51 protein-coding genes and 9 pseudogenes (2 of these 60 cut by a window edge) are annotated in these 55,331 nt (G+C 71.1%); 33 read left to right on the plus strand and 27 right to left on the minus strand.

Annotated elements, in window-relative coordinates; all coding sequences use genetic code 11:
* The 3 genes from yicI to AB0N63_RS16620 all read left to right on the plus strand — a co-directional run.
* Positions 1–2,236, plus strand: the 3' portion of a protein-coding gene (gene yicI, locus AB0N63_RS16610; protein WP_365529624.1) for an alpha-xylosidase. 35 nt of this gene lie to the left of the window's left edge; 2,236 of the gene's 2,271 nt are visible here — the last part of the coding sequence; its start codon lies beyond the left edge, outside the window; it ends in the stop codon at positions 2,234–2,236.
* Between the two features lie 306 nt (positions 2,237–2,542).
* A complete protein-coding gene (locus AB0N63_RS16615; protein WP_365529626.1) occupies positions 2,543–3,556 on the plus strand; it encodes a LacI family DNA-binding transcriptional regulator in 1,014 nt (337 codons plus the stop codon).
* 596 nt (positions 3,557–4,152) lie between these two features.
* Positions 4,153–4,512 carry a hypothetical protein gene (locus AB0N63_RS16620; protein WP_365529628.1) on the plus strand — a complete coding sequence of 120 codons (360 nt, stop codon included), beginning with the start codon at positions 4,153–4,155 and terminating at the stop codon, positions 4,510–4,512.
* Positions 4,513–4,523: 11 nt separating this feature from the next.
* On the opposite strand, the pseudogene AB0N63_RS16625 reads toward AB0N63_RS16620, so the two are convergent.
* Positions 4,524–4,821: pseudogene (locus AB0N63_RS16625) on the minus strand (transposase); the annotation flags it as partial.
* Between the two features lie 378 nt (positions 4,822–5,199).
* On the opposite strand from AB0N63_RS16625, the gene AB0N63_RS16630 reads away from it, so the two are divergent.
* A complete protein-coding gene (locus AB0N63_RS16630; RefSeq protein WP_365529776.1) occupies positions 5,200–6,381 on the plus strand; it encodes a histidine kinase in 1,182 nt (393 codons plus the stop codon).
* Positions 6,374–7,039 carry a response regulator transcription factor gene (locus AB0N63_RS16635; RefSeq protein WP_365529630.1) on the plus strand — a complete coding sequence of 222 codons (666 nt, stop codon included), beginning with the start codon at positions 6,374–6,376 and terminating at the stop codon, positions 7,037–7,039. Before AB0N63_RS16630 ends, AB0N63_RS16635 begins: the two co-directional genes overlap by 8 nt.
* A gap of 360 nt (positions 7,040–7,399) precedes the next feature.
* Here the strand turns inward: AB0N63_RS16635 and AB0N63_RS16640 are convergent, their stop codons facing one another.
* The gene (locus AB0N63_RS16640) at positions 7,400–7,759 is read right to left on the minus strand and encodes a MerR family transcriptional regulator (RefSeq protein WP_365529632.1); all 360 of its coding nucleotides are present in this window, start codon (positions 7,757–7,759) and stop codon (positions 7,400–7,402) included.
* Positions 7,760–7,875: 116 nt separating this feature from the next.
* Between AB0N63_RS16640 and AB0N63_RS16645 the strand changes: the two are divergent.
* Positions 7,876–8,652, plus strand: a pseudogene (locus AB0N63_RS16645) (NAD(P)-binding domain-containing protein); the annotation flags it as partial.
* Between the two features lie 191 nt (positions 8,653–8,843).
* Positions 8,844–9,032 carry an RICIN domain-containing protein gene (locus tag AB0N63_RS16650; protein WP_365529778.1) on the plus strand — a complete coding sequence of 63 codons (189 nt, stop codon included), beginning with the start codon at positions 8,844–8,846 and terminating at the stop codon, positions 9,030–9,032.
* Here the strand turns inward: AB0N63_RS16650 and AB0N63_RS16655 are convergent.
* Both AB0N63_RS16655 and AB0N63_RS16660 read right to left on the minus strand, forming a co-directional pair.
* Positions 8,954–9,133, minus strand: a pseudogene (locus AB0N63_RS16655) (IS481 family transposase); the annotation flags it as partial. The gene AB0N63_RS16650 and the pseudogene AB0N63_RS16655 sit on opposite strands and share 79 nt — an antisense overlap.
* A gap of 251 nt (positions 9,134–9,384) precedes the next feature.
* Positions 9,385–10,401, minus strand: a complete 1,017-nt coding sequence (locus AB0N63_RS16660) for a helix-turn-helix domain-containing protein (protein WP_365529634.1) — start codon at positions 10,399–10,401, stop codon at positions 9,385–9,387.
* 390 nt (positions 10,402–10,791) lie between these two features.
* Between AB0N63_RS16660 and AB0N63_RS16665 the strand changes: the two genes are divergently transcribed.
* From AB0N63_RS16665 to AB0N63_RS16675, 3 genes are all read left to right on the plus strand, one after another.
* Entirely contained in the window at positions 10,792–11,247 is a 456-nt protein-coding gene (locus tag AB0N63_RS16665) for a hypothetical protein (protein ID WP_365529636.1), read from the plus strand.
* A gap of 212 nt (positions 11,248–11,459) precedes the next feature.
* Positions 11,460–11,717 (plus strand): DUF6400 family protein, encoded by a 258-nt coding sequence (locus tag AB0N63_RS16670; RefSeq protein WP_365529780.1) that lies wholly within the window; start codon positions 11,460–11,462, stop codon positions 11,715–11,717.
* On the plus strand, positions 11,704–11,952 hold the full coding sequence (locus AB0N63_RS16675) for a hypothetical protein (RefSeq protein ID WP_365529638.1): 249 nt from the start codon (positions 11,704–11,706) through the stop codon (positions 11,950–11,952). The genes AB0N63_RS16670 and AB0N63_RS16675 overlap by 14 nt, the downstream gene beginning before the upstream one ends.
* Before the next feature lie 24 nt (positions 11,953–11,976).
* Here AB0N63_RS16675 and AB0N63_RS16680 read toward each other — a convergent pair whose 3' ends face one another.
* Positions 11,977–12,780: an SGNH/GDSL hydrolase family protein gene (locus tag AB0N63_RS16680; protein ID WP_365529640.1), complete on the minus strand. Its 804-nt coding sequence runs from the start codon at positions 12,778–12,780 to the stop codon at positions 11,977–11,979.
* A 328-nt stretch (positions 12,781–13,108) separates the two neighbouring features.
* Between AB0N63_RS16680 and rox the strand changes: the two genes are divergently transcribed.
* Positions 13,109–14,551 carry a rifampin monooxygenase gene (rox, locus tag AB0N63_RS16685; RefSeq protein ID WP_365529642.1) on the plus strand — a complete coding sequence of 481 codons (1,443 nt, stop codon included), beginning with the start codon at positions 13,109–13,111 and terminating at the stop codon, positions 14,549–14,551.
* Here rox and AB0N63_RS16690 read toward each other — a convergent pair.
* Complete coding sequence (locus AB0N63_RS16690; protein WP_365529644.1) at positions 14,531–14,947, minus strand: hypothetical protein; 417 nt, start codon at positions 14,945–14,947, stop codon at positions 14,531–14,533. The two genes, rox and AB0N63_RS16690, sit on opposite strands and share 21 nt — an antisense overlap.
* A gap of 326 nt (positions 14,948–15,273) precedes the next feature.
* On the opposite strand from AB0N63_RS16690, the pseudogene AB0N63_RS16695 reads away from it, so the two are divergent.
* Positions 15,274–16,464 (plus strand): annotated as a pseudogene (locus AB0N63_RS16695) (PP2C family protein-serine/threonine phosphatase).
* 601 nt (positions 16,465–17,065) lie between these two features.
* Here the strand turns inward: AB0N63_RS16695 and AB0N63_RS16700 are convergent.
* Positions 17,066–17,914, minus strand: a complete 849-nt coding sequence (locus AB0N63_RS16700) for a helix-turn-helix transcriptional regulator (protein WP_365529646.1) — start codon at positions 17,912–17,914, stop codon at positions 17,066–17,068.
* Between the two features lie 136 nt (positions 17,915–18,050).
* On the opposite strand from AB0N63_RS16700, the gene AB0N63_RS16705 reads away from it, so the two are divergent.
* Positions 18,051–18,905 (plus strand): NAD-dependent epimerase/dehydratase family protein, encoded by an 855-nt coding sequence (locus AB0N63_RS16705; protein WP_365529648.1) that lies wholly within the window; start codon positions 18,051–18,053, stop codon positions 18,903–18,905.
* A gap of 26 nt (positions 18,906–18,931) precedes the next feature.
* Positions 18,932–19,129: pseudogene (locus AB0N63_RS16710) on the plus strand (carboxymuconolactone decarboxylase family protein); the annotation flags it as partial.
* Positions 19,130–19,289: 160 nt separating this feature from the next.
* On the opposite strand, the gene AB0N63_RS16715 reads toward AB0N63_RS16710, so the two are convergent.
* On the minus strand, positions 19,290–19,883 hold the full coding sequence (locus AB0N63_RS16715) for a TetR family transcriptional regulator (protein ID WP_365529650.1): 594 nt from the start codon (positions 19,881–19,883) through the stop codon (positions 19,290–19,292).
* 102 nt (positions 19,884–19,985) lie between these two features.
* On the opposite strand from AB0N63_RS16715, the gene AB0N63_RS16720 reads away from it, so the two are divergent.
* Positions 19,986–20,726, plus strand: coding sequence for a nitroreductase family protein (locus AB0N63_RS16720; protein WP_365529652.1), 741 nt, complete (start codon positions 19,986–19,988; stop codon positions 20,724–20,726).
* 124 nt (positions 20,727–20,850) lie between these two features.
* Here AB0N63_RS16720 and AB0N63_RS16725 read toward each other — a convergent pair whose 3' ends face one another.
* Together AB0N63_RS16725 and AB0N63_RS16730 are read right to left on the minus strand one after the other, a co-directional pair.
* Complete coding sequence (locus AB0N63_RS16725; RefSeq protein WP_365529654.1) at positions 20,851–23,280, minus strand: glycosyl hydrolase family 65 protein; 2,430 nt, start codon at positions 23,278–23,280, stop codon at positions 20,851–20,853.
* A gap of 118 nt (positions 23,281–23,398) precedes the next feature.
* Positions 23,399–23,650: pseudogene (locus tag AB0N63_RS16730) on the minus strand (pyridoxamine 5'-phosphate oxidase family protein); the annotation flags it as partial.
* Between the two features lie 180 nt (positions 23,651–23,830).
* Here AB0N63_RS16730 and AB0N63_RS16735 point away from each other — a divergent pair.
* A complete protein-coding gene (locus AB0N63_RS16735; protein ID WP_365529656.1) occupies positions 23,831–24,505 on the plus strand; it encodes a CBS domain-containing protein in 675 nt (224 codons plus the stop codon).
* 443 nt (positions 24,506–24,948) lie between these two features.
* On the opposite strand, the gene AB0N63_RS16740 is transcribed toward AB0N63_RS16735, so the two are convergent.
* The 5 genes from AB0N63_RS16740 to acsA are packed head-to-tail and all read right to left on the minus strand — an operon-like array spanning position 24,949 to position 30,643.
* On the minus strand, positions 24,949–25,215 hold the full coding sequence (locus AB0N63_RS16740; protein ID WP_365529658.1) for an acyl carrier protein: 267 nt from the start codon (positions 25,213–25,215) through the stop codon (positions 24,949–24,951).
* Between the two features lie 5 nt (positions 25,216–25,220).
* Positions 25,221–26,708 carry a dihydrolipoamide acetyltransferase family protein gene (locus AB0N63_RS16745; RefSeq protein ID WP_365529660.1) on the minus strand — a complete coding sequence of 496 codons (1,488 nt, stop codon included), beginning with the start codon at positions 26,706–26,708 and terminating at the stop codon, positions 25,221–25,223.
* A gap of 1 nt (position 26,709) precedes the next feature.
* Positions 26,710–27,789, minus strand: coding sequence for a pyruvate dehydrogenase complex E1 component subunit beta (locus AB0N63_RS16750; RefSeq protein ID WP_365529662.1), 1,080 nt, complete (start codon positions 27,787–27,789; stop codon positions 26,710–26,712).
* Entirely contained in the window at positions 27,786–28,811 is a 1,026-nt protein-coding gene (gene pdhA / locus AB0N63_RS16755; RefSeq protein ID WP_365529664.1) for a pyruvate dehydrogenase (acetyl-transferring) E1 component subunit alpha, read from the minus strand. The genes AB0N63_RS16750 and pdhA overlap by 4 nt, the downstream gene beginning before the upstream one ends.
* The gene (gene acsA / locus AB0N63_RS16760) at positions 28,808–30,643 is read right to left on the minus strand and encodes an acetate--CoA ligase (RefSeq protein WP_365529666.1); all 1,836 of its coding nucleotides are present in this window, start codon (positions 30,641–30,643) and stop codon (positions 28,808–28,810) included. Before acsA ends, pdhA begins: the two co-directional genes overlap by 4 nt.
* 451 nt (positions 30,644–31,094) lie before the next feature.
* Between acsA and AB0N63_RS16765 the strand changes: the two genes are divergently transcribed.
* The 6 genes from AB0N63_RS16765 to AB0N63_RS16790 all read left to right on the plus strand — a co-directional run bounded on the left by AB0N63_RS16765 (position 31,095) and on the right by AB0N63_RS16790 (position 36,790).
* Positions 31,095–32,279, plus strand: coding sequence for a 4Fe-4S dicluster domain-containing protein (locus AB0N63_RS16765; protein ID WP_365529668.1), 1,185 nt, complete (start codon positions 31,095–31,097; stop codon positions 32,277–32,279).
* Entirely contained in the window at positions 32,276–33,094 is an 819-nt protein-coding gene (locus AB0N63_RS16770; RefSeq protein ID WP_365529670.1) for an FAD/NAD(P)-binding protein, read from the plus strand. Before AB0N63_RS16765 ends, AB0N63_RS16770 begins: the two co-directional genes overlap by 4 nt.
* Position 33,095: 1 nt before the next feature.
* Positions 33,096–33,944: an oxidoreductase gene (locus AB0N63_RS16775; RefSeq protein WP_365529672.1), complete on the plus strand. Its 849-nt coding sequence runs from the start codon at positions 33,096–33,098 to the stop codon at positions 33,942–33,944.
* 24 nt (positions 33,945–33,968) lie between these two features.
* Complete coding sequence (locus tag AB0N63_RS16780; protein ID WP_365529674.1) at positions 33,969–35,315, plus strand: nickel-dependent hydrogenase large subunit; 1,347 nt, start codon at positions 33,969–33,971, stop codon at positions 35,313–35,315.
* Complete coding sequence (locus AB0N63_RS16785; protein WP_365529676.1) at positions 35,312–35,791, plus strand: hydrogenase maturation protease; 480 nt, start codon at positions 35,312–35,314, stop codon at positions 35,789–35,791. The genes AB0N63_RS16780 and AB0N63_RS16785 overlap by 4 nt, the downstream gene beginning before the upstream one ends.
* A 123-nt stretch (positions 35,792–35,914) precedes the next feature.
* A complete protein-coding gene (locus tag AB0N63_RS16790; protein ID WP_365529678.1) occupies positions 35,915–36,790 on the plus strand; it encodes a universal stress protein in 876 nt (291 codons plus the stop codon).
* 30 nt (positions 36,791–36,820) lie between these two features.
* On the opposite strand, the gene AB0N63_RS16795 is transcribed toward AB0N63_RS16790, so the two are convergent.
* From AB0N63_RS16795 to AB0N63_RS16825, 7 genes and pseudogenes are all read right to left on the minus strand, one after another.
* Entirely contained in the window at positions 36,821–37,453 is a 633-nt protein-coding gene (locus tag AB0N63_RS16795) for a cation-transporting P-type ATPase (RefSeq protein ID WP_365529680.1), read from the minus strand.
* Positions 37,454–37,567: 114 nt separating this feature from the next.
* Positions 37,568–38,026: a CBS domain-containing protein gene (locus AB0N63_RS16800; protein WP_365529682.1), complete on the minus strand. Its 459-nt coding sequence runs from the start codon at positions 38,024–38,026 to the stop codon at positions 37,568–37,570.
* Positions 38,027–38,066: 40 nt separating this feature from the next.
* Positions 38,067–39,056, minus strand: coding sequence for a nitroreductase (locus tag AB0N63_RS16805; RefSeq protein WP_365529684.1), 990 nt, complete (start codon positions 39,054–39,056; stop codon positions 38,067–38,069).
* A 32-nt stretch (positions 39,057–39,088) separates the two neighbouring features.
* Positions 39,089–39,664 carry a universal stress protein gene (locus AB0N63_RS16810; protein WP_365529686.1) on the minus strand — a complete coding sequence of 192 codons (576 nt, stop codon included), beginning with the start codon at positions 39,662–39,664 and terminating at the stop codon, positions 39,089–39,091.
* 346 nt (positions 39,665–40,010) lie between these two features.
* Positions 40,011–40,094 (minus strand): annotated as a pseudogene (locus tag AB0N63_RS16815) (hypothetical protein); the annotation flags it as partial.
* A gap of 158 nt (positions 40,095–40,252) precedes the next feature.
* Complete coding sequence (locus AB0N63_RS16820; RefSeq protein ID WP_365529687.1) at positions 40,253–40,978, minus strand: response regulator transcription factor; 726 nt, start codon at positions 40,976–40,978, stop codon at positions 40,253–40,255.
* Between the two features lie 145 nt (positions 40,979–41,123).
* The gene (locus AB0N63_RS16825) at positions 41,124–41,780 is read right to left on the minus strand and encodes a CBS domain-containing protein (RefSeq protein WP_365529689.1); all 657 of its coding nucleotides are present in this window, start codon (positions 41,778–41,780) and stop codon (positions 41,124–41,126) included.
* Between the two features lie 218 nt (positions 41,781–41,998).
* Here AB0N63_RS16825 and AB0N63_RS16830 point away from each other — a divergent pair, with 218 nt between their 5' ends.
* The 3 genes and pseudogenes from AB0N63_RS16830 to AB0N63_RS16840 form a co-directional block, all read left to right on the plus strand.
* Positions 41,999–42,904, plus strand: coding sequence for a universal stress protein (locus AB0N63_RS16830; RefSeq protein ID WP_365529691.1), 906 nt, complete (start codon positions 41,999–42,001; stop codon positions 42,902–42,904).
* Between the two features lie 25 nt (positions 42,905–42,929).
* The gene (locus tag AB0N63_RS16835) at positions 42,930–43,838 is read left to right on the plus strand and encodes a universal stress protein (protein WP_365529693.1); all 909 of its coding nucleotides are present in this window, start codon (positions 42,930–42,932) and stop codon (positions 43,836–43,838) included.
* A 307-nt stretch (positions 43,839–44,145) separates the two neighbouring features.
* Positions 44,146–44,418, plus strand: a pseudogene (locus AB0N63_RS16840) (alcohol dehydrogenase catalytic domain-containing protein); the annotation flags it as partial.
* On the opposite strand, the gene AB0N63_RS16845 reads toward AB0N63_RS16840, so the two are convergent.
* Positions 44,381–44,839 carry a pyridoxamine 5'-phosphate oxidase family protein gene (locus AB0N63_RS16845; protein ID WP_365529695.1) on the minus strand — a complete coding sequence of 153 codons (459 nt, stop codon included), beginning with the start codon at positions 44,837–44,839 and terminating at the stop codon, positions 44,381–44,383. The pseudogene AB0N63_RS16840 and the gene AB0N63_RS16845 sit on opposite strands and share 38 nt — an antisense overlap.
* A 60-nt stretch (positions 44,840–44,899) precedes the next feature.
* Positions 44,900–45,337 (minus strand): annotated as a pseudogene (locus tag AB0N63_RS16850) (putative PEP-binding protein); the annotation flags it as partial.
* Positions 45,338–45,591: 254 nt separating this feature from the next.
* On the opposite strand from AB0N63_RS16850, the gene AB0N63_RS16855 reads away from it, so the two are divergent.
* Entirely contained in the window at positions 45,592–47,319 is a 1,728-nt protein-coding gene (locus AB0N63_RS16855) for a GAF domain-containing sensor histidine kinase (protein ID WP_365529697.1), read from the plus strand.
* A 153-nt stretch (positions 47,320–47,472) separates the two neighbouring features.
* The gene (locus AB0N63_RS16860) at positions 47,473–48,174 is read left to right on the plus strand and encodes a CBS domain-containing protein (RefSeq protein WP_365529699.1); all 702 of its coding nucleotides are present in this window, start codon (positions 47,473–47,475) and stop codon (positions 48,172–48,174) included.
* Between the two features lie 216 nt (positions 48,175–48,390).
* On the opposite strand, the gene AB0N63_RS16865 is transcribed toward AB0N63_RS16860, so the two are convergent.
* Both AB0N63_RS16865 and AB0N63_RS16870 read right to left on the minus strand, forming a co-directional pair.
* Positions 48,391–49,005 carry a CBS domain-containing protein gene (locus tag AB0N63_RS16865; protein ID WP_365529701.1) on the minus strand — a complete coding sequence of 205 codons (615 nt, stop codon included), beginning with the start codon at positions 49,003–49,005 and terminating at the stop codon, positions 48,391–48,393.
* A gap of 77 nt (positions 49,006–49,082) precedes the next feature.
* Positions 49,083–49,541 (minus strand): cyclic nucleotide-binding domain-containing protein, encoded by a 459-nt coding sequence (locus AB0N63_RS16870; RefSeq protein ID WP_365529703.1) that lies wholly within the window; start codon positions 49,539–49,541, stop codon positions 49,083–49,085.
* A gap of 350 nt (positions 49,542–49,891) precedes the next feature.
* Here AB0N63_RS16870 and AB0N63_RS16875 point away from each other — a divergent pair, with 350 nt between their 5' ends.
* The 4 genes from AB0N63_RS16875 (at position 49,892) to AB0N63_RS16890 (ending at position 53,086) form a co-directional block, all read left to right on the plus strand.
* Entirely contained in the window at positions 49,892–50,611 is a 720-nt protein-coding gene (locus tag AB0N63_RS16875; RefSeq protein ID WP_365529705.1) for a maleylpyruvate isomerase family mycothiol-dependent enzyme, read from the plus strand.
* A 612-nt stretch (positions 50,612–51,223) separates the two neighbouring features.
* Complete coding sequence (locus AB0N63_RS16880; protein WP_365529707.1) at positions 51,224–51,715, plus strand: helix-turn-helix domain-containing protein; 492 nt, start codon at positions 51,224–51,226, stop codon at positions 51,713–51,715.
* A gap of 71 nt (positions 51,716–51,786) precedes the next feature.
* A complete protein-coding gene (locus AB0N63_RS16885) occupies positions 51,787–52,641 on the plus strand; it encodes an alpha/beta fold hydrolase (protein WP_365529709.1) in 855 nt (284 codons plus the stop codon).
* A 52-nt stretch (positions 52,642–52,693) separates the two neighbouring features.
* Complete coding sequence (locus AB0N63_RS16890) at positions 52,694–53,086, plus strand: nuclear transport factor 2 family protein (protein WP_365529711.1); 393 nt, start codon at positions 52,694–52,696, stop codon at positions 53,084–53,086.
* 72 nt (positions 53,087–53,158) lie between these two features.
* Here the strand turns inward: AB0N63_RS16890 and AB0N63_RS16895 are convergent, their stop codons facing one another.
* Positions 53,159–53,284 (minus strand): hypothetical protein, encoded by a 126-nt coding sequence (locus tag AB0N63_RS16895; RefSeq protein ID WP_365529713.1) that lies wholly within the window; start codon positions 53,282–53,284, stop codon positions 53,159–53,161.
* Positions 53,285–53,565: 281 nt separating this feature from the next.
* Here AB0N63_RS16895 and AB0N63_RS16900 point away from each other — a divergent pair, with 281 nt between their 5' ends.
* Entirely contained in the window at positions 53,566–54,606 is a 1,041-nt protein-coding gene (locus AB0N63_RS16900; protein ID WP_365529715.1) for a tetratricopeptide repeat protein, read from the plus strand.
* On the plus strand, positions 54,603–55,331 hold the 5' portion of the coding sequence (locus tag AB0N63_RS16905; RefSeq protein ID WP_365529717.1) for a polyprenyl synthetase family protein. It continues 291 nt past the right edge of the window; 729 of the gene's 1,020 nt are visible here — the first part of the coding sequence; it begins with the start codon at positions 54,603–54,605; the stop codon falls past the right edge of the window. Before AB0N63_RS16900 ends, AB0N63_RS16905 begins: the two co-directional genes overlap by 4 nt.

The raw sequence follows: 55,331 nt of genomic DNA on the forward strand, positions 1-55,331 counted from the left end.
TGGCGTACAGATCGCCTACGCCATGGACGTGCGTGACGTCCGCGTCGAATCGAAGCGCATCACCGCCCATGCCGCAGTGCAACGCGTGACGCGCAGGGGCGACACGCTCAACGCGCCGCTCGTCTCCGTCGAGTGCTTCTCGCCCGTCGAGGGCGTCATCGGCATCCGCCTCACCCACCACTCCGGCAAGCGCCGCACCGGCCCGGAGTTCGCCGTCCGCGGCGACGAGGGAGGCGTGGGCGAGGTGCGCGCCGGAGGCGGCGTCACCGAGCTGACCAGCGGCCCCCTCAGCGTGCGCCTGGACCGGTCTGCCCCCTTCGCGTTGAGCTTCCGCGACGCCGACGGCCGCGAGCTGACCCGCGCGGGCGCCAAGGGCGCGGCCTTCGCCACCACCGACCAGGGCGAGCACCACATGGTGGGCAAGCTCGCGCTCGGCGTGGGCGAGCAGATCTACGGCCTCGGTGAGCGCTTCACCCCCTTCGTCAAGAACGGACAGGTCGTCGACATATGGCAGGCCGACGGCGGAACGAGCAGTGAACAGGCGTACAAGAACATCCCGTTCTACCTCTCCTCGCGCGGCTACGGCGTCTTCGTCAACCACCCCGGCAAGGTCTCCTTCGAGGTCGGCTCGGAGTCCGTCGGCCAGGTCCAGTTCAGCGTCGAGGACCAGGTCCTGGAGTACTACGTCGTCGCCGGCCCCACCCCGAAGGACGTCCTCACCCGCTACACGGGTCTCACCGGGCGCCCGGCCCTGCCGCCGCCCTGGTCCTTCGGCCTGTGGCTGAGCACCTCCTTCACCACCCCCTACGACGAGGCGACGGTGATGTCGTTCGTCGACGGCATGGCCGAACGCGGCATCCCCCTGTCCGTGTTCCACTTCGACTGCTTCTGGATGCGCGAGTACCAGTGGTGCGACTTCCAGTGGGACCCCGACGTCTTCCCCGATCCCGAGGGCATGCTGACCCGGCTGAAGGCCAAGGGCCTGAGGATCAGCGTCTGGATCAACCCGTACATCGCCCAGAAGTCCCCCCTGTTCGACGAAGCCGCCGCACTGGGCCACCTGGTGCGCCGAGCCGACGGCGACGTGTGGCAGTGGGACCTGTGGCAGGCCGGCATGGGGCTGGTGGACTTCACCAGCCCCGACGCCTGCGCCTGGTTCCAGTCGAAACTCAAGCCGCTGCTGGACCAGGGTGTCGACTGCTTCAAGACCGACTTCGGCGAGCGCATCCCCACCGACGTCGTCTGGCACGACGGCTCGGACCCCGAACGGATGCACAACTACTACACCGAGTTGTACAACAAGACCGTCTTCGAGCTCCTGGAGAAGGAACGCGGACAGGGCGAGGCCGTGTTGTTCGCCCGCTCCGCGACCGCGGGCGGCCAGCAGTACCCCGTCCACTGGGGCGGTGACTGCTGGTCCTCATTCGAGGCCATGGCCGAGTCACTGCGCGGCGGGCTGTCGCTGTCGCTGAGCGGGTTCGGCTTCTGGAGCCACGACATCGGAGGCTTCGAGGGCACCCCCGACGCGGCGGTGTTCAAGCGGTGGCTGGCCTTCGGCCTGCTCTCCTCGCACAGCCGCCTGCACGGCTCCTCCTCCTACCGCGTGCCGTGGGAGTTCGGCGACGAGGCCGTCGACGTCGCCCGCCGCTTCACCCTGCTCAAGCACCGTCTGATGCCGTACCTGTACGGTGCCGGCGTCGAGGCCCACCGTACCGGTGTGCCGACGATGCGGCCGATGCTCCTGGAGTTCCCCGACGACCCGGCCTGCCGGACGCTGGACCGTCAGTACATGCTCGGCGTCGACCTGCTGGTCGCCCCGGTCTTCGCCGAGGACGGCGAGGTCGAGGTCTACCTGCCCGAGGGCACGTGGACGCACTTGCTCACCGGCGAGACGGCCACCGGCCCGGCCTGGCGCACCGAGTGCCACGGCTACGACAGCCTTCCGCTGTACGTCCGTGAGGGCGCCGTCCTGCCGCTGGCCGCCGACGGCTCGAGCCCCGACGGCGACTGGCTGGAGGGCATCACCCTGCTGGTCCACCCGACCGCCGAGGGCGGCTACGAGCGGACCGCGACCGTCCCGGACCGGGAGGGTGCCATCGGCGCCACCTTCCGCGTACGGCGTGAGGGCGACACGCTGCGTGTCACCGCGCAGGGGTCTGACAGGCCGTTCACCGTGCGGGTCGCGGGCGGCGCGAGCTGTACGGGGACCGGCCAGGTGACGGTGCCGCTGGCCTGAGCGGTCGTCGCGTCCCGCACGCCGTTCCGGGCGGGAAGGATGCCGGACCGCCGCAGAAACCGGCGGCGAGTGGGCGCCCGTCGGCCGGGGGCTGCGGGCCGCGGCCGTCCGGTCCGGCGGCCGAAAGGCGGGCGGATGCGTTTCCGAGCTCCCGTCCGGGGAGCGACGGACACACCGAGTCGCTAGGTGAAGCGCTTCGACAAACGTGGACACCTGACGCCTTGATCGGTAAGGTGACTCTCCTGTCACTGCAAGTCGTCGGTTCAGTGCGCCTTGTCGAAGCGCTTCGCAAGCTTGGAGAGCCGGATGGTCACCCTGGCCGAGGTCGCCCAGCACGCCGGAGTCTCGTCGAGCACGGTGAGCTACGTCCTGAGCGGCAAACGGTCCATCTCGGCCGGGACCCGGCAGCGGGTCGAGCGAAGCATCCGGGCGCTGGGCTACCACCCGAACGCGGGCGCCCGCGCACTGGCCAGCAGCCGGTCGAACATCATCGCCCTGATCGTCCCGCTGCGCACGGACATGTACGTCCCGGTGATGATGGAGATCGCCATCGCCGTGGCGACCGCGGCCCGCGCCCATGGCTACGACATCCTCCTGCTCACCGGCGAGGAGGGCCCCGAGGCGGTGCGCCGGGTCACCGGCAGCGGACTCGCCGACGCGATGATCCTCATGGACGTCGAGCTCGAGGACGAGCGCCTGCCCTTGCTCCGGGCGACCGAGCAGCCCTCCGTGTTGATCGGTCTGCCCGCCGACACCTCGGGTGTGACCTGCGTCGATCTCGACTGGAGCGCGACAGGCGCGCTCTGTGCGGAGCATCTGGCGGAGCTCGGACACCGGCACGTCGCCCTCATCGGTGAGGCGCCCGCCGTCTACGAGCGGCACACCGGCTTCGCCGAACGCACTCTGGAGGGCCTGCGCTCACGTGCGGGCGAACTCGGCCTCGGAGTGCTGCACCGCCCCTGGCAGGGCGGCTACGACGCCATGGCGACGACCCTGTTCCGGATCTTCGACGAGCGTCCGCGCACCACCGGCTTCGTCGTGCAGAACGAGTCCGCGGTGGAACCCCTGCTCGCCGTGCTGCGGCAGACGGGCCGGGCCGTGCCCGAGGACGTGTCGGTGGTCGCGGTCTGCCCCGAGCAGGTGGCCGTCCAGGCCTCGGTACGGCTCACCTCGGTCGCCGTCCCCGCCCAGGAGATGGGTCGGCACGCGGTCGAGCTCCTGGTGGAGAGGCTCGAGGGACGGGACACGGACGACGTGGTGCTCATCGCACCCGAGCTGACCGTCCGGGCCAGCTCGGCACCGGTGCCGCGCGCGCGCTGACCCCGCGGGACGGCGCATCAGCAGGTGCGCCCGTACAGCCTCACGCCGGACGAGGAAGGGCCGGGACCAGTGGGGTCTGCTCAGGACTCCGATCGCGAGCCACGCGTACGGCTGCCGCCTGGCCACCTCTTACTCCCACTGGTTCGGCCCCCGGGCCTCGGGTGCCCCGGCGACACCTGTTGAAGCGGCCGGGCAAGCATGTCACGTCCTGGTCAACCACCCCGGAAGCACGGTCGGTTGTAACGCACGGTTCACTGTCCACGGAACCCGTGCCGGAACCCGTTCTCGCGCCCAGCCACGTAGTCGGCAGGCCGGGACGGGGACGGTCGCCTTGACGTGGTGGCGGCGCACATCGCACGTCCGTCGTCCTCCCCGTGCCCGCGGGGCTTTGGGCGGCGAACTGTCCGACCAGGAGAGAGGCGGCCGCACCGAGGCTGAGTGTCCGCTTCCTGACAACCGCCACGGTTCTGTTCCCCCAGTCCAGGGCGGGGGAGGTTCCGTGCTGGCAGCTTGCTGTCCGGGGGCGTCCGGGGCAGTGGCGGCGTGGCCAGACTGATCCGGTAAGTACAGGACAGGATCGTAGTGAGGAGTCGTTCATGCGCATGTCCATCGCCAAGGGCGGGGCCATCGCCGCCGCGACGTGTGCCGCGCTCGCGCTCGGTGCCGCTCCGTCGGGTGCCGCGACGGGTCCGCTGCAGCGGGCCGCCTGCGAGGCCGACGGCACGCAGTTCTACTTCGTCGCACCGTTCAGCGGCTCCACCTGCTTCAAGGGCCACGGTGACCTCGACGCTCCGATGACACTGCCCATGTGGAAGCCGGGCCCCTGGGGCGCCGGGCAGAACACCGGCTGGTTCAGCTACAACGACGCCGACGGCGCGGAGCAGCGGGTGTACTTCACCAAGGGGCAGACGGGCACCGCTCCGTACGTGTACATCAAGCACCTGCACATCGACTGACAGGCCGGCTCGACACGGCGAACCTGGACGGCGATGGCCTCGGCGCCGTCGTCGTCAGGGGCGGGCCGGACCGCGTCCAGCAGTTGGCGGTGCGAGGTGCGGCCGGTCTCCAGACCGCAGCGAACGCGTACGGCCGGCCGGGAAGGAACCGGTCGCTGGGGCGTCCCTTCCGGCCGGAAGTGCGACAGAACAGCCGCTGGAGACTGCACGCGGGGCGTCCGACTGCAGCCAGTTGGTCACGTCGACCGCCGGGACGAGCCGGTTGTCCGCCGTCTTGGGTCGCGGCAGCATCGCCAGAGCGTGCCGCAGCCCGACAGGACTGCTGGTGTCCGGCTCGTCGGAAGGCCGGTTCCGGCGTCACGTCCACCTCATGTCCGGCCCGGAACGACGGTCCGGCCGTGAGCCGCGCGGCCCGCCGGTCGAGCCGGGGTGACAGCGCTGCCCCTTGCGGTGTCGCCACGGACCTCCTCAGGCACGCTTTAGAGGCGGCAGTCGAACCGTCAGCCCCCGCGGATGAGGAGACCGTCCGGACGGTCGCCGCCCAGGTGCTCGCTGTGCCGACCGCTGCCCGGCGTACGCTCACCTTTGCTCCTCGGCGAGGCGGGTCGGGCCGCGCCGGCGTGCGAGTGGCTCCTTGGAGTGATGAAGAGCCGCACGCGAGGTCGTAGTGTCGGGCGGATGAGAGTGATGGACGGCAGGTGGCCCGGGTGGGGCGCCGACGCCGGGCTGGTCGTACTGACGTTTCTGCCGACGCTGCTGTCGCAGCCGTACGTGGACACCTCCGGGCCGGCCTGGGTGTCGCTCACGGTGTACGAGGCGGTGGGCGTGGTGGTTCTGCTGTTGAGGCGGCGGCTGCCGGCCACCGCTTTCCTCGTGGGCTTCGGGTGCCTTCTGGCGTCGCTGGTGGGGAGTGCGGGCGCGGGGGCCAAGCTGTCGCCGCTGGTCTTCCTGCCGCTGGCGGTGTTGTTCTACGCCATGGGCAGTCACTGCGCGAGCTGGAGGCGGACCGTGTCGGCGGTCCTCGGCGTCCTCGTGCTGAGCGTGGCCGGTCTGTGGCTGAACCGGATGACGACCGACTCCGGTGACTTCCGGGGCGGTCTGGACGTCCTTGCGGCGCTGGCCCCGATGCCGTTGGCGTGGGCGATGGGGTTCGCCGCGCGGACCCGGCAGGAACTGCTGGCCGCGGCCGAGCGGCGGGCGGCGGACGCGCGGCGGGCACAGGCCCTGGAGGCGGCGCAGGCCACGCAACGCGAGCGGACACGGATCGCCGGTGAGATGCACGACGTGGTCGCGCACTCGCTGACCCTGCTCGTCGTACACGCGGAGACCCTGCGGGCCCGTGGCGGCGAGCTGCCCGACTGGGCCCGTGCCCAGGTGGACGGGCTGGCGGCGGCGGGCCGGCAGAGCAGCGGCGAGCTGCGTGACCTGCTGCGGATGCTGCGCGACCCCACGGACGCCGTCCCGCTCCAGCCCGTGCCGAGCCTCGGTGAGCTGGGTGCGTTGCTGGACAGTCACCGTGCCGCGGGAGGGACGGTCGGGCTGACGATGGGCATCGCGCTGGGGTCCGTGCCGGGGCCGGTGCAGCTGGCGACGTATCGCGTCGTGCAGGAGGCACTGGTCAACGCGCGTCGGCACGCCCCCGGGGCGCCGGTCCGGGTGAGTGTCGACGGCGTCGCGGGAGAGCTGCGGTGCGAGATCGTGAACGGCCGAGGCGTGCGACCGCCCGCGGCCGGCGCGGGCGTCGGGCTCGGCCTGGTCAGCATGGAGGAACGGGTAGGGGCACTGGACGGCGACCTCACCGCGGGCCCGACCGGTGACGGCGGCTTCCGCGTCGTGGCCACGATGCCGTTGGAGCGTGCGGATGTCTGAGCAGATCAGCGTGCTCGTCGTGGACGACGAGCCGGTCATCCGCGCCGGACTGAGCGCGATCCTGGACAGCCAGGCGGACATCACCGTGGCGGGCACCGCGGACGACGGTGAGGAAGCCGTCGCAGCGTGCACGCGGCTGCGGCCGGACGTACTGCTGATGGACATCCGGATGCCGCGCCGCGACGGCCTGTGGGCGCTGGCCGAGCTGGGCCGCCGCGGACTGCTCGGGCCGGGGCGCAGCCGGGTGCTCATGCTGACGACGTTCGACCTGGACGCCTACGTCGACGACGCGCTGGCGGCCGGGGCGTCCGGCTTCCTGCTGAAAAACAGTTCGTACGAGGAGCTGACCGGGGCCGTCCGTGCCGCGGCGGCCGGGCACAGCGCGCTGAGCCCCGCGGTGACCCAGCGGATCATCGAGGGCCATCTCCACGGCCGACGCCGTCCCGACGACCAGGAGCTGGCCCGGCTGAGGGACCTCACCGAGCGGGAGGTCGACGTACTGCGCCTGATCCGGGACGGCCTGAGCAACGCCGAGATCGCCGACCGGCTCGTGGTGAGCCTGCACACGGTCAAGACGCACGTCAGCCGCGTCCTCACGAAGACCGGCTGCCAGAGCAGGGCGCAGGCGGCGGTGCTGGCCAGGGACACCCTGCCCTGACCCGCCCGGCGGGCGGGCGGGACGCCAGGTGCCTCGGGGTCGTTCCTTGGAGTGACCCCGCGTCGTCGGGAAGCCCGCCGTCGAGCGATGTACCGGGTGCGCGCCGCTGACTGAATGGTCGGTGTGCGCGGGACCCGCCGAACGGCCGCTCGACGGGTGAATGCCAGGTCCCTCGACGCACACGGCAACTGCCGTGCGCCGAAGGGAACTCGCCATGTCCGCGTACATGCCGTCCCGCCGTCACCGGATCCGTCGGGGGGTGCTGACCGTGGCGTTGGCGACGTGCATGGGCGCCGCGCTTGTGAGCTGCTCGGATGCTGGGTCGGGCGGGGCCGGGCCGGCGGCCGGGCGGAGCGCCCCTCAGCTTCCGCAGGACGGGCCATCCTCGCGCGCCTCGGTGATGCAGTCGTGCAGCCGGTCCCGTACGTCCCGCAGGTCCGCCATCTGCCGGTCGAGGCGGTCGAGTGCGGCCTCCAGCAGCTCCAGCAGTTCCGGTGGGGCCTTGTCGGAGTCGACGAAGGGAAGTATCTCGCGGACGGCTCTGCTGGGCAGGCCGACGGAGTACAACTGCTGGATCAACCTGACCCGTTCGACGGCACCGGCCGAGTACCGGCGCTGGCCACCCGGATTCCGGGTGGAGTGCAGCAGGTCCTGCTGCTCGTAGTAGCGCAGCGCCCTCACGCTGACTCCCGCCTTCGCGGCGACCTCTCCGATCCGCATCCCGGCCTCCCGCTCCCCGTCTCGCCCGGGCTTGCACCTGACGTCGACGTCAGGTTTTAGCGTAACGAACGACGGACCCGGGCCGACGATCCCGTTCGCAGGAGAAGGAGAAATCTTCCATGGCAACACTCGGCTTCATCGGCAGCGGCAACATCGGCGCGAAGATCGCCCGGCTCGCAGTGGCAGCGGGTATCGAGGTCGTCCTGTCCAACTCACGCGGGCCCGAGAGCCTGGCCCGGACGGTCGCCGAACTCGGCGAGCGCGCCCGGGCGGCGACGCCCGCGGAGGCGGCCGAAGCGGGTGACTGGGTCGTCGTCAGCGTCCCGCTCACGGCCCTCCGGCGGCTTCCGGCCGACGCGCTGGCCGGCAGGACCGTGCTGGACACCACCAACTACTACCCGTCGTGGCGCGACGGTTACATCGAAGTCCTCGACTCGGGCGAGATCACCACGGCCGAATGGGTCCAGGAGCACCTGCCCGAGGCGAACACCGTCAAGGCGTTCGCCAACCTCAGCGACCAGCACATCCTCCCGCTGGCCCGGCCTGTGGGATCCGACGAGCGCTCCGCCTTGCCGATCGCCGGCAACAGTCTCCGGGCCAAGGCCTCCGCCGCCGGACTGGTCAGCCGGCTCGGCTACGACACGGTCGACGTCGGCCCCCTGACGGAGAGCTGGCGGTTCGAGCCGGAGACGCTCCCCTCCGCGGTCCCCTACTTCGCCGACCCCGACGCGTTCAAGTCCGGCGTGGCCAAGGTCGCCGAGGCGCTCCGGGCCGGCCGGTCCCCAATGGACGTGGACTTCGCGGACCCCGGTGCGCCGCTGCCCGCACACCGCCTCCGCACCCTGCTCGACGAGACTCCCCGCGTACTGACCGCCGACCGCGCCATGCCCTGAGGCGCCGTCCGGCTCACACGGCGGCCGCGAGGTCACACCACACGTACGTGCCGCGGCTGCCGGTCCTGGCCGGCGGTTGCCAGTCCCAGGGGAAAAGCCGCCGAGGCGGCCTGGGCCCATGAGGCTGTGAAGGGTGCCACGGGATCACCCGCGGTCGAGGAGGTTTCCTGGTCAACCGCTACAGCGGCAAGGTGCTCGATGTCAGCGGGGGCGGTACGGCCGACGGCGCCGCGCTGATCCAGTACTCCGACCGGGGCGGCACCGACCAGCGATGGACCTTCCGGCGCGTCACCGGCCAGGTGTACTGGCCCGCGTTGTTGTTCACACGGCTGATCGGTGGCCGGCCTCCGAGTGCGGTGCGGCAGCGGTGGCGGTTGTAGGTGTGCAGGAAGTCTGTCAGGGCGTCGGTGCGTTGGGTGTTGCGGGTGTAGGGCCGCAGGTACGCCCGTTCGTCGAGCAGGGTGCGGTGGAAGTGTTTGAGGCCACGGCGCCGCCGGGGCCGCCGTCCCGGTCCGCGGGCGGCGCCGGGTGATCGAGCAGCCATACGCCCACAGCGGTCTCCAGACCCTCGACACCGTGGTCCGCCAGGCCCTCCGCGACGTCGCCTACGGGACCCTGACCCAGGTGCCCACGCGGCCCGGGACGCTGCGGCCTGCAACGGCCACGCCTGGGCGCGGGCAAGCGTCTCGGAGGTGCCGTCATCACCGTGCTGCCCTCCGAGGGCTGAGTCATTCAGTCACGCTGTCCTCGCCCTCGGTGCGGCTGCCGTTGCGCCCGGTCCGGGTCCTGGCTGGCGGCGCGGTACTCGCTGGGAGTCATGCCGAGGGCGGCGCGGAAGGCGCGGGTGAAGTCTGATGGCCTGGGGTAGCCCCAGCGCATCGCGATGACGGCGATGGGGACGGTGCGCTGGGAGGGGTCGGCCAGGTCCCGTCGGCAGCGGGCGAGGCGCTGTTGCCTGACGGCGTCGCTGACCGTGGTGCCGTGCTGCTGGAAGATGCGGTGCAGATAGCGCGTGGAGATGAAGTGCGCCGCGGCCACGGCGCCCGGTGTGAGGTCGGGCTCGTGCAGGTGGGTGGTGATGTAGGCGCTGATCTGCTCGAACATTGCGCGCTGCCGTGACCCAGCCGGTAACAGGCTCTGCCGGTCGGTGTGGTGGGCGATCAGGGCTGCCGTGAGATCGAGTGCGGTGGTGCCCAGTCGGGTGCTGTCGGCGGAGGTGAGGTCGGCGTGGGTGTCGGCCAGCCCGGTCAGCAACTGGTGCAGGAGCCGCCCGATCCCCGCTCGTCCGTCAAGCGCCGTTCCGCACAGCGGCGCGACGGCGTTCTCCGGCAGCGGCAGCAGGTGCCGGGGGAACTGCAGCAGCATCGCCCGGGCTCCTGGGGGCTTCGGGCCTGCGGTGGCGGTGAACGACCGAGAGCTGTCGTACAGGAGCAGGTCGCCCGGATTGAGCGAGGCGTACGCCCGGGCCTGTTCGATGCTTTGCTGTCCTGCGAGGGTCAGGGCGAGCTGATACATCTCGGGATCGGATTGCCGGATGAGCCGGGGGGTGCGCCGGGACGACAGCGGTGTGTAGGACATCACCGACAGCTGGACCGGCCCCAGGGCCATGGTCTGGATCCGGGCTTCGACCCGGTCAGGATCAAGGAAGCGGACGCGGGTAGTCATCAGGGCCTGGCCCGTGGTCTCCCCCCAGGCTGCTGCCCGGTCTGCGGGTGGCAGGTGAGCGGTGTCCAGCACGGTGGTCAGCATGACACTCCCCGAGTGACGGCGCGGTGCGGCGAAGACTGTCCGGCCGCTCGCCGCGCGCACGATCATCGCAGACAGGCAGTGATCCCGAGAAGTGCGTTGCGCGTCAAGTCGAGTGCGCTGCTTGCGCATGACGCCACTGGCGCCACGACGGAATACTGTGTTCGGCCTTCGTCGAGAGCCGGTCCACCGGTACCAGCGACGCGGGCCTCCGGGGCCGGGTCGATCCCTTCTCGTCCGGGAGTGCCGCCGGCACTCGTTCGACAGGGGGTGCCGGAGCAGCCAGCGCCCTCGAAGTACGGCCCACAACGAACGACACCGACTCGGCGGGCTCAGCGATGTCATCCGGGCGGTCCGCACCACAACGCCGCGACGTCAACGGGAGGAAGCACCATGCGGATCAAGAGCAAGGAGGCGGACGTGTACCCCGTTCGCTTAGCTGTGGTGGGCGCCATCACCGCAGCACTGGTCGCCGGGAGCGGGGCGATCACGACCACATCCGCCGCCCCGGAGACGCCAGTTACTGCAGCCGCAATCAGCGGTAAGTGGATCTACACGTACAAGAGCCCGTCCGCCACCGAGCGCGTACAGTCCTACGGCAAAGTGCAGCTGTGCTTCAACGTCAAGGGAGATCACCTCTACCAGGGATACAAACTCTCTCTCTGGCAGCGCATCGGCGGCGTAGGTGCGCGGAACAAGCAGCTATGGCACAAGAACTACTGGGGCCCCAAACACAGAACATGCACCCCGTGGAAGTCAGCGGGTTACGACATGGTGTGGGCCGAGATCGTACCGGTCAAGTACCCGAGGGCCAACGCCGCAGCGCAAGTCTGGCTCTACAACCCCTGACCGGCAGGTGTGCGGGGTGGGCGGCCGTGCGTTCGGCCGTGGACGGCCGCCCACCGTGTCAGACGCCGATGTGACGGCGGCCGGACTCGTACCTGCGCCGCACGCGGCGCGCCGGCCGTCGCGACGCGCCGTCGGGCCGCGCCGACCTGCTGTGATGTCCCCCACCCGCCCTTGTCGTGGTGGAGAAGAGCTACCTAGGTTCGTAGGTATGTCTGTCCGCTTGTGACCCTGCCCCGTCCGCCCAGCCGGTCGAGTTCTCCGTCGACCTCACCGCCCACGAGATGCTCCGGCGCGCCCATGTCATGGACGCGGTCGGCCCCACGTGGGACCCCGTCACGGCGCTGCGGGACGAGGACGCGGCGCGGGATTTGCTCTACTCGGACCTCGACGAGGAGCAGCAGCGCATCTACGACGAGCTGGTGGCCGCAGGCGTCCTGCCCGAGCGCGGAGACGGCCGTGCTACCGCTTGATCCGCAGGCGGACATCGGCCGGCGCGCCTGGGTGACGTGTCCCAACTGCTCGGACCACCAGGGCTGCGGCACCTGCGGGGAACGCCGCAGGTGCACGCGGCACTGGCGCTACCTGCTGTCGAACACCGGCAGCACGCTCCACCTCCAGTGTCCGACCTGCACCCACGTCTGGGATCACGAGACGGGCTTCGGCGCGAGCCGGGGTCGCCCGAACCGGGCGGCACAGGACCGCTGACATCTGTGCCGGGGGCGGCCGGGATCAGGCCGCGCGGCTGAAGAGGGGCAGGTAGCCGAGGGACTGTCCGGAGGTGTTGGGGTGGTACGACTCGGTGAGGTCCAGCACCTCGATGCTGCGCAGCCACGGCCCCGCGGAACAGATCTCGTGCCCCTCGAAGGCGCTCCGGGCGTCCGCGAACGAGAATCCGTGGCCGGTGGCATGCCGGGCGATCACGCCGTCGAGGTGGTCGATGGCCGCGTTGAGCGCCGCCCGCTCCTTGTCCTCCAGCCCCCGCGCGCAGGCGCCGTGCAGCCGGTAGAAGTGCGGGTAGCCGAGCACCACGACACGGGCGGACGGCGCCTTGGCCCTGATCGCCGAGTAGAGCCGGTCCAGGTTCCCGGACAGCGTCTTGTCGACGTAGGCGCGTGCGGTGTCGATGGCGTTGAGGCACGCGGTGGTGCCGGGCAGCGCGCAGATCCCCATCACCTTGGCCCAGCTCGCGTCACTGCCGCCGACGGTGACGCTGACCAGATCGGTACGGCCGCTCAGCGCCCCGAGCTGCTTCGTCAGCACATCCCCGGTCCTGGCGCCGTTGCAGGCGGCGAAGGCGAAGGACGAGGCGTGCGCCGCGGCCCACAGGGCGGGGTAGGCCCGGCTGCTGCGCAGACAGCTCGCGCCCTCGGGCAGGTAGTTCCCGGCGCCGACACCGGCCGAGTAGGAGTCCCCGAGTGCCACGTAGTCCAGGGCCGCCCGGTTCGGTGCCGCGGGGGCGGCCGGACCGGCCAGGGTGCAGGCGCCCGCGAGGAGCACGGCGGCGGCCCAGGACTGGATGCGAAACGGTCTCATGACCACGTTTATCGCGCACCCGTCGCACCCCCGCCTCATCACGGTCCGCGACCTTGACATTCCAATCCGTCGATGCCACCGAGGCCGGAGCTCGGCAGGGAAGCGCATCGGGCGTGGTGCCGTCGGCCCGCCGACCGCCCGGAATTCACTCGAAGGGACGGTCACCCGTACGGCGGAGCGAAACGGAAGAGGCAAGGAGTCGTACTCCTTGCCACTCTCAACTTATAGCCGGTGGGGGGCCTTGCGGCAAGGCCCCTCCCATGCCGCACAATCTCCGCTCCGGACAGCGAATGGCAGGCGGGACGCCTGCCGTGGGCGAGGGAATGTCATGATCGACGTGATCATCGCGGGCGGCGGACCGACCGGTCTGATGCTGGCCGCCGAGCTGCGGCTGCACGGCATCCGCACCGTCGTGCTGGAGAAGGAGGTGGAACCCACCCGGATCGTCCGGGCGCTCGGGCTGCACGCGCGGAGCATCGAGGTGATGGACCAGCGCGGTCTGCTGGAACGCTTCCTCGCCCAGGGCAAGCAGTATCCGCTCGGCGGCTTCTTCGCGGGCATCCGCAAGCCGGCGCCGACGGGACTGGACACCGCGCACCCGTACGTCCTCGGCATCCCGCAGCCCCTCACCGAGCGCCTGCTGGCCGAGCGCGCCACGGAACTGGGCGTCGAGTTCCGCCGGGGCTGCGAACTGGTCGCCCTGAGCCAGGACGAGGACGCGGTGAGCGCCGAACTGGCGGACGGCACCCTGCTGCGCTCGCGCTACCTCGTCGGCTGCGACGGCGGTCGCAGTACGGTGCGCAAGCTCCTCGGCATCGCCTTCCCCGGCGAGCCCTCCCGCGTCGACACGCTGCTCGGCGAGGCACGGGTGACCGCCTCGCCGCAGGAGGTGGAGGCCGTGGTGACCGAGATCCGCAAGACCCAGCTGCGGTTCGGCCTCGGACCGCTCGCGGACGGTGCGTACCGCTTCGTCGTACCGGCCGACGGCGTGGCCGAGGACCGCACGGCCCCGCCGACCCTGGACGAGGTGCGACAGCGGCTGTGGGTCGTCGCCGGCACCGACTTCGGCATCCACGCGCCGCGCTGGCTCTCCCGCTTCGGCGACGGCACCCGGCAGGCCGAGCGCTACCGGGCCGGCCGCGTCCTGCTGGCCGGCGACGCCGCCCACGTCCACCCGCCGATGGGCGGACAGGGACTCAACCTCGGCATCCAGGACGCCTTCAACCTCGGCTGGAAACTGGCCGCCGAGCTCGCCGGCTGGGCGCCCGAGGGGCTGCTCGACACCTACGAACGCGAGCGCCACCCCGTCGCCGCCGACGTGCTCGACAACACCCGTGCCCAGATGGAACTGATCTCCCTCGAACCCGGAGCCCAAGCGGTGCGCCGGCTGCTGACGGAACTGATGGACATCGAGGAGGTGAACCGTCGCCTGACCGAGAAGATCATCGCGATCGGCATCCGCTACGACTTCGGCGACGGCCACGAACTCCTCGGGCGCCGCCTCCGGGACCTGCCCCTGAAGCAGGGGCGCCTGTACGAGCTGCTGCACCAGGGCCGCGGCCTGCTGCTCGACCGGACCGGTCGGCTGTCGGTGGCCGGCTGGGCGGACCGGATCGACCACGTCGTGGACGGCAGCGACGAACTGGACGTCCCCGCCGTGCTCCTGCGGCCCGACGGCCATGTGGCCTGGGTGGGCGAGGACCCGTCCGACCTCGCCGAACGACTGCCGGCGTGGTTCGGCGCCCCCGCCTCAGCCGGCTACAGGGGGTAGCAAGTGCGGGGCGCGGTTGCCGAGGATGCCGAAGACCAGCTCCTTCGCCAGGCCGCGCAGTTCCGCCAGGAAGGCGGCATCGACTCGGCTCTCCCCGGCCCAGATGCCGGCGAGGGACTCGGCGCAGGCCTGGGCCAGGTCGCTGTTGAAGTCGCCGTCCCGGATGGCCCGGATCAAGGCCGCCTCGACGAACGGACCGGGGAGCAACTCCAGACTCCACGCCGCCTCCTCCCGCTCGTCCTCGCGCGCCGTGGGGTCTTCGAGGAGGCGTACGAGCAGAACCGCGCGCTCCTCGTCCGGGATCTCGGGATCACTCCACACCGGGCCAGGCGACGAGACCTCTTCCGCACTGCGGTGCCGCTCCTTCCTGAGCAGCCTTGCCAGCCAGTTCCTCATCTGGAACAGATCCTCGATTCGTCCACACATCGCCCTCGGTGATCCCGTTGCCGACCACAGCCCGACCTGTCCGCCGAAAGAGCTGGCCCTGGCGCCGTAGCGCGCTCGCAAGCCGGCCCGCCGGGCCCCCGTCGTGCGCGGCCGGCTGCGAGCGCTGGGCGGGCGTCGCCACATCGTAGATGCCGTACGCGACAGCTGTGGCGAGCAGCAGCCTGCCACCGATGACGTCGGCCTTGCCACACCGACCCCGGGGTTGAGGCGACTGTTGTGGCTGTGATGACCAGGGCGTCGGCGGGAAGAAGGGTCCGTAACCGAGGGAGGCTGCAGTGGAGCGTGATCGGGTCGGGCTGGCCGAGGTACTGGCAGCAGCAGAGGAGGCCGCGCCGGTGCGCTCCCTCGATGTCGTCGCGCGCAACCTGCGCGAGCGGTTCGGCGCGCGTTACGTGTCGTTCCTGTTCGTCGACGTCGTCGGCCGGCGCCTGCTCCGGGTCAATGACGAGGCGGCGGGACCGCCACCGGAGCACGGCGCCGATCAGGTTCCCCTGGTCGGCAGTGTCTACGACGATGTCCTGCGCACGCAGAAAGTGGTGCGGGTGACGGAGGGGGCGCAGGGGCAGCGCGTCCTCGCCCCGGTGACCAACCGCGGCGACACCATCGGGGTCCTGGAGCTGCATCTCACCCACGTCACACAGGACGTCCTGGAGCAGATCGAGGAAGCCGCGCACGCGCTGGCGTACATCATCGTCACCGACCGGCGCTTCACCGACCTCTACCACTGGGGCAACCGCACCGCCACGGTCACCCTCGCCGCGGAGATCCAGCGCCAGCTACTGCCGTCGGCCCCCTCGTGCGAGGCTCCCGAGTTCACCCTCGCCGGCGCCCTCGTCCCGGCCTCCGACATCGCCGGCGACACCTACGACTACAGCCTCGACCACGACACCCTGCACCTGTCCATCACCGACGCCATGGGCCACAACGTCGACGCCTCCCTCATGGCCACTCTCCTGGTCAACGCCTCCCGCGGCGCCCGCCGCGCCGGCACCGGCCTTGCCGAACAGGCCCGCCAGACCCACCAGGCCCTCATCGACCACGGCGGACGGACCTTCGCCACCGGACAACTGATGCGCATCGCTCTGGACGGGAGCAGCGCCCAGCTCGTCAACGCGGGCCACCCGTGGCCCCTACGACTGCGCGACGGCAATGTCGAGGAGATCAGGCTGCACATCAACCTCCCCTTCGGCGTCGCCGTACAGGGCGCCTACCAGGTACAGGACATCGACCTGCGCCCTGGTGACCGCCTCGTCTTCTACACCGACGGCATGCAGGAGCGCTAGGCAGAAGCCGTCGACCTACCGCGCCTTGTCCGCGACACCGCAACCGAGCATCCCCGCGAGGCCGTACGCGCCATGGTCACCGCCGTCACCGACGCCTGCCACGGTCAGGTGAGAGACGACGCCACCGTCCTGTGCCTGGACTGGCACGGCCCTGCCCCCGTAGACCGAGACACGGAGCACTGACGCTTGACCCAGGGTCCCTCGTCCGGATCTTGCCGGGCTGGGCGGACTCCTGCCGTGACTGCGTGATCGCCGCACGGACGCAGTAACCGCACCACCATGCATGGTGATCGGGCCGGAGGCGAGCGGCTGCTGTGGTGCCGAGCGCTCGACGACGAACCGGCGCTGCTCGAACTGATCCGGGACGTGCCGGCACTGTCCCAAGACGCGCAGTGGGCGGTGGACATCAACCACGGCGGGGCCGCCCTGCTGATCGGCCTTCTGATCAGCCACGGTCAGCCGATGGTCTGTCCCACTGGCCTCGCGTGCACAGGGCCTCGGCGGCCTACCGCGGGGACCGTGGCCGCCGGGCCTTCACCGGCACCCAGCCGGGACGGACGCCGCGTCCCCAGCGCCTCCTGGACGGGCGATGGCGCCTTCAGCCACTCGGGTGGCACGGCGTCGTCCGAGACGCCGTCCACGGGTCGTACGTGTTCGGGAGCACGCACCCGAACACGGTACTCGGCAGACTCCGGGCCGCCCTGGTGGAGGAGACCGAACGCGAGTGGCACCATCGTGGGCGATGTGCGGCGGGCAGGGAGCGCACTCGAAGGCGCGCAGGCGTTCAGGGGCCCGTCGGCGTCAGGTCCTGCAAGCCGACCACCCGCAGCAACTGCAAGCGCTCGTAGGACTCCGTGCCCGGACGGGCCGTGTGGATGACGAGTTGCTGGTTGTGGTCGGAGTTGACGAGGATCTCGCAGTCGAGTTCGAGGATGCCGATTACAGGGTGCCGGAAGCGTTTCGTGGAGGCGCGGCGCACGGCCACCTCGTGTTCGTCCCAGAGGCGGGCGAACTCCTCGCTCCCGGCGCGTAGTTCGGCGACGAGAGCGGCGGGTTCGAGGTCCGTGGGGCGGGCCGAGGCCACCGCTCGCAGGCCGGCCACCTGCTCGCGGGCGCGCTGCGGACGGTCCTCGGGCGGGAACAGCTCCTGGGCCGCCGGGTCCAGGAAGAAGCGACGGATCATGTTGCGTCCTCGGGGCGGTCGGGCCAGGAGGTCCCCGCTCAGCGCCCGTGACAGCGCGTTCTGGGCCAGGACCTCACCGCAGTCGGTCGCCACCATGGCCGGGGTGTCGTGCAGCCGGTCCAGCACCAGGAGCAGGCCCGGACGCACGTGCGCGCTGGTCTGCTCCCGGCGCGGCGGCTGTTCACCGGTGAGGTGGAAGAGGTGGTCGCGTTCGTCCTCCGTCAGACGCAGGGCGCGGGTCAGCGCGGTGAGCATCTGGCGGGACGGGCGCGGGCCCCGGGACTGTTCCAGCCGCGTGTAGTAGTCCACGGACATGCCGGCCAGCTGGGCCACCTCCTCGCGGCGCAGCCCCTGCGTACGGCGGCGGGCGCTGGCCGTGAGGCCCACGTCGGAGGGGGCCAGGCGGGCGCGGGCGCGGCGCAGGAAGTCGGCGAGTTCGGCTCGGTTCACCTTCCCAGGGTGCGGGAGGCCGGCCGCCTTATCCAGGGACTCCCGGTCCCCTGATGAAGAGGTCTCTCCCCCTCGTGTCCGCATCCGCCGAGGCTGGTCGTCGACGACAGGCGACACAGTGCGTGAGGAGCACATCATGCTGACTCTGGTGACCGGTACGACGGGACAGGTCGGACGCCGCTTCGTGCCGAGGCTGCTGGCCCAACGACAGCCGGGAGAGCAGGTGCGCGTCCTGGTACGGGACGCTGCCCGCGGCGAGCGCTTCGCGGAGCTGGGCGCCCAGGTCGCCGTAGGAGACATGCGCGAGGAGGACACACTCGGCAAGGCGCTCGCCGGCGTGGACGCCGTCGTGAACGTCGCCGCCTCCTTCCGCGGGGTGCCGGACGAGGAGGCGTGGGCCGTCAACCGGGACGCCGCGGTGGCCCTGGGCCGCGCCGCGCAGGCCTTGGGCGTGGAGCGGTTCGTGCAGGTCAGCACGAACAACGTGTACGGCGTCGGACGTGGCCGCCCGCTGACCGAGGAGGACGAGAGCCGGCCGGGCGGCGCGATGTGGGGTGCCTATCCAGAGTCCAAGGCCGAGGCCGAGCGCGAACTGCTCGCGCTCAAGGGTCTGGACGTACGCATTGGACGGCTCCCCTTCGTCTACGGCGAGGGCGACCCGCACCTCGCCGACGTCCTGCACTGGGCTGACCGTTGGGCTCCGCACCAGCGACTGCAGATGGCCCACCATGCGGACGTCGCCCAGGGCCTGATGCGCCTGCTGTACGCGCCGGGCATCGCCGGACGGATCTACAACATCGCCGATGACGCCCCCGTCACGACGGTCGAGCTCTATCAGCTCAACGGCGTCGAGGTGCCCGCAGGGCTCCGCGAGCTCACAGACCCCGACCCGTGGTTCGGGATCACGTCCAACCAGCGGATCCGTCGGGAACTCGGCTTCCGGCCGATCTACCCGAGCGTCTGGACGGCCCGGGACGCCGGAGCCCTGTGACGACCGGCCCGGACAAGGACCACGCCGGCACCCGCATCATCGACGGATATGCGGGGGTCACTGACGAGACCTGGGCCCGGGTGCGCGAGCACTACGACGAGGAACAGGCCACCGCTCTCGTCTCCCTCGTCGCCGTGATCAACGCGACCGACCGCCTCGGCGTGATCCTCAACGACCAGGGTGGATCCTACGTGCCCGGCACCCTGACCACCGTCGCCGGTTGATGCGCCGGGACCTGCCCCGATCGAGGGATCGGGGCCGGTCCCGGTCGTGCAGGAGCGGTCGGGAATCAGGGCCTGTGGTGGAAGTCCCGCCTTCCTCTCGGTCGAGCGGCGGGATCTTTGCATCAGGTGCTGGGCATACCGGGCATCCCGGTGGGGCCTGTCAGCTCGTGGTCGGCAGCGCGCTTTCCAGGAGGGTCTCTGCCGCTGTCCGCGCGTGCCGGCCGTAGTTCGACTCGCCCAGCACCATGGCGCGGCTGGCGGCGCCGTCCGCGAGGGTCACGAGTTGCTCGGCGAGGGCGGCGGGCTCGCGGCAGCCCAGTTCCGCTACCAGGTCGGTCACCAGCCGCACCATCAGCAGTTTCTGTTCGCGGGCGTAGGAGTGGACCGCGTGCTGGGGGTCGGGGAACTCCGCGGCGGCGTCGATGAACGGGCATCCGCGCACGGGATCCGTGCCGGTCGGGGGCGGGTCGAACAGTGCGAGGATTCGCTCCTTGGCGGGAACGTCCTCGCGTGCCAGCACACCCTCCAGGGTGCGTCCCGTCGAGGTGAGGTCCTTGAGATGGGCGAGGACCAGCTCGTCTTTGGTCCTGAAGTGCGCGTAGAGGGTGCGCTTGGACACCGGCGCCCGCTCCGCGATCTGCTCCATGCCGGTCGCGTTGATCCCCTGGGCCGCGAACAGTCCGGCCGCGGCGGCCAGGATGCGCTCCCGCCCTCCGCGTCCCGGCCGTCGAGACGCCGTCGTCATCGTGGTCATGACGTAAGTATACGTTCCTGTTTACTTCGGAGGGGATGGCTGGCTATGGTGCCACTTCAGGTAAACGATCGCGTTTACTTTGGTGATCCTGAGGAGAGTTCCATGAGTGGACCGGTCTTCACCCGGGCACGCACGAGCGAGGCGCCCATCGGCGGGACACGGCCGGGCGGGACGCGAACGTCGGAGTACGCCGAGCAGCTGATCCGCGGGCGCCGCGCGACCCGCGCATTCCGTCCCGACCCGGTACCCGAGGACACTCTGCGCGAGGTCTTCTCCCTGGCCGGCACCGCGCCGTCCAATTCCAACGCGCAGCCGTGGCGGGTCGAGGTGGTCAGTGGCGCACGGCGAGACCGTCTGGCCGACGCCCTGCGAACGGCCCACGCCGAGCGACGCGTCACGGCCGACTACCCGTACTCCGAGGACATGTACGCCCCCGTCCACCAGGAACGGCGGGCCGCCTTCGGTGCCGGTCTGTACGGAGCGCTGGGCATCGGCCCCGACGACCACCCGGCTCGCGCGGCCTACGACGCGGAAAGTCTGGGGTTCTACGGGGCGCCCCATGCCGCGTTCCTGTTCGTCACCGGCGACGGCGGGCCGCGACTGGCCGCCGACGCCGGCGCCTACCTGCAGACGCTGCTGCTGGCCATGACCGGCTACGGCGTGGCCAGTTGCCCCCAGGGCCTGCTCAGCTTCTACGCCGACACCGTCCGCGATCAGCTCGCAGTGGACGAGGGGAAGCTGCTTGTGGGTGTCTCCTTCGGCTACGCCGACGAGGACGCGCCGGTGAACCGGGTCGCGACCGGCCGGGCGGACCTGGAGGCAACCACCACGTTCCACGCCTAGAGTCGGTCCCGGAAGCGCTGGTCACAGCCACTCGTCGAGGGCTGTGACCAGCCTCCCTCGTCAGGCTGAACCGCTCCGGCGACGGTAGAACGCCGAGGGCCGGCATCAGCTCGCAGGGACGGGGTCAGGTCTGGTCCGGGGGGCGGTCCGGGACAGGGTCGGGCACCAGGAGCGAGCAGGTTTCCCCGGGCGCGATGGTCACCGCCCGATCGACGAGCATCACGCGAATCGGGGATTCCTCCGAGTCCGGCACGCTGATTTCCAGTTCCCCGCTGCGACGGCGTATGCCTACGCCCCAGTGACCGCGATAGTGCACCGTGAACCCGTACTCGGAGAGGGCCGGCAGAGGCACCGGGTCCAGCCACAGGGCGTCCTCACGTGTCTCCAGCCCTGACAGGCCGCGCTGGACCAGGTCGAGAGTCCCGGCCATGGCCCCGAGATGGATACCCTCGCCGGTCGTGCCGCCCTGGATGTCGGCAACGTCCGCCTCCAGTGCCTCGTGGACGTACTGCCATGCGTCGGCGCGTCTGGCCCGGGCGAGGACGAAGCCGTGGACGAGTTCGCTGAGGGTGGAGCCGTGGCTGGTGCGCTGGAGGTAGTAGTCCACGGTTCTGCGCCAGACGTCGTCGTCCAGGGCGTACCCGAGACGCAGGAACAGCGCTCCGAGCTCGGCGGGTGAGAACAGGTAGCCGAGCATCAGGACGTCGGCCTGCTTGGACGCCTTGTAACGGTTGGCCGTGTCGCCCTCTGCTTCCAGGATCCGGTCCAACCTGCGAATGGTGCTGTAGCGCGCGCGGTAGGCCTCCCAGTCCAGTTCGACGAGGTCGTCGTAGCCCTCGAACTGGCTGATGACTCCCCGGTGGAACGGCACCCGCAGCCGGCGGGAGACCTCCTCCCACTCCTGCAGCTCGCCGACGTCGAGCCGGAGCCGGTCGAGCAGTTCCCCGCGGCGCCATGCGGGCAGACTTCGCACGAGTTGCAGGGTGCGGGTGAGGACCCAGGCCGCAGTGACGTTGGTGTAGGCGTTGTCGTCCAGTCCCGGCAAGGCGGCACCCGGGTAGCCGTCGTGGTACTCGTCGGGGCCGACGACACCGCGGATTCGGTAGCGGCCGGTCTCGGGGTCGAAGGCGGCCAGGTCCGCCCAGAAACGGGAGATCTGCAGCAGCATCTCCGCGCCCCTGGTGTGCAGGTACTCCGTGTCGCCGGTGGCCTCGCAGTACTGCCAGACGTTGTAGGCGACCGCGGAACCCACGTGGTGCTGGAGGCGGGAGTGGTCGGGCAGCCAGCGGCCCGACGTCGGGTTGAGGTGCCATTCCTGGGACTCCTCACGGCCGTCGCTGCCGCTCTGCCACGGGTACATCGCGCCGGACCGACCTGTCACAGCAGCTGTTCTGCAGGCCCGCGGGAGGCGACGATAACGGTAGTTCAGCAGAGACCGGGAGATTTCCGGGAAGTGCAGGTTGAGGTACGGGAGTACAAAGAGTTCGTCCCAGAACACATGGCCCCGGTACGCCTCGCCGTGCAGGCCACGGGCGGGCACTCCCACGTCAAGGTCCGCGGTGTTGGGTGACAGCGTCTGCAGGACGTGGAAGAGGTGGAAGCGCAGGATGCGGCCGGCTTCGCCGGGCACCTGGATGTCGGCGCGCCGCCACAGCCGTTCCCACGCGGCGCCATGGGAGTCCAGCAGGGTGGCGAAGTCCGGTGCTGTGGTCACCCGGTCGACCGCTGCGCCGAGCGGATCGCTGATCGCCGTGTCGCGCGAGGTGTGGAGCGCCACGGTCTTGTCCACGGTGACGGTTCGGTCTGGTGAGAAGGCGATCACCAGACGGTGGACCGCGCGTTGGCGGGCTGGGCGAAGCACCGACGAGGCCGGAGCCCCGTCGGCGATGACCGTCGTCCGGGCGGCCAGGGCGACGGAGATGTCCGACGTGTTGGTCCGGCAGGTCAGGGAGACCGTGTGGGGCTCGTGGACACCGGTGCGCACATGGGTCACATGGTGGCGGTCCAGGGCGCGGTAACGGTGCACGTTGCCGTTGATCACCTCGCCGTCGATCGAGCTTTCGATCTCGATCTCGCCCGACCAGTCCGCGGCCGTGATGACCGTGCGCAGCGCGGCCAGGTGGGGATCCCCCATATGCACCAGGCGGATCTGCTCGACGCTGAGCTCACCCCTCTCGTCCATCCGGTGGCGGAAGGACCGGGTGAGCGTGCCGCGGCGCAGATCCAGGGTGTGCCTGTGGTCCAGAAGGGCGTGCGTGCTGGGAGAGATCCACGGGCCCCACGCTCCCTGGGCGTGGCGCAGACGCAGACGGAGAAACAGCCAGTTCGGGAGGTTGACCAGATCCTCGTTCACCACACGCCGCCCCGTCACTGTCGACCCCAGGCGGTCGTAGCAGCCGGCCACATAGGTCGCCGGGTAGTGCACCAGATCGGCCCGGCGCTCGGGCAGCGCGCCCCGCGTGGCGAAGTATCCGTTGCCGAGGGTGCAGAGGGCTTCGCGCAATCGTTCGGCGGCGGGGTCGTAGCCCGTCCACTGCCACGTCCACTCCGGCATGCGCCACACTTCCTATCCTCCGGAGGCCCTGGAAGCCCAAGTACGTGCGGTGGACCAGAGCGAACGCCTCGGGTCCCGCCGGCAGCAGCGCCGACACGGCGTCCTCGGCCAGGCTTGTGGGCCGGATCGACAGCCACATCTGACGCTCACCACCGGCCCATGGGGTGGTGTGGGCCTGCTGGGCGAGCCTGCGTACGGCCTCGGGACCGGTCACCACGCCGGCGGGGCCGACGGCGAGCACACTCCAGCCCTGGCTCAAGGCGTCGTCCACGTGATCGACCTCGAAGGCGACCTCCGTCTCCGCTGCCGCTGCGGCCACGGAGTCGGGCGCGCTTCGGAAGACGACGGCGTCGTCGACGATCTCACCGTCGCGCCTGGCGGCGCCGGTCGCCGGACTGTCGACGACGAGTTGATCGCCGAGGTGCGCTCGCATGATCGCCGCTCTCTCCTCAGAATGGTGCTGTATCCAACCTGCCATGCGGGCCACACCGCCGCACGGGGCGGCTGCCCCGTCTCCGCGAGGTGGGCGGCAACGTTCCCGGGAGGCGACATGCACCACCGAACGGTCGAGGAGCTCATGAGCCGGGACGTCGTCCGGGCACGGCGTGACACGCCGTTCAAGGAGCTCGTCAGACTCCTGGAGGAGAACGGCGTCACCGCCGTGCCCGTGGTGGACGAGCTGGACCGTCCGCTGGGTGTGGTGTCCGAGGCCGACCTGCTCCGCAAGAGCGCCGACCAGGCCGATCCGTCGGGCAGGACACCCATCCCGCACCTGGAGGCCTGGGAACGGGCCAAGGCCGAGGGCTCCCGTGCCGAGGAACTGATGTCCGCTCCCGCGGTGTGCGCACGTCCGGAGTGGACCGTGGTCGAGGCCGCCCGCCTCATGGAGACCCAGAACGTCAAACGACTGCCTGTGGTGGACGAGACGGACCGGCTCCTGGGCATCGTGAGCCGTGGTGATCTGCTGAGGGTCTTCCTCCGCCGTGACGAGGCCATTCGCGAGGAGATCACCGGCGACCTGCTGCGGCGCACCTTGGGACTTGATCCACGAGACGTGAGCGCGGAGGTGCGCGACGGGCGGGTGACGCTCGCCGGCACTGTCGAGTACAGGAGTCTGATTCCCGTCATCGAGCAGTTGTGCCGTGGCGTCGACGGCGTGGTGTCGGTGTCAGGGGATCTCTCCCACCGGAAGGACGACTCGCGGGACGCGTCCAGCGACAGTTGAGCCCGTCGGGATGTGCGCCTTCGTGGTCCCGCCGTCGTCTTCGGAGAGGTGGAGACGCACGCTGCACTGTCCGGTGTGCGACATCGTTCTCTCCTCGTCTGTGTGCCGCGCGCCGCTGGAGTCCGAGCAGCGGTGCCCAGGGGACCGCGCCGTATGGGCCGGCTGGGAACCAGGTGAATGGCATCGAGCCGGCCACTGGGCGGCCCCTCGGTCTTTACCACCGTCAGACGACGGCGTTTCTGGGCCACAGGGCCGGAAGTCCCCATCGAGCTGGCGACCCGCCTGGAAGCCGGCTGCGTCCCGCACGCCTCATGGCGGGGCGGTCACGGTCCGGGGGACGACGACGGGGCACGGTGCGTGATGCAGCAGTGCGTGGTTGGTCACGCCGAGCTGCAGGCCCGGATGCGCGCTGCCCCGTCGCCGTCGTGCGACGCGAGGCGCGGTCATGACCGGTCGGCAGCAGTCCTGTCGACCAGAAACCGTGCCGAGTCGGACAGCGTGGTCAACTCCGGGTAGTCCTCCTCGTCGATACGAGCTCCGGTGCGCTCGGACAGAAGTTCGATCAGGCTGAGGAAATCCAGCGAATCCAGTTCGAGCACGTCGCGGAACTTGTCGTCCGGTCGAACCAGAGCGAAGTCGGCGTCGGGGACGATCTGCGTGATCGACTCCTTGATCACCGACAGAGCCTCCGCGTTGTTCAGGGGCTTCATCTGACTCACAGCTCCTCGGGTTGCTGCAGCAGGCGCTCGACCGCCGTGAGGTAGCGCGCCCCCACGGCTCCGTCCGTGGCCCGGTGGTCAGCGGCCAAGGTCGCGGTCACCACCGGACGCACGCCGAGCATGCCGTTCGCGGCCCAGGGCCGCTCGACGACCGCTCCGAAGCCGACCAGGGCTACCTGGGGCGGGTGTACGACCCCGAACACCGCCTCCACGCCCTGGTCGCCCAGGTTGGTGACGGTCAGGGTGGCGCCGGTCGTCTCACTGCCGCGCAGCCGTCCGCGGCGGGCTCGCTGGACGAGGTCCTTGAGGCGGCCCATGAGGGCGTCGAGCGGCAGTGTGTCGGCGCGGTGGATCACCGGCGCGAGCAGTCCGCCCTGCCGGAGCGACACCGCGACGCCCAGGTTGATCTCGGAAGCGGGGGCGAATCCGTTGTTCCGCCAGTAACCGTTGAGAGTCGGCACCTCGCGTGCTGCCAGGGCGGCGGCTTTGAGGAGCAGGGCCGCGGGCACGAGGCGGTCGGCGGGCGGACGACCGCGGTTGATCCGGCGCAGCCAGTCCTGGGCCGCCGCGAGGTCGACGGCGGTGGACAGGTAGTAGTGCGGGATCTCCCGGTTGGAGCGGCTCATGAGGTCGGCGATGGCACGACGCCTGGCGTCCGTACGGTCCTCCGGGCGGCTGTCCTTTCGTACGGCCGCGTCCGGACGCGTGTCGCCCGTCAGCGGGCTGCGACCGGGCCGCCCGGGTGCGTTTCCTCCGACAGGGGAGCGCATGGCCATGCCCACGTCCGCCGCCCGCACGGCCCCGTCCTCCCCGGTGCCCCGCACTGTCGCCAGGTCGACGCCGAAGTCGTGGGCGAGGCGCCGTGCGTACGGGGTGGCCCGCACCCTCGGTGCAAGCTGCGGCTGGGCGTGCTCCACGTCGGCGCGTGTGATCCGGCCGCCCGGACCGGTGCCGAGCAGTGTCGTCAGGTCGACACCGCGCAGAACGGCCAGGTGCCGAACGAGCGGACCGGCGCCGACCACGGAATCGGCTCCACCGGACGGCTTCGGGGGCGCGTGTACGTGCTCGTCGGTCGGCTCCTTCCGGGCTGCGGAGGGTGCCGGCTCCGAAGTCGCCCCGGGCTTGCGGGCCGCCTTCTTCCGAGGCCCCGGACGCTGGTGCCGTGCGGCTGGTTGCTGGCCGGCCGCCGTGCGCGTGGGCGCCTTGCCCGCGACGGCCTCCCCGAAGCCCGCCCGCTGGTCCGGCACGGCTTGGTCCTCGATCAGCGCGAGCGGGGTCCCCACAGGTACCCGGGTACCGGGCTCGACGAGCAACTGCCCCACGGTCCCGGACTCGAAGCACTCGACCTCGATGGCGGCCTTGTCCGTCTCCACGACCGCCATGACATCACCCTTGTGCACCCGGTCCCCGGGACGCACGAGCCATTCCTGCAGCAGCCCTTCGTCCATGTCCGCACCGAGCGAGGGCATGGTGAACGCGGTCATCTCAGCCCGACCTTCCGGCCACCGGTCGCCGTTCCGCCCCGTTGGCTCCGACCGGCGCCGGTTCGCCCACGGCGCGGTGTGCGGCTGCGACGATTCCGCCGACCTGAGGCAGCGCAGCCTCCTCCAGCCTGCGCGCGTACGGCATGGGCACCTCGGCGCTGCACACCCGCTCGACGGGGGCGTCGAGGTCGTAGAAGTGCTCCTCCGTGAGACGCGCGGAGATCTCCGCGGCGAGGCTGCCGGTGCGCCAGCCCTCGTCGATGACGACGGCACGGTGTGTGCGCGCCACAGACTCGCCGATGGTGGCGTCGTCAAGGGTGCGCAGGGTGCGCAGGTCGACGACCTCGGCGCCGATGCCGCTTCCGGCGAGGTCGTCGGCCGCGGCCAGGGCTTTGGGCAGGGAGCCACCGTACGTGATCAGGGAGACGTCGGTACCGGGCCGGCGGACGGCCGCGTGGTCGATGTCGACAGGCCCCGCGTCGGCGGGTAGCACGCCCGAGACGTTGTAGAGGGCGCCGTGCTCGAAGATCAGCACCGGGTCCGGGTCGGCGAGCGCGGGTGCCAGCATGTACCGGGCGTCGGTGAGGGTAGCCGGGGTGAGGACCCGGAGGCCGGGGATGTGCGCGTACCAGCCCTCCAGGCTGTGCGAGTGCTGGGCCGCGAGCTGTCGCCCCGCACCCGTGGTCATGCGGATCACGATCGGTACGGACAGCTGGCCGCCCGACATGTGCAGCAGGGTCGCCGCGTTGTTGAGGATCTGGTCCAGGGCCAGCAGGCTGAAGTTGACCGTCATGATCTCGACGATCGGCCGCATACCTGCCAGGGCCGCACCGATACCGGCGCCCACGAACGCCGACTCGGACAGCGGGGCGTCGCGGATCCGTTCGGGCCCGAACTCCTCCAGCAGGCCGAGGCTGACGCCGAAACAGCCGCCGTACCGGCCCACGTCCTCACCCATCAGGAACACACGCTCGTCCGTGCGCAGCGCTTCGCGCAGGGCCTCCCGCATCGCGTCCCGATAGGTCGTCTCCCGGTCGTCGGGCGCGGTGGGTTCGGCGGTACGCGCGCGGGTCGTGGTCATGGCCGGCTCGCCTCCGGGCTGGTGACGTACTTCAGCAGATCCTCGACCGGTTCCTCGGGAGCCTGATCGGCGGCCTCGACAGCGCGGTCGATCTCGGCGGCCAGGCGCTCCTCCATGGCGGTGCGGGCCTTCTCGGTCAGCGCCTCCGCCTCGCGCAGTCGTCGGGCGAGTCCTTCTACCGGGTCGCGTTCCTTCCAGTGCTCGATCTCGGACTTGTCGCGGTAGCGGTCGGGGTCGTACATGGAATGGGCGCGGAAGCGGTACGTGCGCGCCTCCAGGAAGTGCGGTCCGGTTCCGGCACGCACCCCTTCGGCCGCCTTCCGGGCGGCGTCCTCCACTGCGAAGACGTCCATGCCGTCGACGGCCCAGGCGACCATGCCGTACCCGGCGGCACGCAGCGCGAGGTCGGTCCGGGCCTGGTGCCGGGCCAGGGCGGTGCCCATCGCGTACAGGTTGTTCTCGCAGACCAGCAGCAGCGGCAGCCCCCACAGCGCGGCGAGGTTGGCGGTCTCGTGGAACTCGCCCTCTGCGAAGGCGCCGTCGCCGAAGAAGCAGCAGGTGACACGATTGCGGCCGGTCATGCGGTCGGCGAGGGCGAGACCGGCCGCGAGCGGGAGTCCGCCGCCGACGATCGCGTTGCCGCCGTAGAAACGGCGGCCGGCGTCGAAGAGGTGCATCGAGCCGCCACGGCCCCGACTGCAGCCGGTGACCTTGCCGAACATCTCCGCCATGATCGCCTCGGCCGGAACCCCACGGGCGAGTGCGTGCCCGTGTTCGCGGTACGTCGACACGACCGCGTCGTCTGCCGTGAGTGCCTCGTTGACGCCGACGGCGACCGCTTCCTCACCTATGTAGAGGTGCATGAAACCCCGGATGCGCGCCGCGCTGTACAGCTCCACGCAGCGTTCCTCGAACCGGCGCACGCGCAGCATCGACTCCAGCAAGGCCAGCCGGTGCTCGGCAGCTTGACGGTTCGGCCGGGAGGCGGTGCGCGGTGAGCGAAGGGTGTGGGTAGCACTCATGCGGGCTGCTCCGTCCGCTGCGTGGAGGGGGCCGCCTCCAAGGTGGAGTCCTCCAGGGTGGAGACGTCGCCCTCGGGCAGGCCCAGTTCACGGGCCCGCAGCAGGCGGCGCATGACCTTGCCGCTGCGGGTGTGCGGCAGGTGCTGGTCGAAGGCGATCTCGCGGGGCGCCACGGCCGGGCCCAGCCGGCGCCGGGCGAAGGCCAGCAGTTCCTGACGCATCGGGGCGGTCGCGTCGAAGCCCGGCCGCAGCGTGACGAAGGCCTTCACGATGTACCCGGCGACGGGATCGGGGCGGCCGATGACGCCGGACTCGGCGACCGCCGGGTGCTCCATCAGGGCGCTCTCGACTTCGAAAGGACCGATGAGGTGGCCCGCCGACTTGATGACGTCGTCGGCGCGTCCGACGAACCAGTACCAGCCGTCGGTGTCGCGTCGTACGAGGTCGCCGGTGAGGTACCAGCCGTCCGCGAAGGCCGCCGCGGTGCGTGGCTCGTCGTGCAAGTAGCCGCGGAACATGGACGGCCAGCCGGGCCGGAGCGCCAGTTCTCCCTCCACTCCGGGCTCTTCCAGTACGGTGACGTGTCCGTCGGCGACCTCGGCCCGGCCGTCCTCGCCGCGCCGCAGCACCGCCGCCTCCACACCGGGCAGCGGGCGCCCCATCGAGCCGGGGCGGATGTCGCAGGCGGCGAAGTTGGCGATCATGATGGCGCCGGTCTCGGTCTGCCACCAGTTGTCGTGCACCGGCAGCCCGAGCACGTCCCGTCCCCACAGCACGGCCTCCGGGTTGAGCGGCTCGCCGACCGACGCGATGAACCGCAGCGCGCTCAGGTCGAACGAGCGGGGCAGGTCGTAGGGGCCGGTCCTCGGCGTCGTGCGCATCAGCATGCGCAGGGCGGTGGGCGCCGTGTACCAGACGTTCACCCGCTGCTCGGCGAGGATCCGGTACCAGCGTCGGGCGTCATAGTCGCCCTCGTCCACCACGACCGTCACACCGTGCATGAGAGGGGCGATGATCCCGTAGGACATCCCGGTGACCCAGCCTGGGTCGGCCGTGCACCAGTACACGTCCTCCTCGTGCAGGTCGAGGGCGTACAACGCGGTCATGTAGTGGGCCACAGCCGCCTCATGCACGTGCACCGCACCCTTGGGAATGCCTGTCGTGCCGCTCGTGAAGTGCAGCAGGGCCATGTCGTGCGGGGAGGTGGGCGGAATGGTGAAGGTGTCGGCCGCGTCGGCCAGCAGCGCCGCGAGGGACAGCGTGCCGGGCAGGTCGTCCGGGTCCTCGCCGACGATCAGCACGTGGCGCAGGGCGGCAAGCCTTTCGCGTTGCCCGGCGATCTTCTTGCGGTACAGGTCCGCCGTGGTGACCAGCACCTGTGCGTCGCTCAGCGTCATCCGCTGGAAGACCGGGTCCGGTCCGAAGGCGGAGAACAGCGGGCAGAGGACACTGGTGTTCTTCAGCGTGCCGAGGACCACGGTGTACAGCTCGGGGCAGCGCCCCAGCAGCGTCACGACCCGGTCCCCGTGACCGATCCCGAGGCCGCGGAGCACGTTGGCGAACCGCGCCGTCGAGCGGGCCAGATCCCCGTAGGTCATGGAGGTGACGGAATCGTCCCGCCCGACACAGCGCAGCGCGACCGCAGTCGCCCGGCCCGATGCCACGTGCCGGTCGACGGCCTCGTGGGCGATGTTCAGTCCCCGTGCGTCGGGCAGCCCCGCCAGCCTGCTCCGCGCCGCCTGCCACGAGAAGTCCGCGCACTCCTTGTCGTAGTCGCGCAGAGTGGGGACGACGCGCGGCGGGGTGTCCTTCCGGATGGTCTCCCATGGCATGGCGGCCCTCCTTCCTCCGGGCCTTCTTCGACCATCCGTCCGGTCGGTTCCGTCCGCACTGGGTCGAACGGCCCCCTTCCGCGGCCGGACGGCTCCGGTCCCGGCTTCCGCCCCGGGGCCGCCGTCGTACGCGACACGATGGCGGCCGCAGACGACCAGAGGACCGGCCGGCGCAGAGCGCGGGAACGCCATGGCGCCCACGCCCGGCAACGTGAACCGGAACCGCGGCGGCATACCGGTTCACTCCCCCGAGAGCGTGGTCCAGCAATCGGCTCGGCCGAGCCACAGGAGAACGGTTGTCGGCTCGTCTGCGGTCAAGGGGACCAACGGCCCCCGCAGACGTGCCCATGTGGCTCTGTCGGCGCGGCGCTGTACCGGCAAGGCTGCCGTCGTGGGCTGAGGGGAGGTAGGGGGCCCGATGCGCCGTCCGTCGTGCTGAAGGAGGTCGGCCATGAGTGCTGACACCGATGTGAACGCCGTCCCGCCCCCCGCGTCCGAGGGGCTCGTGATGGGCAAGGACGGCATGGCCGCGCTCGTCGACGTGCTGGTCCGGCGCGGCTTCACCGTGATCGGCCCCACGGCCCGGGACGGTGCCATCGTGCTGTCGGAGCTGCGGTCGGCCGACGAACTGCCGTACGGATGGGGCGTGGAGCTGGAGGCCGGGCGGTACCGCCTGCGGGAGCGGTCGGACGGCGCCGCCTTCGCGAACGCGGCGGGGCCCCAGTCGTGGAAGTCCTTCCTGCATCCTGCGCGGGTGAGGGAGTGGAGCGCCGACCGGGTGGAGGGGGAGCTGGTCCTCACGGCGGACCAGGCCGCGCCTCCCCGCTATGCCTTCCTGGGCGTGCGTCCTTGCGATCTGCGGGCCGTCGCCATCCAGGACCGGGTGCTGATCGGTGGGGCATACCGCGATCCCCAGTATGAGGGGCGCCGCTCGGGGGCACTGCTGATCGTCGTCGAGTGCACGGAGCCCGGCGCCACGTGTTTCTGCGTCTCCATGGGCACCGGACCCGCTGCCGGCCCCGGCTACGACCTGGTGATGACCGAAGTGGTCGATGCGGACGGGCACCGCTTCTGGGTCCGCAGCGGCAGCGAGGAAGGAGCGGGGATTCTGGCCGAGCTGCCCGCTCGTCCGGCCGACGCCGAAACCCGGGAGAAGGCCCGTGCCGGCGTCACGGCCGCTGCGGATCGCATGGGACGGACCATGCCCGAAGCCGACCTGCGGGAGCTGATGGCCGGAACGCTCGACGCGCCACGCTGGGACGACGTCGCCGGCCGCTGCCTGACCTGCGGCAACTGCACCATGGTGTGCCCCACCTGCTTCTGCACCACCACCGAGGACGTCACGGACCTCACCGGTGACCACGCGGAGCGGTGGCGGCTGTGGGACTCCTGCTTCGACCTGGACTTCTCCCACCTGCACGGCGGCCCGGTCCGCGCCTCCGCGCGCAGCCGCTACCGGCAGTGGATGACCCACAAACTCGGCACCTGGTACGACCAGTTCGGCTCGTCCGGTTGCGTCGGCTGCGGACGCTGCATCGTGTGGTGCCCGGTCGGCATCGACATCACCGAGGAAGCCGCCGCCCTGCACGACTGGACCCGGTCCGGTGCAACGGCAGCGGAGCCGAAGGAAGGATGACCACCGTGCCGCCCCCCCTGCCGTACCGCGTCGCCGATGCCTGGGCCGAGACCGCCGACACCCGGTCGGTCGAGCTGGTGCCGGCCGGCGAAGCACTCGCGCCCTTCTCCCCGGGGCAGTTCGCTATGATCTACGCCTTCGGGGTCGGTGAGGTGCCCATCTCGGCCAGCGCCCTGCGCGGCCGTCACGGGGGTCTCGTGCACACCGTGCGCGCGGTCGGCGCGGTCTCGACCGCGCTGTACCGGCTGCGCCCGGGTGACAGCGTCGGACTCAGCGGACCGTACGGCACCGGCTGGGACCTCGAAGCGGCAGCTGGACACGACGTCCTGGTGATCGCCGGCGGCATCGGGCTGGCTCCGCTGCGGCCGGTCGTGCACACGGTCCTGGACCGGTCGGCCGAGTACGGTCGGCTCACCGTCCTGGTGGGTGCCCGCACCCCCGCCGACCTCGTCTTCCAGAGCGAGATCGAGAACTGGCGCGGCCCGCTCCGGGTGGAGGTGACCGTCGACCGCCCAGGGCCGGGCTGGAAGGGCGCGGTGGGCGTGGTCACCACGCTTCTGGACCGCCTCGATCTGCGCACCGAACGGACCTGCGCGCTGGTGTGCGGACCCGAGGTGATGATGCGCCACACCGCGCGTGACCTCGTGATACGGGGCCTGGTCCCGCACCGCGTCCAGGTGTCGTTGGAACGCAACATGCACTGCGCCACCGGCCACTGCGGCCACTGCCAGCTCGGCCCACTTCTGCTGTGCCGCGACGGGCCGGTCGTCGGCTACGACCGTGTGGCAGAGCTGCTCCTCGCGAGGGAGTTGTGACATGGTCACCGAACTCGGCCCGACCATCCGCACACGGCCGACGCTCGCCGTGTGGAAGTTCGCCTCCTGCGACGGCTGCCAGCTGACCCTCCTCGACTGCGAGGACGAGCTCCTCGGCCTCACCGAGCGGGTACGGATCGACCACTTCGTGGAGATGACCCCGGCCGAGGGCGCCGAAGGGGGCCGCGCGGGACCGGAGGGCCGAGGGCCGTACGACCTCTCCCTGGTCGAAGGGTCGATCACCACCGCCGAGGACGCCGAGCGCATCCAGCACGTCCGACGCGTCTCCCGTCATCTGGTGACCATCGGCGCCTGCGCCACCGCGGGCGGCGTCCAGGCACTGCGCAACTTCGCCGACGTCGACGACTTCCTCGCAGCCGTCTACGCCCAGCCGGAGTACATCGCCACGCTGGAGACCTCGACCCCGATCTCGGCCCACGTGCCGGTCGACTTCGAACTGCGCGGCTGCCCGATCGACCGCCGCCAGCTCCTCGAAGTCGTCACCGCCTATCTGGCCGGCCGCGAACCCCAGATCTCGAACCACAGTGTCTGCTTCGAGTGCAAGAGGCGTGGCACCACCTGCATCACCGTGGCCCACGGCACCCCCTGCCTGGGTCCCGTCACCCACGCGGGGTGCGGCGCGATCTGCCCCGCCTACGGACGCGGCTGCTACGGCTGCTTCGGACCGTCGAGCAAGCCCAACCTGCGCTCCATGATCGCGCAGCTGCGTCGCGACGGGATGAGCGAGCGGGACATCCAGCGTGTCTTCCGCACCTTCAACGCCGCGTCGCCGGAGTATGCCCCTGTAGCCGACCTCGCGGCCGAGGAGGAGCAGAACCCTCCGGCCTGACGGATCCCGCCCGGAAAGGCGCGCATGAACCATCGCGGAACCCGCGTCCTGCGACTGGACGCGCTGGCCAGGGTGGAAGGCGAGGCCTCCCTCCACCTACGTGTCGAGGGGAACACGGTCACCGAGGCGCGGCTGCGCATCTACGAACCGCCACGCTTCTTCGAGGCTTTCCTGACCGGCCGGGGCCACACCGAACCTCCTGACATCACCGCCCGCATCTGCGGCATCTGCCCGGTCGCCTACCAGATGAGTGCCTGCCGGGCGATCGAGGACGCCTGCGGTGTCACGGTGGACGGCCCTCTCGCAGACCTGCGCCGCCTGCTGTACTGCGGCGAGTGGATCGAGAGCCACACCCTGCACGTCTACCTGCTGCACGCCCCGGACTTCCTCGGGCGTGCGGACGTCGTGGGACTCGCCCGGGACCAGCGCGCAGCCGTCGAACGCGGCCTGAGGCTCAAGCAGGCCGGCAACGCGATCGTCGAGCAGCTCGGCGGGCGCCCCATCCATCCGGTGAACGTGCGGATCGGCGGTTTCTACCGCACCCCGGCACCGGACGAACTGCGCCCGCTGGCGGAACGGCTGCGGCAAGCCCGGGAGGACGCGCTGGAAACCGTCCGGTGGGTGGCGGCGTTCGACTTTCCCGACGCCGCGTGCGACCACGACCTGCTCGCACTGCGCGACCCAGGCCACTACGCCATCGACACGGGGGCACCGGTTGTCATGGCCGCCGACGGCAACGGCGGGGCGCCGAACGAGTTCCCCCTGTCCGCTTTCGAACAGCACGTCCGGGAAGGGCAGGTACCGCACTCCACCGCCCTGACGGCCACGCTCGACGGCCGTCGCTACCTCACCGGCCCGTTGGCCCGCTACGCGATCAACGGCCGTTGGCTTCACCCCGTGGCCGCCGAGGCGGCGCGGGACGCCGGGCTGGGCGACCCGTTGACGGGCGCCCTCTGCGACAACCCCTTCCGGAGCATCGTCGTACGCGCCGTCGAGGTGGTACAGGCCGTCGAGGAAGCGCTGCGGATCATCGACGGATACGAAAGACCTCCGCGGCCGGCCGTCGAGGTACCGCCTCGCCAGGGCGTGGGCTCCGGTGCCACCGAGGCGCCCAGGGGGTTGCTGTACCACCGCTATGCCCTCACCGGGGACGGCACGCTCACCGGGGTCCGCATCATCCCCCCCACGGCACAGAACCAGACGGCCATCGAGGCGGACGTACGCAGAGCGGTCCAGGCCCGCCTGGACTCGGCCGGGCCCGCTGTGGACGACGAGGAGCTCACGCACCTCTGCGAACGGGCCATCCGCAATCACGATCCCTGCATCTCGTGCGCCGCCCACTTCCTCGACGTGACCGTGGAACGCCGATGAACGGCCGGGTCGTGGTGATCGGTGTGGGCAACCCCCTGCGCGGTGACGACGGGGTCGGTCCGGCAACGGTGGAAGCGTTGCGCGGCCGTGTCCCGGATGACACCGTCCTGACAGTCAGCGACGGCGAACCCGCACGCATGCTCGACCTGTGGCGCGGTGCGGACACCGTGTACGTGGTGGAAGCCCTCCGGACACGGCCGGCCCGGCCGGGGGAGCTGCACACCCTGACCGCGGATGACGCGGCCAACCGGACATCGTCTACGGCGAGCACCCATGCGCTGGGCCTCGGAGAGTGCCTTGCCCTGGCGGAGGCGCTCGGGCAGCTGCCGCGCAGGCTCGTGGTGCACGCCATGGAGGTGGCGGACGTCGCACTCGGTGCGCCCCTGAGTGAAGCGGTGCGGTCGGCGCTCCCCGAACTGATCGACCGTGTCGTCGCTTCCGTTCGGCAGGCGCACGAACCGAACCGCGAGCAGTAGGGGGCCGATGGTCCCCCAGCACGGGCCGAAGCGCCCTCGCGACCGCTGACCCGAGGTGCGACGGTGAAGGTGAGCCTCCAGTGCCGCACGCTTTCGGCGGCCCCGTGAAAGGCGGTGGGGACAATGACACTTCCTCTGGTGGTGGGCGTGGACGGATCGGACTCGTGCCTGCTGGCGGTCGACTGGGCCGTGGACGAAGCCGCCCGTCATGGTGTTCCGCTCAGGCTGGTGTACGCCTCCTTGTGGGTGCGCTACGAGGCGGGTCTCCCCTCGGTGGACCCGGAGCGGCCCTCCGAGCAGGTGCTGGCCGAGCACATCGTGGCTTCGGCGGCCGATCGGGCCGAACGGCGCAACCCGGAGGTGAAGGTCACCACCGACATCGTTCCGGAGGACGCCGCGGCCGCTCTCGTGAGCGCGGGCGACGAGGCGTTCGCGCTGGTGACGGGTTCGCGTGGCCGTGGTGAGCTCAAGGGTCTGCTGCTGGGGTCGGTCGGTCTCGGCGTGTCCGCCCGAGCGCACTGTCCGGTGGTCGTGGTCCGGGGGGATCGCACGGGCCTGGCCGGTACGCATGAGCGGATCGTGCTCGGCCTGGGCGAATCGGACACGACCGCGGAGGCTGTGCGTTTCGCCTTCCGCGAGGCCGAGGTGCGAGGGTGCGTTCTCGACGTCGTGCGGGCCTGGCGCACGCCTGCCTACGACAGGCACGGCGACCGGTTGCTGCCCGGCGGACCGGCGGACACGTACGAGGAGAGCGCCACCGCCGTGATCGACGCTCTTCTCAAGGCGGCGAGCGCCGAGCATCCGCAGGTCCGGACGCGCCGGTCGGCCGTTGAAGGACCGGCCGGCAAGGTACTCGTTGACCGGTCGGCGGCTGCGGACCTCGTGATCGTCGGGGCACGCCGTAGGACAGGCCGCTTCGGACTCCAGCTCGGCCGCGTGAACCATGCGCTGCTGCACCATGCGCAGTGCCCGGTCGCGGTCGTGCCGCAAAGGCAGTGAGCGCGCTCCGCGGCATGTCTACGCTTCCACTCACTCCTCTGGGCTTGGCGCCGTCCCGGCCCCGCGCTCTCCGCCCGACAGACCCCGCACCCTGAAGGTGTCGACGCCCCAGGCCTTCCTCGCTGACGGCGGCAGGACACCGCAGTCAGAGCCACGGCCAGGCGTGACATCGTCGTTGCTGCGGCTGAGGCGTTCGCGCAGCTTCAGCAGGCCGACGTATGCGGCGGCTCCCTGGTTGACCTCCAGCATGGGGAGGAGGACCTGCCGGATCAGGTCGCGGCGTGCAGCCGGCGAAATGACGTTCGCAGTCCTCCACAGGTCCAGGACGGCCCGGTGGTCGGGATATCCGGATGCGCGGGTGCACCTGTCGATCAGCGGCTCTGCCCGTGCATGCGCCGGCAGCGACGGCCAACCGGCTGCGGTCAGCGTCTGCTCCGGCATGTGAGTCCCCGGGCCTCCCGGCAGGTCCCTCCAGAAGCCGAACCGAGATGCGAGAAGGACCACCGCGAAGAGGTCGGTGAACTGCGCGACCAGCCGACGCCACACCTGGCCGCGGCTTGGGTCCGGCAGCTCGTCGGGGCCGTAGCGGTTCCGCCGCACGGCTGTCTCGGCCTCCGTCGAACCGCGGAGTGAGCTTCCCAGGGTGGCGATGACGTCCGGCACCGGCAGAGCGGAGACGGACGAACGGAGGCGTCTCGCTGATCCGGGGGCGGCGCTGTCGTGACGCCCGTCGGCGGTCCGCCGTCGCGGAGATCGACCGTCCTCTGCCGAGCCGATTCAGGGCTCATGGGCGCCTCCGGTCTCCGGAGGCGGGCCGGGCGGCTCCTGCAGGACGCTCCAGGCGACCGGCCCCAGCAGGTCGGCGAGCCGCCGGAAGACGTCGAGGAGCAGGTCGTCGACCGTCAGGACGCCCACCACCCGGCCTGCGTCGAGGACCGGAAGGCGGCGCACCCCTGTGCGGCGGAACGTCCGGTAGGCCACCTCCAGCTTGTCGGTGGCTTCAACCGTGATGACACGTGGCGACATGACCGCGTCCACCGAGGCCTGCGGATCCAGGCTGCCGCCCATGCCGCGTACGGCGAGGTCGCGGTCGGTGACTACGCCGTGCAGAGTTCCGTCCTCGACCACGAGGACGGAACCGACGGCGCACTCGCCCATCAGCCGGGTCACCTCGGCCAGGGAGACACGGGGTCCGACGCACACTGGAGGAACGGTCATCACCTCGGAGACCTTCACGCGACCACTCCTCGATGTCCGGTCTGTCCTAGGGGGCCGCTCAGAGGATGTCGAGCAGATCGGCCACCGGGCGCCGTGGGCTCGCGGGGCCTTCGGGGCCGTAGCCGAGCCGGATCACCATCTGGACATGTGCCATCGACGAGACGGGGTCGCGGATGATCCATCGGATCTGCGGCCATTCCAGGGGCTGGGAGGTGACCGAGGCGACGAGCCCGTCCGTCGTGGCCCGGAGCAGCACCCGCTCCAGTGCCTGGCCGGCCACGAGCCAGTCCGCAGGCTCGTCGCGGGACGTGCCCAGCAGGGCGATGTTCGGGTTCTTCTCGAAGGGCGCCCAGCCACGTCCGGGCATCGGACGGCCGGCGGCGAAGTCGCGCACGGGAGCCGAGGTGCCGCGCTGCCGAGGACCGAACGCCTCACCCGGGATGCCGTCGGTCATTCCAGCGGCGTGAGGCAGTTCGGTGTGCGTCCAGCGCGCCGTTTCCTCACGCACGTCCGGCGCATGCGACTCTCTGTCCTCCGCGTCCCGCACCAGCTCCAGGATCGATTGCACATGCCATGCTCCGGGGAACAACAGCTGAGCCCCCTCGTCATGGGCCGCTTCGGACAGCCCCTCCAGCACCGCGCCGGGGATTTCCTCGTCGCGGAAGGGCAGCCGGCTGCAGTGGCGGCGCCGGATCGCAGGGCCCAGCTGGGCGAGCGCCCCGTCGGGCGGTCCGGTGCCGCACAGATGCACTTCTGCGAGGAACTCCGGGGAGGCCGGGTCGGGCAGCAGGCGGACGAGCGGCGCCAGGCCCGCCGCCGCGGCGGCCGCGCGCAGGTTCAGCAGCGCGGCGCCGCACCCGATGTGCAGGCCCCGGCGCTCCGGGTCGGTTCGCGGCAGGCCGCGCTTCAGGTCGGCGTACAGGCGGAGGACGCCCAGGTCCCGTAGGTAGCGGAAGGCCCAGGGCTGCGCGTTGTGCAGGGAGGGCGCAGCGGCGGCGTCTGCCACGAGTGTGGTGACGGTCTCCACGTCGAGAGGTTCTGTGGTCACGGCGGGTTCCCTTCGTACCGGACCTTTGGGTTTCACCCTGGTGCCGGGACGGCGGTGACAGGGCAGGCGGCGTGGTGCAACACGTCTTGGCTGACAGAGCCCAGCAGCATGCCGAAGAAGTCTCCACGGCCCCGGGTCCCCACCACCAGTCCCAGCGACGGTATGGCTTCCCGCCCGCCACAGCCCCTGGTGGGCACGCCTTCGACATGGACCAGGCGTATCGGCAACCGCCGACGGGCAACCTCGTCGGCCACCCAGGCCAGCGCCATCCGATGGCTGGGATCAGGATCGGGACCCGCCACGATCCGTCGGGGGTCAGCGGGCCCGGGCATGGCCGCCTCCGGCCGGCAGATGGCGGATGTACGCATCAGGACCGGGGAGGTGAAGTACAGCGTCCCCCGTCCGCTGTCCGCCCGGCGCACGTCGTAGGGCGGGCTGCCGTCCGGGTGACGGAGGCCGACGATCGCACCGTCTCGTGCGATGACTCCGGCCGTGGTCCCCCGTACGGTGGTCTCGTCGCCGACGCGGGCGCGCATCAAGGAGCCAGCGGCCTCGGGGCCGGTAGTCGGTAGGTCGTGGTCGTTCTCCAGTGGTGCGGGAGCGGACATCGCCCTCGTCTCCTCCCTGCGGTGGCGCGGAGGGGAACCGCCGCCGCTTCCATGGAAGTCCTCGGCACTGTCGTCCTGCCAGGGGCCGTTGGTCCCGGTGGCGGTCCTGTCGGCCCCCGCGAGCGGCCGACCGGTCAGGGCGGTCACGTCGGGCTGCCCGGGGCGGCGGAAGACCTGTTCGCGGCCCCGGGCCGCGGCCTTCGCCGAAGAAAGTCGGGCCCGTGCGCGCCGGACTGGAGGTGCCGGCCGGCCGCACGACAGCCGAGGCGGTACGGCGATGTCCACGCCGGCACACACGGGACGCGAACCCGCGCAGCGCCTCCGCCCATCGGGAGGTCCAGTCGGCGATCAGAACGACGTCGAGACCCGTGCCGCGGAAGTACTCGGCGACCGTCGCGCCCGTGTGCACACCGGCCGCGCGGGCCAGCACCCGTCCCCGGTACGCGGATCGGTCAGCTGCTCCAGCTCATGGAGCTGACTGGGCGGATGTCCTCGGCGACACTGGCCCGGCTGGTGGCGGAGGTCGAGGGGATCTTCGACGTCGTCGAGGTGAAGAACCTGCTCACCGCCGCCTGACGCCGGCGACTCTCAGCGGGAGGAACGGTCCGTGTCTCTGTGGGAGTCGTGGTGGTCGGATTCGTGCTGGTCCAAGTGGGAGGCGAGGACCGCCGCCTGGACGCGGCGCTGCACGCCCAGTTCGGCCAGCAGCCGTGAGATGTGGTTCTTGACGGTCTTCTCGGACAGGTACAGTTTCCTGCCGATCTCGCGGTTGGTCAGACCGTCGCCGATCAGCGTGAGAATGTCGCGTTCTCGGGGCGACAGGGCGGCCAGTTCCGGAGGCAGCGACGGCGCCTCGGCCGGATCGGCCCTGAGGGAGCGCATGAGGCGGGCGGTCGTCGCCGGGTCCAGCATCGACTGCCCCGAGGCGACGGTACGCACCGCCGACACGAGGTCGGAGCCCTTGATCTGCTTCAGCGCGTATCCGGACGCCCCGGCCATGATGGCGTCCAGCAGGGCCTCCTCGTCGTCGAAGGAGGTGAGCATCAGGCACGCCAGTTCCGGCATCCGGTCGCGCAGCTCGCGGCAGACCGTGATGCCGTCGCCGTCGGGCAGGCGGACGTCGAGCACGGCGACGTGCGGTCGCAGGGCGGGGCCCCGGGTGAGCGCGTGTTCGGCGGTGTCCGCGTCGCCGACCACGGTGATGTCCGGTTCGGCGTCCAGGAGGTCGGTCAGGCCGCGTCGTACCACCTCGTGGTCGTCGAGCAGGAACACGCGGACGGGGTTCTGCTCGGTGAAAGTGCGTGTCTCGGCCATGGAGACCTCGATTCCGCCGACGATGGCACATTGCCGACATGTCCTGGACGTCATTGCCGACATGCCCTAGACGTCGATCATCAGCTGACGGTGCAGGTTGCACCAGGGCCGACCGGCCCCAGTCATCTCGTGGCATCGCCTCCGGTCACTGCGTCCGGCTGCCACGCGCGAGGTCGAACTCCACGTCCACCACCCCTTCGACCGACCTGACCAGGCGCGCGGCCACCGGAACGAGGGCGGTGTCGCGGAACCGCCCGGTGAGCGTCACGACGCCGTCGTGCACCTCCACCTGGACGGTCGACGACGGGCACGGAAAGAGGTACGACGCGATCTCGTGCCGCACCTCCTCGGCGATGTCCTCGTCGTCACGCAGGAAGACCTTGAGCAGGTCGGCCCGGCTGACGACGCCCGCCAGCAGCCCGGCCTCGTCCACCACGGGCAGCCTCTTGACCCCCTCGCGCGCCATGACGCGCGCCGCCTCGGCGAGCGTGGCGCCGGCCCGGACCGTGACGGCGGGGGAGGACATCAAGTCCCCTGCGGTGAGGGCGGCGGCCTTGGCCACGTCGACGGGCTGACGCAGTCCGAGACCGCCCGCATCGGGGTCGTCCCGGAGTTCCTCCTTGGGCAACAGGTCGGCTTCGGAGACCACGCCGACCACCCGGCCCTCGCCCTCGATCACGGGCAGGGCGCTGATCTGCCAGTCCTGCATCAGCTGCACGATCTCCTTGAAGGGGGCCCGGCGGCCGACGGCAGCGACCGTCTGGGTCATGCAATCGCTGACGGCGAACGGAGTACCGTGCATGATCACTCCACAGGGGCCTCGAATGGGTGTCCGGCTCCTTCCAGGGTGTGCCGGGAGGCCGGCGGCGGGTCAGGGGCCGCCCGGCCCCCGGATGGCCCGTCCGGCTGTCTCAGGGCAGAGGGTCGGCCGGTCCCCGAACGGGCCGTGTGGCCCCTGACGCGGCCGGGGATGCCGGCGCCACGCTGATGGCGGAACCCTCGCACCCGGAGGTGGGGACCATGTCCCGCACCGTCACCGTCGGTCTCGACGACTCGCCCGAAAGCCGGGCCGCTGCCGAGTGGGCGGCTCGCGAAGCGCTGCTGCGCGGCCTGCCTCTGAAGATCGTGCATGTCCAGGAGCCGACGCCCAAGTACGTGGCCCGCACTGCGTTGCTGGACCTGGACGGGTACCAGCACTGGGCTCAGCAGTTGACACACGAGTCCGCGGAGGGGATCCGGCTGCGCCATCCGGGCATCGAGGTGATCACCGAGCAGCTCACGGGGACTGTGGCCGACGTCCTCTGTGAGGCTGCGGGCTTCGCCGACGTGCTGGTCCTGGGGGCGCGGGCCCTCAGTGGACTACGGGGGTTCATCGTCGGCTCGGTGAGTCTCGGGATCGTGGCCCGCGCCGAGCGCCCGGTGGTGCTGGTCCGCGCGGAGGAGCAGGCCGCCGACGAGCACGGGACGGACCCGGCGGGCGTACCGCCCGCAGCGGCGCCGTTCCCTCCCGTCGTGCTGGGCCTCGACATCGATCAGCCGGACGACACGCTGCTGGAGTTCGCCTTCGACGCGGCAGCCCGCCGGAATACTGCCCTACGGGCCGTCCACGCCTGGCCCGAACCGCCCACGTCCTTCTACCGGTTCCCCGGTGACGCGGAACTCCACGACACGCTCGAGCGCGGACAGGCCTCCCTGCTGAGCAAGGTGTTGCGTCCCTGGCGGCAGAAGTTCCCGGACGTCGAGGTGATCGAGGTGAGCCGATGCGGCAGCGCCGCGCAGGTCCTCGTGAGCGACTCCCGTGACGCCTCCCTGGTCGTCGTCGGCCGGCGCATCCGCACCGGCTCGTTCGGCGCCCACATCGGCCACGTCACGCACTCGGCCCTGCACCACGTCACCGCCCCCGTCGCGGTCGTCGCGCACGGCTGAGTCGCCGCCCCGAAGAGGAGAACCCATGAAGGCATCAGCCGCACGGGCCTTCGGTGAGCCCGTGGACCCCCCGATCGTCGTCGGTGTCGACGGCTCCGAGCCGAGCCTGAGAGCCGTGGAGTGGGCTGCCGACGAGGCGGCCCTGCGCGGGGCGTCACTCCGACTGGTCTACGCCTCGCTCTGGGAGCGCTACGAGGGCATGTCCCTTGCCCACGATCTCGGTAAGCCCTCGGAGGAGGTGATGGCCGAGGACATCGTGGAGACCGCCGAGCGGCGCGCCCGTCACCGGCAACCAGACGTGAAGATCACCACTGATGTGCTGCCCGAGGAGGCCGAGTACGGCCTGATCCGGGAGACCCGGAGCGCCCTCGCCATGGTCCTGGGCTGCCGAGGCCGCAACGGTGTGACCGAGGCACTGCTCGGCTCCGTGAGCGTCACAGTGGCCGGCCACGCGCACTGCCCGCTGATCGTGCTGCGCGGAAGCCACGACAACCAGGCGGGACCCGGTGCACGCGGCCGCATAGTCCTGGGGGTGAGCGAGAAGGAGGCAGGCTCGGCCGCCGTACGGTTCGCGGTCGAGGAGGCTCTGCTGCGCGACGTCCCGCTGGAGGCCGTGCGGGCCTGGCGTCGACCGCTGCACGAGCCCCCTGCCCATCCGCTGATCGTCGGAGAACCCGCCCACCTGCAGGAGCGCCAAGCCGCGGAAATGGTGGAGGAGGCGCTGCGGGACATCCCGGCCGGCCTGCGGGCGCACCGCCGTACGATCGAGGGCTTCCCCCGCGACGCGTTGCTTGCCGCATCCCGCGAAGCCGATCTGTTGGTCGTCGGCGCCCGGCGCCGCCAGGGTCACTTCGGGCTCCAACTGGGCCGCGTCGCCCATGGGGTGCTGCACCACGCGGCCTGCCCGGTGGCCGTGGTACCGGAGCCCACCTGAGCCTGCCCGCACAGTCAGCGGTCACCGCGGCGGGCAGCGCGTTGAAGACGGCCAGGAGGATGGTGATCACGGCCAGCCGGGCGACCGCCTCGACCACGAGCCCGGAGGCCTCCAAGGCGTCCAGCCCCACGGCAAAGCCCGCGACGACGCCACCGGCCAGCACCCTGGTGAGCGGGCCCACGGCGGCGATGCGCAGCTCCGTGGCCGGGCCGCGGCCTCCCTGCGCAGGCGCGCCGCGCCGCCCAGCATCCACAGGGTGATGCCGTCGACCTGCACGCCGTTGCGGTGGCCACAAGGGTGACGTGCCCAGGTGCGCCCCGGCACGGTACTGGGCCACGAGGCGGTCGGCGAGATCGTCGAGGTGGGGAGCGATGTGCGCACCGTACGCGGGCGGACAGACACCGGGGACAGTGCGTGCGAGCCGACACCGGCATGGTCACGGGACGCAAGATCACTGTGTGAGCGGCTGCTGCTTCATCACGACCAACGCAGTACGAGTGCGTCGACAGTCGTACCGCCTCCGCCGCGTACGCAAACCGACGTCAGCCGGTTGTCCGTGACGCGCCGCCCGTCTCGGTGAGGAGGACGCCGGTGACCAGCTCGGGGCGGATGCGCACCGCTTGGTCCAGAGGTCCCATCGGCGCCCGGGGCTGCAGCAGGCCACGGATGCGTTCCAGTTCGACCGGGTCGGTCACCAGCTGGGCGTACCCCGTGACGACCACGCTCCAGCCGAGGTGGGTGTCCGGGTCGATGGCATCGGCCTCGTACGCCACGACGACGCCTGTGCTGTCGGTTTGCTGTGCGTGAGACGTGAGCGCGGCACCCTCGTGGGTGCGGATGACGATGTCCCCGTCGTCCAGGACGTGGTCGACCGGGCGGACGGTGGGCAGAGCCTGCCGGGTGAAGACGATCCTTCCCAGCGACACGCTGCCCAGCAACCGCAGCGCCTCGGCGTGGCCGAGCTCGATGCGCCGATGTGCTCGCGTCTCACCGGCTGCCATGACGTGCCTCTCTTCCGCTGCCGGTCGGGTCCATGCCGGTGAAGGGACCGTGGGCCTCTGTCACCTGCTGTCACTGGTGTCCGTGTCCGTCAGCGCCGCCCGGCCCGCCTCGAGACGGGCCACCGGAACCCGGAATGGCGTGAGGTCGTTGGTGCCGAAGGGGAAGAACTCGGCCTCCTCGGCGATCCGGCCGGCCGTGAGCGCCGCCCGGAGCAGTTCGGTCATCGTGCCGACCGGACAGTGGACGGGGGTGCCGGTCTCCTCACCGACCTGGGCCAGAACGCGGGCCACCTCCTCGCGGGCGAGCCGCAGTTCCTCGACGGCTCCGACGAGCGGCACCATGACCTCCGCATGGGGGGAGCCACCCGCTCGGGTGCGCTCGACGACCGCCTCGGCGATCGCCCGCACCTGCATCGCGACCAGTCCCGGAACCACCAGGCCGAGCCGCACGCCCCGCAGGCCGAGCATCGGGTTCTCCTCATGCATCCGGTTCACCGCTGCCAGCGACACCATGACGCCCCTCCTCGACTTCGAGCTCTCGCTCCCTCCCAGCCTGGGAGGGAGCGAGACGCCGGGGTAGGTGCCCTCCGTCCCACACGGTGGGCCGACCGGCCCTGAGGGGCGAGAGCGTATCCCGTGCCGCCGGGGGACGACGGTCCCCGGACGCCTGGTACGGCCGTGCTGCATCTATCGGCAGAGGCTGGCTAAGGTGGGTAGCAACCGCGACAGTCCGGACTCGTGTGCGAGGGGGCATGGAGGTCGTGGCAAGCGCAGAAAAGCCCCGTGTACCACTGCCGCAGCTGAAGCTCGACGAGCTGCTGGAGGAGCTGCAGGCCCGGATCGCTGCGGCCCGCGGCACCCAGGACCGGGTGCACAGCCTGCTCGAGGCGGTGCTCTCCGTCGGCCGCGAACTGGACCTCGAACAGGTACTGCACTCCATCGTTGAGGCGGCCGCCGTGCTCGTCGACGCCGAATACGCCGCCCTCGGCGTCATCGGACCCGACGGCAGATCCCTCTCGGCCTTCCTCACTGTCGGGGTGACCGAGGAGCAGATCGCCGGGATCGGCCCCTTCCCCGAGGGCCATGGCATTCTCGGTGAAGTGATCCGGCACCCGGAGCCGCTGAGACTGGAGAAGATCTCCCAGCACCCGGCCTCGTACGGCTTCCCGGCCCACCACCCACCCATGAACAGTTTCCTGGGCGTTCCGATCCGGGTCCGCGATCAGGTTTTCGGCAATCTGTACCTGACCGAGAAGCGCGGGGGAGTGCAGTTCGACGAGGAGGACGAGTCGGTGTTGTCCACGCTGGCCGTAGCGGCCGGCGTGGCGATCGACAACGCTCGGCTGTACGAGGAGTCCCGACTGCGCGAGCGCTGGCTGCGTGCGAACGCCGAGATCACCTACAGCCTGATGTCCGGCAGCGCACGCGCCGAGGCTCTCAAACTGATCGCCGAACGGGCACGCGAGATCATGGGGGCGGCCCTGGCGGCGGTGGCGCTGCCCATGGAGGCCACCGAGTCCCTGGCCGTGGACATCGCCGTCGGCGTGGACGCGGAGGCACACCGGGGACTGGTGCTGCCCCTGTCCGGGACTCTCATGGGTCTTGCCTTCTCCGCTGCCGCGCCGGTGACCAGCGCCGACGTGCGCCAGGACAAGCGGATCTCGCCGGAGCCCCCGCGCTTCCATGGGCTCGGCCCCGCCGTGGCGGTCCCCATCGGCACCGGGGAAGGCGGCGTGCGCGGCGTGGTGCTGGTGGCCCGCGAGGCCGGTGCGCAGGTGTTCTCGGGCAAGGAGACCGAGAAGCTGCAGGGTTTCGCCGCGCAGGCCGCGATCGCGATGGAACTGGCCGAGCGCCGCAAGGACGCCGAGCAGATCGCGGTGCTCCAGGACCGTGACCGGATTGCCCGGGATCTGCATGACCTGGCCATCCAGCGGCTCTTCGCGACCGGCATGACGCTGCAGAGCGCGGGCCGCTTCATCGGACATCCCGAGGCCGCCGAGCGGGTGCAGCGGGCCGTGGACGACCTGGACGAGACCATCAAGATCATCAGGTCGGCCATCTTCGGGCTGCGGTCTCGCGAGGGTGCCGCCGATACGGGGCTGCGGGCCCGGGTCGTGCGCGTGGTCGACGAGGAAACCCCCGTGCTGGGATTTCCGCCGAGTGTGCGCATGGAGGGCCTCGTCGACACGGATGTGCCGGACGAGATCGCCGACCACATCGTGGCAGTCCTGTCCGAGGCTCTCACCAACATCGCCCGCCATGCCCGCGCCGACCGGGCTCAGGTCGCCGTCGCGACCGATGGCCGGGAGGTGTGCCTCACGGTCTCGGACAACGGTGTGGGCATCGCGCCGGACGGCCGGCGCAGCGGGCTGCGCAACATGGCCGAGCGTGCCGAACAGCTGGGCGGGCACTTGGACATGCCCAGCTCTGAGGGGGGCGGTGCCACATTGCGCTGGCGGGTGCCCCTGCCCGGCCCGTAGGACACCGGGCACTCCCCTCGCGCCGGTCGGGGACCAGCCGGGCCGGTGTCCAGGGGCCCATCGACATGGGCCCAGTCGGCCTATGTCCCGCGACGGCCCGTCGGGGCAGCCTGAAGGTGTCGCACAACCCCACCCAGCCCACTGGAGGACGCCATGGACGGCACTCCCACCGTCGTGAGTGACGTGATGACCCGCAGGGTCGTCGCCCTGCGCACGGGGGCGGCCTTCAAGGACATCGTGCGGGCCATGCAGGAGTGGCGCGTCAGCGCCCTCCCTGTGCTGGACGCCGGTGGACGCGTCGTCGGCGTCGTCTCCGAGGCCGATCTGCTGCCCAAGGAGGAGTACAGCGAGGGCGACGTGGGCCGGTACGGGCAGGTGCAGCACCTTGCAGAGGTGCACAAGGCGGACGCGGTGACCGCTGGTGAGCTCATGTCGACTCCAGCAGTCGCTGTGACGCCCGACGCCACTCTCGCCTGTGCCGCGCGCGTCATGGCTCGCAGAGCAGTCAAGCGCCTGCCGGTGGTCGGCCCTGACGGCACTCTGCGGGGCATCGTCAGCCGGTCCGACCTGCTGAAGGTCTTCCTGCGGGACGACGAAGCCATTGCCGAGGACGTCCGGGACGAGGTTGTGGCACGGCTCTTCGGGACACCCGCGGAAGCGGTCCGGGTCGATGTGCGCGACGGCGTCGTGACCCTCACCGGCCGGGTTCGCGAGACCGCTCTGGTTCCGCTTGCCGCCCGCCTCGCTCGGGCCGTGGCGGGCGTGGTGGACGTGCACTGCGCGTTCGACGGTTCGCCCCGCCGTCCGGACTCCGACCAGGATCTGGCGGACCCGCAACGGCCGGCCCCTGCCTGACGGAGGGGGACCGCATGCCGGGGCGGGGCGGACCGACGGCACGTTCCCACGACCGTGACCGGCGAGGCTGTGGTGCCGGCGGAACAACCCGCTCAAGCGACACAGCAGAGGCCGATCAGCAACGGCTGGCAGTGAGAGGCACGGCAGCAGCAGTCACAGGGCAACGGCCGGATCCCCACGGCCGATCGAGCTTGCCGGTCGGACGCTTCGACGGCGTCACCCGGCGGCGGTGAGTCGGCAGTCCACGCCCACGACCCCTTCCACGCCCTGGACGAGGCGCGCGGCCAGGGGGATCCGTGCGGCGTCCCCGACGCGTCCCGTGAGGGTCGCGACGCCGTCGCTGACGATGATGTGCACGGGCTCGACCGGGGCCGGGAAGAGAACGTCGACGATGTCGCGGCGGATCTCGTCCGCCAGATCGTTGTCGGGTCGCAGGAACACCGTCAGCAGATCCCCGCGACTGACCACGCCTTCGAGGATGCCCTCGGCGTTCACCACGGGCAGCCGTTTGACGTGCCGCAAGGCCATGATTCGTGCCGCCTCGGCGAGCGTGGCGTCTGAATGGACGGTGACGGCCGGGGTGCTCATCAGCTCCTCGGCGGACACCGCCCCGGCCCTGGCCAGATCGGTCAGGCGGCGCAGTTGGGTGAAGCGGTCCGGGTCGCTGTCCCGGAACTCCTCTTTCGGCAGCAGGTCGGCTTCTGAGACCACCCCGATCACCCGCCCGTCACCCTCCAGCACGGGAAGGGCGCTGATCTTCCACTGCTTCATACGTGCGACGATGTCCTTGAACAGAGCCTTGCGGCCCACCGCGACGACGGCATGCGTCATCACGTCACCCACCCGGTGCGGGCTGCTCTCCACGCCTTCCTGCCAGAGCCGTTCTGCCGGGCGGAGCGGGCGGGCGGTCACACCAGGTCACCGCTGCCATAAGGGGCGTACAGGTCGAGCAGCCGGACCCGGGTGGCGTGCAGCCGCTGGGCGGCCACACGTCCCACCCACACCGCTACGGCCCGTCCGAACGCGGGATCCGCAGCGCACATCGCGCGCACCGCCTCGGCGTCGAACTCCCAGGCCCGCACCGGGGTCATCGCCTCGGCGCCCAGGTGCCAGAGATAGGGCGGGAAGTGCCAGGACCAGCCGACCAGTTCGCCGTGCCCGAGCGACTCGACGACGGCCGGCCTGCGACCGGGCACATGCAGATCGAGGGCGATGGTTCCGGTGCGGACGATCCAGAAACGTTCGGCGTGCCGACCCTCCTCGAACAGACGTGCCCCGGCCTCGAAGGAGACCTCGCGGGCGAGGCGCATCAGCCGTTCGCGGTGCACAGGCTCGAGCGCCGTGCTCATGGTGGTTGCGGAGGTCATCGCATGGGCTCCCTTCATGGGTCGTCGATTCCCATCGTGCGCGACCTCGGGGTCCGGCACCACGGGCCGCCCGGACCCAGTGGTGGGCCCTTCGGCTCCTACCGAACGGGTGTCGCCGGGCCGCGCCCATCCACCCGAACCGCGTGCACCCCTCGGCTGCATCGATTCCCCTCGGCTGAACGCGCGGCGGGCGGAGGGCCGCGGTGCATCGCGATCGGTCACCCGGAGCGGGCAGGCGTTCCGGTTGACGCCGCTGAGACACCGCGCTTACTGTCGAGCAGCTTCCATTCTCCGGATAGCAAATTCCGCTAAATGGAAGTGTAGTTGAGACTGTGGAATCAGGAGGTGTCATGCAGAACTCCAAGGGTCCAGGAGCCCTCGCCCCCATCGCCGCGTCCAAGGACCGGTTCGTCGCCACCGTCGCCGCCCTCAGCAACGCCCAGGTCGCAGGCGGCACCCTGGTACCGCCGTGGACCCGCGGCCATGTCATCACCCACGTCGCGCGCGCCGCGGACAGCCTCTGCAGGCTGCTCGACTGGGCGCGCACCGGTGTGGAGACACCCCAGTACGCGAGCATGGACGCCCGCGCCGCGGAGATCGAAGCCGGGGCCGGGCGGCCGGCCGCCGATCTGGTCGCCGACGTCGAAGACAGTGCCGCACGCTTCGGGGCGGCGGTACGCTCCCTGCCCCCGGCGGCCTGGCACGCCGAGGTCCGGATGCGCACCGGCGAGCTCCGCACGCCTGCGACGCTGATACCCACCTGGCTGCGTGAACTGGAGATCCATCACGCCGATCTGGATGCCGGCTACGGCTTCTCGGACATCCCGGCCCGAGCCGCACGGTGGATCATTGAGGACATCGCCGACGCAATCGCCCGACGACAGGACACTCCCGCGCTGCGCCTGCAGGCGACAGACAGCGGCCTCGCCCGCACTCTGGGGTCGGGCGACGGCCCCACGGTCAGTGGACGGCAGGCCGACCTCCTCGCCTGGCTCAGCGGCCGCTCCCGCGGTACGGGACTCACCGCGTCCGGCGCGGGCGAGGTGCCGTCGGCACCTTTCTGGATCTGATCCGGCCCCACGGGCGAGGTGGAGCAGGCGGCGAACAGCGCGATCGCCAGCCGGCCGACGCGTTCCCAGCCGGCCACCCCGTCCACTTCGACATCCAGGTCCCCAACGCCTCCAAGGGCGCCACGGCCGACCGGACCGTCTTCACCCTCAGGACCCCCGGCGGCGGCATCATCCCCGGCAACCAGGAAGCCGACGGCAAGGTTTCCGTCGACTTCGGCACCCGGATCGGCCCCGTGCAGCCCGGCGCCTGACCTGCACCACAAGCGAAGACCGACCGCGTGCGGCCGCCACCCGACGGTGGCGGGCCGCACCCGACTGTGCGAGGGCATACGCGCGCGGCGCCCGCCGCTCCGGACGACCATCGGGGCGCGGTTGCCGGGAAGACACCCCCACGGGAGAGGGAAGCGCCACCCGCGGTTGCGCCGGCCGATCACTCCAGGGCTCCCTGCGCAGGTCTCCTCCGCGCCGGTGCAGGCGCGCGGTGCCCGGCGACGCAGCGCTCGCGGGCCGCCAGAATCCTCTCGGGGCAACGGGTCTCTCACGTCGGAACGCCGCAGGGCAGAGCAGTATCGTTTTGCTACTGGTGTTGTTTCCCGACCACAAGGAGGAGCTGTGGCAAAACCGACCCGACCGGTGGTCTTCCAGCACGGACAAGCGTTCCTGGCGGCGATCTCGGAACGGTGGAACTATCAGATCCTCCGTGAGGTCTTCTTCGGCGTCCACCGGTTCGGCGAACTCAAACGCGGGCTCGGCATCTCGGCGACCATGCTCACGGCACGCCTGAACGACCTCGTCGAACTCGGCCTGTTGGAGAAGCATGCGTACCGGGAGGACAAGCCCTGGTACGAATACCGGCTCACCGACGGCGCACGGGAACTGGTGGTGCCGGCCATCGTGGCGGTCACCCGCTGGGCGGAGATCCACACCGATGGAGAGACGGTGGCGGCGCGGTCGTTGTTGCACGCGTCCTGCGGACACGAGACGGAGCCCTACCTTGCCTGCAGCCACTGCCACCAGCCCATCGGGGCGGCCGACCTGCGCCCGCTGTGGGCGCGAGCGGAGAAGGGCGCAGCAGAAGATCACCGGCAGTCCGAGGGGAAGTAGTTTTGATTTGCTACTAGTAGGCGTACGCTACCAGTAGCGAATCCATTCGATGCCTGGTGTGAGGAGTGACCATGTCACGGACGGACCGGCTCGACGGCGTCACCGAGAAGCTGATACCGACGTCCCTCGGCCTGATGAACGTGCGGGTGGGCGGCCGGAACACCGGCCCGGCCATGGTGTTCTGGCCGAGCCTGATGATGGACGGCGCGATGTGGCGCTTCCAGTACGAGCACTTCGCTCCCACCCACCGCGTGGTGCTCGTCGACAGCCCCGGGCACGGCAGGTCCGACGCGCTGCGGCGCATCATCGACCTCAAGGAGTGCGCCGACGCGCTGGTCGAGATCCTGGACGCGCTCGGCATCGAGAGGTGCGTGCTGGTGGGCAACAGCTGGGGCGGCATGCTGGCCGGGGTGTTCCCGGCGTACCACCCCGAACGCACGGCCGCCGCCGTCGGCGTCAACTGCACCGCCTCGTTGCCCACGACGTTCGAGAGCGTCTGGGCGACCGCGCTGGCCACCTACCTCTCGGTGCACGCGCGGATGCCGCGCCTGGCCGCGAGGGTAGCGCGCTCGGCGTTCGCCGGCCCGACCGCCGAGGCCGGGAATCCCGAGTTCCTGCGGTACATCGACGTCGTGCTGCGCAACGACCCCAAGTCGGTGGCATGGGCGCTGCGCAGCATCCTGATCGGGCGCAGGGACGAGCACCGGCTGCTCGCGACCATTCCGAGCGACATCCCCGTCCTGGTCGTCGCCGGCGAGGAGGACAGCCAGTTCCCCGTCCACGCGGTGCGCAGGATGGCCGACGCGATCGCGGGCGGCACCTTCCGCGTCCTGCCGCGCACCGGCCACCTGGCCGCCCGCGAGAACCCCCGCGAGGTCAACGCGGAGATCGACGCCTTCCTCGCCGCCCGTCCCGTCGCCGCCTGACCCGAGGCGACGTGACGCCATGTCAGAGGATCACCCGCCGCATGGAGGAACCGTGACCCGGAACGCCACACCCACCCCGGTGCCGGGGTGGGTGGAACAACTCATGCACGAGATCGACACCCTCGACTTCGGCGCGGGGTTCGCCCGGATGACCCACGACACCGAGGTGTTCTTCGGCACTGCCCACCTGGTCGGCGCGGAGGCCGCCAAGGCGTTCTTCGTCAAGATCGACGAGCCGCTGCATATCAGCCACACCGTGCTGGAGTGCTGGCAGGCCCCGGATGGGGTGCTGTTCCTGCGCGGCGAGGCCGTCATGGCGAAGAAGACCGACCCGGACACGGTCGTACGGGGTCCGTTCATGCACCTGTACCGGCTCGACGACCGTGACCGGATCCGCAGCCTGCACATCACCGCCGGTCCCCTGCGCACCGACGCGGTGATGTGAGACCGGGCGGGGCGGAGTCGTCGGTCACGGCCAGACCCGGATGATCGGCGGACGCCGGCCGGCCCGCCCGCCTCAGTCCGGCTCCGCAAAGGGCGGCGGAAGATCGGAGTACTCGCCGCACTGGGCGAGGAAGTGCGCGGCGTCCTCCGGGACGCCGAGCCGTTCCAGGTCCTTGGCGAGGAAGGCGGTGTCGTCCAAGCCGCCGACGTAGCGGAGATGGTCGTCGGACTAGGGCGGCACACCCGGGCCCCGTCGCGCCGTTGACGCCCGCGGCGGCGCCGCGACCGTGCCGCCGAACAGCGGCGACGGGCCGGTGCCACGAAACCTTCACAGCATGATCCACACCACTCGGGCAACCCGCGCCGCCGAACCCGCGTCTTGGTCGGCAACAGACCGACACGCCCCGGTCCTCTCGGCCGGGGCGTCTTCACGACGCGCTATACACGGCATGTATACACAGCGTTTATAGAAAGGCATGCATGTACGGCAAGGCTTTCGCTCCCGAGTACCAGGGCGCCCTGACCACCCTGTCCGTGAACTCCTCGCTGACGGACGTGCTGGCGGAAGGCATCGAGAAGCTGCGCGAGGCCGAGCGGTCGGGTCAGCCGGCCGAGGCCGCCCGCTGCGGGCTCGCCGTCGCCGAGGCGTACCGGCGGCTTGGAAAGGTGGAGGAGGCCGACCGGGCCTGGAAGGCGAGCTACCGTACCGCTCGGGAGGCCGGTGACGCCGCGGCGATGGCGTGGGCGCTGTGGAGCGGCGGCACCCTCGCCCGGCAGCGCGGGGCGTTCCCGCTGGCCTGGCGGCTGCTCGGACTCGCGGCCGAACTCGGCGAACGGGCCGGCGACGTCGTCTGCCGGGGCTATTCGCTGGCCGGACTCGCGGAGACCGGCCGTATCCAGGGCGACTACGCGGCGGTCGGCCGGCTGCACGAGCAGCTGCTGGCCGAGGCCCGCAGGCGCGGCGAGGCCCGGCACACGGTGTGGGCCCTGGAGGGCATCGCCCAGATGCACCGCAACACCGGGGACTTCGACCGGGCGTACGCGCTGTTCGAGGAGGCGGCGGAGATAGCCGAGCGCGCCGAGGACCGGCGCGGGCACGCATGGGCGCTGCGCGGCCTCGCGGACATCCTCTCGGTGCGCGACAAGGACACCGGGCGCGCGCTGGAGCTGCTGTCCCGAGCGGAGGCCGGCTGCCGCGCGATGAACCTGTCCAGCGCGCTGGCCTACAACCACAAGATGCGCGGCAACGTCCTCCACCGGGCCGAACGTCACGAGGAGGCGCGCCGGATGTACGAGCTGGCGCTTTCGGAGTTCCGCGCGATGAACGAGCCGCGGGGCGAGGCGCTCGCCCGGCTGGGCCTCACCAAGTCGCTGGCACGGCTTGGCAGGAGCCGCGACGACACGGCGGCCGAACTCGCCGACCTAGCACGCTCGTTGGAAGGCAGCGGCCTCAAGCACGTGCAACGGCTGGTGGAACGCGCCCAGGAGGAGTTCGAACTCGACGCGGACGTCGTACGGTGACCGCGCTCCAGGCCCCGCCCGCCGCGCCCGAACTCCTCGTCCACTGCACCGGGTTGGTGCGGCCGGCGCTGCGCCAGGCGGTGGGTCGGCTTCATCCGTGGCTGGGCGAGATGGCCGCGTACTCCTTCGGCTGGTGCGAGGTGGGCGGCGCGCCCGCCACCGCACCGGGCGGCAAGGGTGTACGGCAGGCACTGGCGGTGCTCGGCGCGCGAGCGGCGGGCGCCGACGAGCGTGCCGGGATCCCGGCGGCCGTCGCGGTGGAACTGGTCCACGCTTTCTCGCTGCTGCACGACGACATCATGGACGGCGACGCGACCCGGCGCCGCCGCCCGGCCGTGTGGAAGGCGTACGGCACGGGCCCGGCGGTGCTGGCAGGCGACGCCCTGTTCGCGCTGGCGGTGGAGACCCTCGCCGCCGTGCCGCAGGGTGCCGGTGCCGTTCGGCTCCTCTCGGCTGCCCTGGCCGACCTGATGCGCGGGCAGGCCGACGACCTGCTGTTCACCGGCCGGCCGTGCACCGGCCCGGACAGGGTGACGGTGGAGGAGTACCGGTCCATGGCGGAGGCCAAGACCGGTGCCCTGCTGGGTTGTGCCGCCGCCCTGGGCGCCGCACTCGGCGGCGCGGACGAGGACACCACCAGCGTGCTGGACCGGGCCGGACGGCATCTCGGCATCGCCTTCCAACTGGTCGACGACGTACTCGGAATCTGGGGCGACCCCGCCGTC

It is taken from the genome of Streptomyces sp. NPDC093260 (genome assembly GCF_040683715.1).
In the GTDB taxonomy this organism is placed as follows: domain Bacteria; phylum Actinomycetota; class Actinomycetes; order Streptomycetales; family Streptomycetaceae; genus Streptomyces; species Streptomyces sennicomposti.

Coding starts and splice junctions, on each gene's coding strand:
- AB0N63_RS16885 (WP_365529709.1), top strand. CDS start 51,787: ATGTCACGGACGGACCGGCTCGACGGCGTCACCGAGAAGCTGATACCG.
- AB0N63_RS16820 (WP_365529687.1), bottom strand. CDS start 40,978: ATGGCCGAGACACGCACTTTCACCGAGCAGAACCCCGTCCGCGTGTTC.
- AB0N63_RS16725 (WP_365529654.1), bottom strand. CDS start 23,280: ATGCCGGAGTGGACGTGGCAGTGGACGGGCTACGACCCCGCCGCCGAA.
- AB0N63_RS16875 (WP_365529705.1), top strand. CDS start 49,892: ATGCAGAACTCCAAGGGTCCAGGAGCCCTCGCCCCCATCGCCGCGTCC.
- AB0N63_RS16665 (WP_365529636.1), top strand. CDS start 10,792: ATGCGGATCAAGAGCAAGGAGGCGGACGTGTACCCCGTTCGCTTAGCT.
- AB0N63_RS16770 (WP_365529670.1), top strand. CDS start 32,276: ATGACCACCGTGCCGCCCCCCCTGCCGTACCGCGTCGCCGATGCCTGG.
- AB0N63_RS16680 (WP_365529640.1), bottom strand. CDS start 12,780: ATGAGACCGTTTCGCATCCAGTCCTGGGCCGCCGCCGTGCTCCTCGCG.
- AB0N63_RS16620 (WP_365529628.1), top strand. CDS start 4,153: ATGCGCATGTCCATCGCCAAGGGCGGGGCCATCGCCGCCGCGACGTGT.
- AB0N63_RS16870 (WP_365529703.1), bottom strand. CDS start 49,541: ATGACCTCCGCAACCACCATGAGCACGGCGCTCGAGCCTGTGCACCGC.
- AB0N63_RS16855 (WP_365529697.1), top strand. CDS start 45,592: ATGGAGGTCGTGGCAAGCGCAGAAAAGCCCCGTGTACCACTGCCGCAG.
- AB0N63_RS16690 (WP_365529644.1), bottom strand. CDS start 14,947: ATGAGGAACTGGCTGGCAAGGCTGCTCAGGAAGGAGCGGCACCGCAGT.
- AB0N63_RS16810 (WP_365529686.1), bottom strand. CDS start 39,664: ATGTCCGCTCCCGCACCACTGGAGAACGACCACGACCTACCGACTACC.
- AB0N63_RS16750 (WP_365529662.1), bottom strand. CDS start 27,789: ATGACCACGACCCGCGCGCGTACCGCCGAACCCACCGCGCCCGACGAC.
- AB0N63_RS16660 (WP_365529634.1), bottom strand. CDS start 10,401: ATGCTGACCACCGTGCTGGACACCGCTCACCTGCCACCCGCAGACCGG.
- AB0N63_RS16635 (WP_365529630.1), top strand. CDS start 6,374: ATGTCTGAGCAGATCAGCGTGCTCGTCGTGGACGACGAGCCGGTCATC.
- AB0N63_RS16900 (WP_365529715.1), top strand. CDS start 53,566: ATGTACGGCAAGGCTTTCGCTCCCGAGTACCAGGGCGCCCTGACCACC.
- AB0N63_RS16615 (WP_365529626.1), top strand. CDS start 2,543: ATGGTCACCCTGGCCGAGGTCGCCCAGCACGCCGGAGTCTCGTCGAGC.
- acsA (WP_365529666.1), bottom strand. CDS start 30,643: ATGCCATGGGAGACCATCCGGAAGGACACCCCGCCGCGCGTCGTCCCC.
- AB0N63_RS16715 (WP_365529650.1), bottom strand. CDS start 19,883: ATGACCACGATGACGACGGCGTCTCGACGGCCGGGACGCGGAGGGCGG.
- AB0N63_RS16845 (WP_365529695.1), bottom strand. CDS start 44,839: ATGGCAGCCGGTGAGACGCGAGCACATCGGCGCATCGAGCTCGGCCAC.
- rox (WP_365529642.1), top strand. CDS start 13,109: ATGATCGACGTGATCATCGCGGGCGGCGGACCGACCGGTCTGATGCTG.
- AB0N63_RS16745 (WP_365529660.1), bottom strand. CDS start 26,708: ATGACCGCGTTCACCATGCCCTCGCTCGGTGCGGACATGGACGAAGGG.
- AB0N63_RS16785 (WP_365529676.1), top strand. CDS start 35,312: ATGAACGGCCGGGTCGTGGTGATCGGTGTGGGCAACCCCCTGCGCGGT.
- AB0N63_RS16825 (WP_365529689.1), bottom strand. CDS start 41,780: ATGCACGGTACTCCGTTCGCCGTCAGCGATTGCATGACCCAGACGGTC.
- AB0N63_RS16705 (WP_365529648.1), top strand. CDS start 18,051: ATGCTGACTCTGGTGACCGGTACGACGGGACAGGTCGGACGCCGCTTC.
- AB0N63_RS16780 (WP_365529674.1), top strand. CDS start 33,969: ATGAACCATCGCGGAACCCGCGTCCTGCGACTGGACGCGCTGGCCAGG.
- AB0N63_RS16790 (WP_365529678.1), top strand. CDS start 35,915: ATGACACTTCCTCTGGTGGTGGGCGTGGACGGATCGGACTCGTGCCTG.
- AB0N63_RS16765 (WP_365529668.1), top strand. CDS start 31,095: ATGAGTGCTGACACCGATGTGAACGCCGTCCCGCCCCCCGCGTCCGAG.
- AB0N63_RS16835 (WP_365529693.1), top strand. CDS start 42,930: ATGAAGGCATCAGCCGCACGGGCCTTCGGTGAGCCCGTGGACCCCCCG.
- AB0N63_RS16865 (WP_365529701.1), bottom strand. CDS start 49,005: ATGACGCATGCCGTCGTCGCGGTGGGCCGCAAGGCTCTGTTCAAGGAC.
- AB0N63_RS16720 (WP_365529652.1), top strand. CDS start 19,986: ATGAGTGGACCGGTCTTCACCCGGGCACGCACGAGCGAGGCGCCCATC.
- AB0N63_RS16740 (WP_365529658.1), bottom strand. CDS start 25,215: ATGAAGCCCCTGAACAACGCGGAGGCTCTGTCGGTGATCAAGGAGTCG.
- AB0N63_RS16640 (WP_365529632.1), bottom strand. CDS start 7,759: ATGCGGATCGGAGAGGTCGCCGCGAAGGCGGGAGTCAGCGTGAGGGCG.
- AB0N63_RS16830 (WP_365529691.1), top strand. CDS start 41,999: ATGTCCCGCACCGTCACCGTCGGTCTCGACGACTCGCCCGAAAGCCGG.
- pdhA (WP_365529664.1), bottom strand. CDS start 28,811: ATGAGTGCTACCCACACCCTTCGCTCACCGCGCACCGCCTCCCGGCCG.
- AB0N63_RS16775 (WP_365529672.1), top strand. CDS start 33,096: ATGGTCACCGAACTCGGCCCGACCATCCGCACACGGCCGACGCTCGCC.
- AB0N63_RS16860 (WP_365529699.1), top strand. CDS start 47,473: ATGGACGGCACTCCCACCGTCGTGAGTGACGTGATGACCCGCAGGGTC.
- AB0N63_RS16630 (WP_365529776.1), top strand. CDS start 5,200: ATGGACGGCAGGTGGCCCGGGTGGGGCGCCGACGCCGGGCTGGTCGTA.
- AB0N63_RS16735 (WP_365529656.1), top strand. CDS start 23,831: ATGCACCACCGAACGGTCGAGGAGCTCATGAGCCGGGACGTCGTCCGG.